The organism is Spirochaetota bacterium (genome assembly GCA_038043445.1).
Classification (GTDB): domain Bacteria; phylum Spirochaetota; class Brachyspiria; order Brachyspirales; family JACRPF01; genus JBBTBY01.
Genome location: JBBTBY010000066.1, coordinates 1 through 57525 on the forward strand (window position 1 = coordinate 1; position 57525 = coordinate 57525).

Below are 57525 nucleotides of genomic sequence, written 5' to 3' on the forward strand. Positions count from 1 at the left end.
CTTACAGAAATACCATCGACATCGCAGGCGAAACAACGGTTGATCGATGCTGCCGTTCTTATAGGCGGGAACGCACGACGGAATTCTACCGGCAAGGAGTGACCCATGTTCGATGCATCGTATGACGTAGTTATCTGCGGCGGCGGCGTTGCCGGTGCAGCAGCGGCATTGGCTTCAGCGCGGCGCGGCAGAAAGACCGCGCTCATCGAAAAGACGGTATTGAGCGGCGGACTCGCAACAACGGGGCTTATCTACATCTATCTCCCCCTGTGCGACGGCAACGGAACGCAGGTGCTGTTCGGCATTGCGGAGGAATTGCTCCTCGCCAGTCTCAAGTACGGTCCGGGTGAAGTACCCGACTGGCGAAAAGGGAAGAATGCCGAGGAGGCGAAACGCTATCGCGTGATCTTTTCCCCGGCATCGTTCACGCTCGCTATTGATGAACTCCTCATCGATGCAGGTGTGGATGTCTGGTATGATACGCTCATCTGTGCGTCGGTCGTTGAAGGCGGAAGGCTCGCCGCGGTCGAAGTGGAGAACAAAAGCGGGCGCGGGCGCATGCACGCACATTGCTTCGTCGACGCCACCGGTGATGCCGATGTCGCCCATTTCGCAGGGCTTCATTGCCCGACAGCCGAAAACGCCATGGCGATATGGGTGCTCGAATACGCAAAGGGCGCACAGTGGCGATTAGAGAAATCGATAGAATCGGTGTCGCTCCATGCCGGCGGGGGCAGTATCGATAAAAAAGAATATCCGGCCGGCATTGACGGCGCAACGGTCACGCGCTTCATACTCGATGGAAGAAAAAAATATCTTGCCCGCCTGAAGGAAGGATACGCCTCCGGCAAGCACACGCGCACATCGCTTTTCCCGCTCATGCTCCCCTCCATGGCGCAATTCAGGACAACGCGCCATATTCCCGCGCAGTACAAACTCCGCGACAGCGAAGATTGGAAACACTTCGATGACTCCATCGGCATGACTGCAGACTGGCGGAAACCCGGATATGTCTGGGAGATACCCTATCGCAGCATGCTCCCCGTGGGACTGAAGAACCTTGTTGCCGCAGGGCGCTGCACCGCCGCCGAAAAGGATGCCTGGGAGGTGACGCGCGTCATCCCGTCTGCGGCGCTTACCGGCGAGGCGGCCGGCACCGCTGCGGCTATCTGTGCGGAGAACGGAACATCGCCCGACGAATTGCCGGTAGCACAGATACAGGAAGCGATGCGCCGTGCGGGGAATAAGATACATCTCGAGGATGTGGGGCTTGCTCCCAGGAAATGATCTACCGTCGTAGATGCCGAACAAGGGGCTGTATTTCGACCACGCTCGGTAACCAAAGCCCCTTGTTCTATCCTGCATACGCGTTATAGCTGCATAGCAGCATCCTCCACTTTTTTCCGTGATATGTTATAGTATAGACATCTTTTTATCGGTACATTTGGTGGACAATGAACAAGACCTGCCGCATCGATTTCGTAAAAGAGAACATCACCCTCTATGTTTCGCCCGGCACGACGATAGCCGAGGCTGCCGAGCGCGCGGGGATCATACTCAATTTCGCCTGCGCAAAAGCCGGCACCTGCGGCAAATGCAAGGTAGAGCTTGAAGGCGCGATAAGCCCGCCCACCGGGGAAGAACGGGAACTGCTCGGCGATGTGGAACGCGAGGCGGGCATACGCCTCTCCTGTCAGGCGAAGGTCATGGGCGCGGTCAAAGTGCATGTGTTCGGGAGCGCCACCTACGCTACGGCGAAGATAATGGAATGGGGTGAGAACCGCGAGGTGAAGCTCGCTCCGTGCGTACGGAAATATCACCTTGCGCTCACGCCTTCCACGCTCGAGGAATCGCTTTCCGATGTGTCGGTGATAGAGCGGGCGCTTGCGCGCGAACTGATCGTCTCTTCATCGGTGCTGCGCCTCATCCCGCCGACGCTTCGTGCCGGCGAATGGAACGTGACGGTGACCATAGAGGAATGCGAGAACCGCCTTATCGATATAGAAGCGGGCGATACGACACACGCTGACTACGCCATTGCCTTCGATATCGGAACGACATCGGTGGTCGGCACGCTCATCGATCTTACGCACGGCAAGGACATCGCCACCGCATCGCGATTGAATCTGCAGCACAAATACGGCCTCGATGTGATATCGCGCATCAAATACAGCCTTTCCGCCGAGGGCATGGATAATCTCAACAGAAGCGTCGTCGCCACCGTGAACGAGATAATCGACGAGCTTGCCGTGAAGGGAAAGATCGACCGCCGCCACATCTACGAGATATCGGTCGCCGGCAATACAACGATGACGCATCTTTTCCTCAAAGTCCCCGTCGAATCGCTCTCGCATATGCCGTTCACGCCGGCGTTCGTCCGAGAACAGCGCACCACCGCACGCGAACTGTCCATCGTCATCAACCCCGAGGGCGCGGTGTATACGCTCCCCATGGTCGGCGGTTTCGTCGGCGCCGACACGACAGCATGCATACTCTCGAGCGGCATGTACAAGGCGGAGCGCACGTCGGTCATCGTCGATATCGGCACGAACGGCGAGGTCGCTCTCGGCGATCACACGCGCATGCTCACATCGTCGGCACCCGCGGGGCCCGCGTTCGAGGGTGCGGAGATAAAATTCGGCATGCGCGCGACGAACGGCGCCATCGAAAAGGTCGTCATCGATAATGATGTCACCATCAATGTCATCGGCAATGCGGCGGCAACCGGCATCTGCGGCTCGGGGCTCATCGACGCGGTCGCGGAACTTCTCAACAAAGGAATCATCTCCGACACCGGCGAAATGCTGAAGCCCGCGGATATCCCCGCGACGACACCGGAGAAACTGAAAAAACGCATCTCGCTCGATGAAAAGGGAATGCCGATGTTCCTTCTCTCCGCCAAAGGCGGTGAAGCCGTGTTTCTCACGCAGAAGGACGTCCGCGAGCTGCAGCTTGCGAAAGGGGCGATACGCGCCATCATCGATATGCTCATAACGGAGGCCGGTATCTCCCTCTCCGATATCGAGACCTTCTATATCGCCGGGGCGTTCGGAAATTACATACGCTGCGAAAGCGCTATGCGCATCGGCCTCATCCCGCCCTTGCCGCGGGAGAAAGTGCGCTTCATCGGCAATGCCGCGCTTACCGGGAGCAGGATGACGCTTCTCTGCGCGCCGCTTCGCCGGGATATCGCGGCGTTCTCACGCGAGGCGAGGAACATGGAATTCGCGGGGCGGCCTGAATTCCAGATGGCGTTCTCCGAGGCGATGCTTTTCCCGGAGAAATAAACCCCTATCCCCGCCCATCGTTAATTATTTTCTTTCATGCAATGAACTTGGGCACCCCTTCCCCCTTTTTAAAGGGGGAAGGGGTAATAACGTTCTTCAAAATATTATTTTAGATCCCGCGGTCAGGCTGCTTTTTTTTCTTGTTTTCATGCGCATGTGTCTTCCGGTACGCCAGTATCGCTTTTGCCAGCTGATCGGGGCATGATGTCCCGTTCTGGCAGTCGATGCCTTTGATACGCTTTACGACCTCATCGGCATTCGTGGCGGCTACGGCCATCCATGGCCGCCGCCAGCTGCGGCATCCGTGCCGCACGCACGCCTTCGACAAGTGCGCTCAGCCCGCGGCGATTGCCACGACAGCCGCCGCGTATCTTTAATCCCCTGACCTTGCCGTCGATGATATCGAACGTCATCTCCTGCGAGCAGGTGCCTTCGGGTCGGTAGGTGAATGACATGGGGAAAGTATATAGTGCAGGCGCGAAGACGCAACGGGGAAAGAAATAATTTATCGGAATTACCGGTCTTGCCGATTTCAGTAAAGAAGTTGCCAACATCAATAAAGAACCTGCCACTCTCAATAAAGAAAACGCCACGGTCAAAAAAGAGACCGCCACGTACAATAAAGAGCCGTCCATCGTCAATAAAGAGAATGACACGGCCAACAAAGAAAATGCCGCAAGCAAAAAAGAATCCGCCGTTCCCGATACAGAGAATGACATCGGCAATAAAGCGGATGCCATGCACGATACAGAGAACGGCGGGATCAATAAAGCGTTATTCGGAACAACTAGGATTTTCGCGGACATGGCATATCGTATCGTCATTGTATTGAATAAGGACGAAGTATGCCATATAATCGTACTATCGAGGCAGGAGAAAACGAAATGGATCATGTCCCCTTGTTCTGCAGCGAGGCGGCACTCACTTCCGCGCAGAAAAGTCTTTACATGCGTTATTGGAACGAAACAGCGATACATGACAATGGTATACTATGAACCTTCACGATCTGGGATATTCTTCCTATTTCGAACAGCATGCGGAATCGATGTCTATACAACGAGATGACATCGGACGTGTAGCCGCTGTAGACCGTGGGCGGTTCATCATATGGAATGAGCACGGGGAGATACCCTCGGAACTCACGGGAAAATTCAATTTTGGCATCCGATCGTCAGAGGATATTCCGACGGTCGGGGACTGGGTGTCGCTCCAGTATCACGATAATCGTCATGCAGCGCGCATCACCCATGTTCTCCCGCGCAGGACGTTCCTCAGACGTAAGTGCGTCGGGAAAGACACAGAGCATCAGATGATCGCCGCGAACATCGATGTCGCCTTTATCATGCAGTCATGTCATTTTGATTTCAATGTGAAACGGCTCGATCGCTATTTGATCATGGTGAATGACGGCCATATAGAGCCGGTCATCCTGCTGACGAAAACGGATCTGGTCGCCCCCGGTGCCGTGGAGGCATGCATCGCATCGATACGGCAAAGCGGCATGTCGGCCAGGGTCATCGCCGTAAGCACAGTGACCGGCTCAGGTCTCGATGAATTCCGCGGCCTGCTCGCGCCGGGAATGACGTATTGCCTCATCGGATCGTCCGGCGTCGGGAAGACCACGCTCATCAACACGCTCCTCGGCGAGGACCGATATGACACCAAGGCGGTCAGCGGAACAGGTGAAGGCGTGCATACGACGACACGCCGAGAGCTTGTCCGTCTTGAGGGCGCCATGCTCATCGACACTCCGGGGATGCGCGAGCTCGGGCTTGTGGGGGCGCATGAAGGCCTCGGTGAGACCTTTGACGATATCGGCGCTCTCGCGGCAGAGTGCCGCTTTACCGACTGCAGTCACACGGCGGAACCCGGCTGTGCGGTGCGCAAAGCGCTTACGGAAGGGACGCTGAGCGAGATGCATTATGAGAGCTTCATGAAGCTCAGGAAAGAATCGGAATACCATGAGATGTCCCATGCCGAAAAACGGGAGAAGGATAAAGCGTTCGGGCGTTTCATCAATAATGCAAAAAAGGATATCGGCAAAAAAAAGCGTCTATAGTGATATCGCGCCTGCAGCGAAGGGCAGCGATGCTGCCGTTATGTACTCATCACGTTACCAGGAATATGCGAATCCGATGCCGTCCTGAATTGGGAAGAACCTGAGTGATGTTTGCGACGGTGTGCGGCCAAAATCCCCGTAAATACCGGTGATCACCGCGATAAAACCAAGTGCTGTACAGGATATCGCCGCTATCCGCAACCCCTGCGCCTCATTCATCAGATCAGCGGGCGCTGCGCCGCTTGGCAGAATGGTGTTTTCTGCTGCGTTCTTTCTGCTGACAGAAGAACGGATCAGCAATACACCGCCGATATCAACGAGGGAAACACCGGCCGAGAGAAGGATATCATTGACCGCTGAACCTCCGAGCCGCGATCTGTCGCCCGGCAGGAACGGTGCTATCGCCGCGAGCAGGAAACCGCCCCCCGCTGTGATATATGAAGCGATCACCCATGAATTCCATGATTGCGCTGAATTCGTATATACTGCGTTATCCATAGCGATATCAGCTGACGGCCAGGCCAGGAGCGAGGCAGCTGTTATTCCCATAAGCCCTGCGGTATATGAAATGCGCCCGAGAAAAGACATCTCCGGACCCTGCAATACCGCATGCGCTGCACTCTGCTGAACAGCTCCGAGCCCGTACCCGATAACACCGCCGATGGAATACCAGAAACCTGTATTCATATATACAGAATAATTCACAGTGCGTGTTCCATAATAGGACAATTCTAAGGCGCCCAATGCCCATCGCGATACTGCCATGCCGGAAAATAATGCGCCGAACGTGTCGCATAGTATCCCGGATTCCCATAATATCAGTGCGGGTATTGCGGAGCTGTTTGAAGAAGTGTCGGCTTTCAGCGCAACTGCGGGTGCCCCGGGTGCTGCGACGGCTTTTTTTTCAGGTGTGCTCGAAGGCGATCTTGCCGCGTTCTTCGTCGCTTCATTGGCAATGGACGGTTTGGTCTCGCCCGCGGCCTTCCGTGTTTCGTTCGCGGCAACGGTGCTCAAGGATGAAACTTTTGGGGCATCCGGCGTTCGTTCAGCGAGCGTATTGAACTGCGCGCCGAATTTTGACGCAAGCCGTTCGCTTGTCCCGATGATGGCATTGAAATTATCGACGATCTCCCGTTCGCTCCCCTCTATCTGCCCGTTCTCGACATTGACAAGCGATATTGAAACGACGAATTTATCGCCGAACTTGACGAGCGTCCCGGAACAGACGTACTGAACGCTCAGTATCTTCCCGATACGCACGGCACATTCCGTTTCCGTGCAGCCCGTTGTCTGAAGTTCCTGCTCTTTGAGAAGCGTCTGCATATTACCGCGGTCGACCACGATGCATGACTTTGTTTTCACAAGATCGGTACGAAAGAAATCCGAAACAGCGGCGGCATCGATACCGGACACACCGGAGCGCCCGGCAAAATCGAGTACGGCTACATGCGTCTTTCCGGCGGGCAGGAGTACGGAGGCGAACACCACTGACAGCAGTACTGCGTTCATACCGTTACGGACTCGGCGTTCTCTCGATAGATCGACATACATACGGCATCCCCTGCGCTTCCACGTGCATGCTTGCGCTGTCATAGTATAATCCACCCGCACTGACCGTCAAGTGCATCCTAAAAAAAGCGCACCGCCCTGTGAATGCTCTGCTCTTTCCGATACGAAAGCGGAGTTGCGCCGGTGAATTTCCGGAACACCTTGAAGAAGTAATCGGTATCGGCATAGCCGACGCTCCGTGCGATATCGCGCACGGGCATTTCGGTCGATGCCAAAAGATAGCATGCGCGGCGCATACGATTCTCCGTGATGACGCGGGTGAACGATCTCCCGTACCATGTCCGCACGAGCTGGCGCGCACGCGAACCCGATATGCCGACCGTATCCGCAAGGTCAGTGTAATGCACATCATCGCACGAACGCTGTGAAAAGAAGCGCTCGACGGCACGCCGCCGGTCCGATGCAGGCGAGTTCTCCGCTATGCGCCTGAGCATTTCACGCGCTATCATCGATAGCAGCGCCGCGATGGATGCGTCATTTCGGAGCAGGGGCACATGCCGCGTGCTGACCGCCGTTCCCTTCTGCTGTGAAAGTGCGCATGATATTTTCTTGCGGGAGGTGAAGGGACCGATGAACAGGATACCGAATGTCCCGACCGGCTGTACATATTCACAGACGCCCGCATGGCATGATTTCCAGAAGCCGTTCGATGATCGTGTCATCGTACGCCGAACCATATCCACATCGAACCGCATGCAGCGTCCTTCATGCGCCCGTTTCACGGCACGACAGAACGCGTGTGCGTGCAGCCGCCGTGAACGGCCGAGAAGGGGTATGAGCGCGCCGGACAGATCGTGATAGCTCACGTATCCGCCGCTCATATCTTCCACTGCTTCGACAGCTGCAATGACATCGCTCTCCATGTGAGGGAGTATACATCGCGTTGTCATTTTTTCCAGTAATCGTGGCAGCATATCGATTGCAGGATGTGCTGCACCTGTGTATACTATTGAACATGAGCCAAACAACATCGGCCGTTACCGCTTTCGTTCTTGCCTTCACCGTGCGTATGCTTTTCGCCGGCGACTTCGCCTTCATTGAAGCGTCGAGAACAGGCGCTGCCGCGCCCCTGCCGTCGGCCGTACCCGTCGGGGCTGAGGAGTTCACCGTTCCCCCGCCGCGCGCTGCCGATGACAAGAACATCGTACGTATATCCGAGAATGCCGATCTGAACGCGAAGCTGAGCGAGAACGCGGATGATAATCTGCAGGGGCTCATCGATATTTTCACGTACATGAAAAGCCGTCACGGCGATGCGCCGTCCAAGCTCGTTCTGCCGCGCGGGGTGTTCCGGGTGAAGATCGGTGCAAAGAAGGAGCTCGCCCTCCTTTCAATGAGCGACTTCACGCTCGACGGGAACGGCGCAACGCTCCTCTTCTCGTATCGCTCACCTGAGGATGCGAACGTGAACCCGCTCCATCTCTTGAGGATCAGCACCTGCAGGGATGTGAAGATCCATAATCTTATCATGGACTGGGACTGGGATATCTATCCGATCACAAGCGTCGCCGAGGTGACCCGCATCGACCCCGATGCGGACAGTGTGAGCTTCCGCGTCTATGACATGTCCGATGCGCGAAAACGCCAGTTCGATTCCTGCCCGTCGATCTACGGCGACTTTCAGCCCTTCGACTACGGCCGCGGCGCGATCGGCGTGCAGTGGGTCAATACGCTCGGCATAACGAGCGATGCAGTCATGACACGGCGATGGGGCAGCCCCGCTAAGAAATTCTTCGAGGAAGACACCTCCTGGAGCAGCGACGAGGTCACCTTAAAGACCGTGAAGGAAAAACGGAATTGGATGCGCAGCTTCGTGAAGCCGGGGTTCCAGTACCTTGTACGCCACTATGTGTACAATACCGGCGCGTTCTGGCTCGTCGCGAACACGAACCTCACCCTTGCAAACGTTACGGTCTATTCTGCCCCGGGCATGGGGATACGCGGCGGTGAGGGCAAGGGGCATCACACCCTGCTCTCGAATTTCCGGATAATGAACAAGCCCGGCACCTACGGGAAGCGCTACTGCACCGTCGCGGCCGACGGCATGAATTTCGGGAGCACGTTGGGGTATCTCATCATCGACAATTGCCGCATCGAGAACAATCTGGACGACGGCATCAATATTCATGACAAGATACACGTATCGGTCACGTTCACGCCGGGCGGAAGGGAGATCGTGCTCAATGATTTCCAATGGCGCACGCCCTTCGATGTCGGCGACCGCATTGAACTGCAGATGCCCGATCGCAGACCGCTCGATCCGCCGTTCATCGCGATCATCGTTGAAAAGAAGATAGTGCCGAAGAGCGGGGCGGTCAATCGCTATGCATCGCTCCTGCTCGATCGCGAACTTCCGGCGATAGCAGCGGACCAGAAAAAGATATATGTGCTCAACAGGAGCTACGATTCCGGGAATTACATCATCCGGGATACGACGATCAGCGGCAACAAAGGCCGCGGCATGCTCCTGCAGTCGCCCAATGGAACGGTGGACAACTGCCGCGTCATCGGCAACCGCAAGCATGCGCTCGATCTCGAATCCGAGATGACCTCATCATGGGGCGAAGGCTACACACCCGAGAACATCGTGATTCGCAGCTGTACGTTCGAGAACAATAATGTCGAGACGGTGTGGAATCAGCACCGCCAGTCGCCGGTCGTGCGCATCGGCGCTGTCGTGGGTGAATACTGGAAGCCCGAAGACGATCTTGCCTGGGGACTCCTTAAGAACATACTTTTCATCAGTAATGTGATAAACGCATACCCGAGCGCGGTGATGCAGCTGACCGCATGCGAGAACGTCATCATATTCGGGAACGTGTTCCAGAACGTGACGCGCGTAAGCACCCCGGGGCGGGAACGCAACGGCGCCATCATCGTGAACTATGGACGCAACATAGCGGTGCTCAATAATCGCTGGGGCGGCGAGAACGTGGAGCATCGCGGCATCTATTACGATACATCGCGCGTCAAGGCGGAGGATATCATTTCCCGTGGCAACACCGCGCATGCTGAAATCCTCATGAAGGAGCGCGAGACGTTGAAGATCTCCCTCTGCGGACTGAGGCCGGAAAGCGCGTATACGCTTCGCATCACGTTCAGGACAGGCGATGACGGCGGCATATACCGTGTATCGGACGAAGCGGGCATGCTGACACCGGCAGCAGTGGACACCTACAGCGCGCAGAACGGAGTGAAGGATGTTCCCTTCTCGTTCCGATCGCCGAAGAACACCGATGTCGAAATGAAGCTCTCCTTTACCTGCGAGGGAAAGAACGCCGCGTCAAGGAATTATTACCTGAAACGATATGATGGCTCCGGGGATAATGGGAAATTCAGCCTCACTATTATCGATCGGTGAATTCGATACGGAGAGCGTCAGGGAGCACATACAAATGTCTTCTTCACCATCGTCTCACCGCTTTTCAGGAGCCGCTTATTGAAGTCCGGTGTGTTGCAGAGCATCATCATGTCTGCAGGCATCGGTGAAAGACCCGCGTTCTCGGGAAGCGTATATCGATGCGCGATCGCCCGCAAGCGAACAGCACCGGCCGCACGCACCGTGAGCACCGGCTCGACGCGCGGTCTGCCGATCATCCTGAGAATGAATTTCCCGTCGCGGAACGGAAGCCGCCTGCCGTCCAGGAACGCTTCCGTGATGGTACCGCCGTCATCGGTAAGAACGATATAATCATAGTCACGGTATCGTATCGTCATACGGGTCACATCGCCGGTCCGCGCGCCCGACAGCGAATATTCCGGCAATGCCGCGACAGGCGCCTTCGCCGAAGGATACACGCCCTTCTCATACGGAACGAATGCATCGACACGCTTTGCCGCACTTCCCGGCGGAATGACGCGCGATGTCCATGCATCGCTTGTAAGCGCAGAATACCATGCGGCATTCCCCGTATCGCGGTCAAGCGTGTACACAAGACTGGTGAAGTACGGCTCTTCGGGACTGAAGCGAAAGAAGACAGTTCCGCCCGCCGCGAGAAGCGCACCGAGTACGATGGAGATCATCGCAGCAAAACCCCTTTGCCGTCCACCGATGAACGGGACGAAGGATCCGCAGATAATAGCGAAGACGCCGGCGGTGAGGAAAACAAAAATACAGGTGAGCGTTTCGTGGAGAGCGAGCAGTATCCCTCCCCAGAGCAGTATGACGGCGAACGCAATAATGGCGCGAACGAGCACCGATACTATCCGCTGCACATTGCCGAACGTATCGACCGCGAACAGGATCAGCGAGCCTAAGAACGGCCATACGAAGAGGTAATTGCCGCCCGGCATGAAGAACAGGAATACTACGGAAAGCACACCCCAGACGAGCGAGAATGCAAGCACGGATGCTGTCCCGCTCTTTGAAAAGCGCAGATAGATGCCGAACGCTATCATGTAAAGTCCTGTCGCGATGGGAACACTGGAATAGACAAGATAGAACGACCGGAAAAGATACAGGACTGCCGTAATGCCGAGGGTTATCCCGGTAATGACGGCGAACACACCGATGCTGCCTGCGAACGAAGCGACTATCGCTTTTCGATCGAGGCGTTTACGGCAGAGGAACACCAGGAACGCCAGCGCTATCCATCCCCCGACGGTCAAAAGGGGCGAGATGAACGATGGATAATGGACAACGACAAGCCCGGCGATATCGAAATAATGGAGCTCCGCCGATGTTCGGGGAAGAGATGCGTTGAGACGCGCTAATATCCCTGCGGTGTAGTCGAGCGAATGCGTAAGCGTATCGATGGAAAGGTTCTCCGGCGTATCCCGCGCGGTATGATAATGCTGCAATCGGTCGGTGAACGCGAAGTTCCATCCCGATACACCTTTGTTCGCGAAGCGCGTGAAATCGCTCCCGAGGGGCATTGACCCGTAAATGGATGCCATGAGGCTCGATGTGAACGAGCGCACCCCCGATGATGCGAGTATCGGTATCACCGATGCGTTCGTCGGTCCCGTCTCGTACATATACACCGGTCCGCGCGAGCCGCGGCAGTCAAAGTTGAGGATGAACCCGATATTCGACATGAGCGGATGGCTCTCGGCAAAAAGCATCGCCCCTTTCGTCCCGCTGCCGGGATTGTATCCCTCCTCACCGTCGGCAAAAAGAAAAACGACATCCCGTGTAACGGCTTGCTGTTTCAGCGCCCGCATCGTCTCAAGCAGCACCGCACACCCTGCAGCATCATCGGCGGCTCCCGGTCCGAACGGCACGGAATCGTAATGCGCGGCAAGACAGACGGCTTTGGCATTCGTGTCCGTCCCTTTCAGAACGGCGATGATATTACGGAGATAATACGCCTTCCCGTCCTCGACATGAAAAAGCTCTTTCGTTTCGAGTGCAACCCCCATGGACGCGATCTGCGACACGATGTACGTAAAGCCGCGTTCATGCCCGGGCGAACCCGTCGGGCGGGAGCGGGACGCAAGGGCCTTCACATGCTTCATCGCGCGTGCTGCACTTGCTTTCGCGGGCGGCGCATTCTCGCCAAGCGCTTTCGGCGGGCGATGGAGCGCGAACGTCATTACGACGCCGGCAAGCACGATGATGAAAGCAGCGGACAGTACGGCTTTTTCACGGATATCCTTCACGGCGCATCACCTCGTCAATACTATGCTCAGCGAGATATATATCCGTGCACGGATTATTGCAAGCGCATAGAGATCCCCAAAACCTCACGTACGTGATCCATTCTGTGAGGATTTGGGGGGATGCAACACAATGCATGCATTGCATTCCGCATCCGTCCGCGCTATAATCATACCGATGGAACTCATACGCACGGAACATCTTTCGAAGGAATTCACATCACGGTCCAACCCGCTCATCGGCGGTGCGCGGAAGATACAGGCGCTTCATGATGTCGACCTTGCCATCGCCCCGGGGACGACGCTCGGACTGGTCGGCGAGTCGGGCTCGGGGAAATCGACGCTCGCGCGCGTGATACTCGGCCTCATCGAACCGTCGGCAGGCGGCGTGCTCTATCGCGGCACGGATATACGCGAACTTCTCAACGATGACAGCCGCGCATACCGCAAAAAGATACAGATGGTGTTCCAGGACCCGGCGTCGACGCTCAATCCGAAATTCACGATATTTCATCTGCTCAAGGAACCGCTCGCGATACATCATATCGTTCCGCCGCGGGAAGTACGTGAAAAAGCGAAAGACCTTCTGCGTCTCGTCGAAATAGAAGAGGACGCGCTCGACCGCTACCCGCATGAATTTTCCGGCGGTCAGCGTCAGCGCATCGGCATAGCACGTGCGCTATCGGTATCCCCCTCGGTCATCATTCTCGATGAGCCGGTCTCGGCGCTCGACCTCTCGATACAGACCCAGATATTGAACCTTCTCAATTCGCTCAAGAGATCGCTTGACCTCACCTACCTCTTCATCTCGCATGACCTCAATGTGATACGGCACATGAGCGACGCGGTGGCCGTGCTCTATCTCGGGCGTGTGATGGAATACGCCTCGGCGGAAGAGCTCTTCTCAAAGCCCGCCCATCCGTACACGGAGCTCCTCCTTGCCTCATCGTTCTCCGTCGAAGGGGTGCGCCCCTCGGTGGACATTACCGACGACATCTCGAAGGAAATGCCCGGGGACACGCCGGAGAACGGCTGCGTGTTCTATCCGCGCTGCCCGAAGCGTACGGATGCGTGCCTTTCCGCCGTTCCGCGCGCCGAATTGAGCGGTACCCATTACGCATACTGCACGAGTCCTGCCCGATGAGATACATCGGTGCGCTCATCATCGCCCTCGTGATGCCCGCCGCTCTTTGTGCGGATGAGATCGATGACGCACGGAAACTTCTCGCCGCCGGGAAAACGAACGAGGCGTCGATAGCGATGCGCCGCTTTCTCGTACGCAATCCCGTCGATGTTCGCCGGGCGGATGCCGCCTTCATACTCGCGGAAACGGAACAGGAATATTTTCCCGCAATACTCGCCTATCGCTCCGTGTACGACGGCTATCCGGACTATGCGCGCCGCGATGAGGTGAGCTATCGCATCGGCGTGCTCTATCGGCTCCATGGGAACCATACCGAGGCATCGCGATGGTTCACGGTAACGGCGTCGTTCACCAATTCCTCGTACCGCACGCGATCGCTCCTCGCCTCCGCCGCGGCGGAAACGGCGCGCGAGTCGTACGACACGGCGTTAGCCGCCTATGAGGCCATTGTCCGGGAATACGAGGGCGTCCGCGATGCAGCGTATTACGAAGCGGCGGCCGGCATGGGGCACGCGCTCTTCGGGCAATCGCGATTCGACCGCGCACGGGAGAAATATCTTGAGGTGGTACGCGCCAACGCCCCCATCGCCGACCGCCCGTTCGTCATCTACCGCATCGCGCTCTGCCACGAGAACATGGGCGAGCTTGACCGCGCTGCCGAGGAATATCGCTCGGTCGTTTCGGGGTATCCCTCATCGTATGCGGCTACGCTCGCGCGTCAGCGCATCAAGCAGCTCCCCGCGCAGAAGGCCGCCGTACCGACGAATACCGCTTCGGTGAAGGAGACCGCGACGAACATACCGGCGACGAATGCCGCTGTTCAGTCAACGAATGTGCCGCAGCGTCCATACGCGACCTATCAGACGGGGCTGTTCCAGAAAGAGGCATCGGCGGTGACCCTCCGCGACTTCATACGGTCGATGGGGTATGCGGCGTATATCGTAAAGGACACGAAGAACAACGCGGAGATATTCCGCGTGCGCATCGATGTGCCCGACGAACGGGCGATGAACGCCATGAAGGGATCGCTTACCCGCGAGAACATACCGTTCTTCAAGACAGGAAAATAGGAGGCACTATGAAAGCGCTCATGCTCAGGATCGTGAATCTCCTGCTGTTCTTCACGCTCATCGTGCAGCTTTCGACGGTGCTGCTGTTCAAGGTGTTCACCCTCTATCAGACGGTGAGCGAGATACATGAGATAGCAGGCTATGTGATGGGGGGGCTTCTCCTTCTCCATATCGTGCTCAACTGGCCATGGATACGTGCACAGCTTATGCGAAGCAAAAAATAATTCCCCCTCGACGGTCCGCCATGCCTCCTCAGGGCGCTGTAGTTTATCCCTCCATCTTCCGATAATGTATCCGAAGTATCATTATTGAGGACAAGCGCCGTGAAAGACAATCTGCCGGTAGTACTCGCCATCGACGATGAGCATACGATACGCGACCTCATCCGCTATACCCTTGAACCGGAAAAGATGATCGTGCTCACCGCGGAGAACGGCAAGGCGGGACTCCATATCCTCGAGACCGAACCTGTCGACGTCATCATCACCGACCTCCTCATGCCGCTCATGACGGGACTCGAATTCCTCCGCGAGATAAAGAACCGCAAAAGCACCGTACCGGTGATAATCATAACCGCCTACGGCAACATCGATATGGCGAAGCAGATACTCTCCGAGGGCGTGTTCAAGCTCCTTGAAAAGCCCCTCGATTTCAGCGTGCTCGTTCCCATCGTGAAGGACGCGCTCACGAACCCGAAGAAAAAGAAATAATCACGCTTCCGCTGCAATACGCTTACGGTATTCCCGCGGCGATAGCCCCGTGAACTTACGGAACGTTTTCGTGAACTGCGCGACGTCCGAGAAGCCGACCGCAAAGGCGATGTCGCCGAGCGCGGCGTCGGTATGCGCTATCATCACCTTGGCTTTGCCGATGCGAATGCGTCCGAGAAAATCCGCGAAGCCGGCGGGATACGCATGGGTGAAACGACGCGAGAGCTGCGATACGCTCTCGTTCAGATGCTCCGCGATCATCGCAAGCGTCACCTTTTCGGCGTAATGCGCTTCGAGATAGTTCATCGTACGGACATAGTCGAATACCGGCGCAGCTACCCCCGACGTTGCAAGCGCGGCGAAGAACGGTTCAAGCGCGAAAAGGGCACCGATGCGCGATATCGCATCATTCGCGGAGAGTGAGCGCAGCGCGCGGAGGAACGCGGTGTCAACCGTCTGCAGCGGAACGAATGAATAGAACCTCGTGATGAACGGCCGCGCGAGGCGTTCAAGCACGGACCCGCGTACGATATCGGAGAGGACCGCGGGGTCGATGCGGAGTATGAGATGCCGCTCACGGTCGCGCTCGATGCGGTAGGAGTGTATCGCATACGGGCGTATGATGATGAGCTTGTTCGGGCCGAAGCGGTATCGCTCGCCGTCTATGGTCACACTGCCGGAGTCGTTCTCGAAATGCACTATCTCCACCGAGGGATGGAAATGCGGTTTCACTTCGCGGCCATGTTTCGGTGTTACGCGCACGTACATGCGCATGGGGTATTCGGCGCTGAAGCTCATGTCCTCAGCGTACAATCCGCGGATCGCTTCCGGCAATTGTCGTCCCATCGATCACCTCACTACCATTGCTGCTTCCCGTTCACGTGCTCCCCAAAACCGATAGAACATCATCGAACGAATCGATGATGATATCCGCACCACTGAGCATTGCACGCGGGAGGTTTGTCGCGACAGCACACGTGTACACCCCCGCCGCTTTCGCCGCAATAATCCCGGCGATGGAATCCTCGACAGCGATACATCGAACGGGCGGCAGCGACAGCATCTCGCATGCGCGCTGATATATATCGGGTGCGGGTTTGAGCGCTTTTACATCATCGCCCGTGACGTAGAACGTGACGAAGGGATCGATGCCGGTGCGCCTCGCGACATCGGCGACGAACGAGCGTTCGCTGTTCGACGCACAGGCAACAGGAATTCCCATGGACTCCAACCGCGAGAGCGTATCGATAACGCGGGGGAACGGGACTATCTTTTCATAGAAGAGTGCGAGATCGCGGCGGTGGCGGTCGAGGAATGCATCGACGGTGAACGGCAGCGAGAACCGCTCGATGAGCTCGCGCGCCTCATCCGCATCGGGAACGCCGATGAACGCGGCATAATCGACCTCTTCCGTAACGCCGGTATCGCGTATGGTCTTTTCCCATGCATGGATATGGCACGGCTCGGAATTGACGAGCGTACCGTCGAAGTCGCTTATGATGGCGCTGAATCGCTTCATGGGAATTCAATATTGACAACACAATATTTTTGGGTTATACTATCGCCAATCCGTCTAGCGGAGTTGGATGGCCAGTGGCTATCGGGATGCGCCCGAAAGGGCGTTTTCTTTTTGTTGTTACGGCAGGATTTTTTTACCATACCCTTCAATCCTACCCTGCTGTGACTTGAGATACTTTTCTTCCCTGAGAATTTCACATATTAAATTTGCAAATATCTCTCGAGAATCATCAATCAATTTATGATCCAACAATACCTCCCGCCGGGAAGGATGCGCGAGAATATCCGCCAGTTGCAGCCCGGCGCTGTTTGCGGTTTTGGGCTTTACTTTCAATTCTTTTGAGGTCAGCCGTGCCTGCCAACGTTCCGCGGGAATGTGATCGGTTCCATTTTCATACAAACGACGGAATGAATCCATCAACTTCTGATCCTCAAAACGCCCCCGACTTTCTACCATAACATCCCCTCGGTAATTGCCGTAGTGCAAAAATAAAACGAAACGCTCGAGCAATACTTCGAGACAATAATGATAGGGATGATGCCTCCAGACAACATATTGTTCCCTGTGCGCCCGCTTATCGATGAGCACCGTGATCACATGGAATCTCCACCGGCGCAAAGCGTCAAGAATTGCCGCATTGAATTGATCTTTCAGAATCGGATCACGAAGCGCTTCAAATGGCGGCCGGCAATTTATCATGTCCGCACGGTGCAATATAACCGGTATTTCCGGATCTTTCTGAAAAAACCGGCGTTTGATCGATTCAAGTTCACCGCTGAGAATATTTACATTATATTCAGATTCAATGATCACTCCGGTCAAAGCTAAAAAACGCTCATTCTGATCTTCGGTATGGGTCATATCGTGATTTCCGGTTTCATCAATATATATGCGATACAAGCTCATTGTTATTTCTCTGCTCTGTCCGGAAATCTCATCCCCGCCACCGTTACAATCACCCTTATCCCCCCACACTTACAACTTCCACTATTCTTCGTCCAGTATACATGAAATACTTGAATCGGGCAACTTTTCCGTATACATGCCTGAGATATCATTCCCTTAAACCGATTCCCGATGTATACTGCTGGGAACGATAAAAGGCAAACACATGGGAATGCTCGTTCAGTTCGGCGCAGGGAATATCGGGAGATCGTTCATCGGACAATTGTTCTCCCGCGGGGGATATGAGGTCGTCTTCGTCGATATCAACAAACCCGTCATCGATGCGATGAATGAGCGGCGCGAATACCGGCTCATCGTCAAGCGCAATGAAATACCCGACGAGACGGTACTGATAAAGAACGTGCGCGGCATTCTTGCAAGCGACGCGGATGCTGTCGCAGAAGCATTGTCGCATGCACGCATCGCGGCTACCGCCGTCGGACAGAACGCGCTCACCCATATACTGCCGACCATTGCAAAGGGACTCGTGCTCCGCATGGAACGCAATGGCGGGCCGCTCGATATCATACTCGCGGAAAATATCCGCAACGGCGCGGCATTCGTACGCAAAAGCCTTGCAGCGATGCTCCCGTCATCGTTCGACCTCGACAGCATCGGCCTTGTCGAGACGAGCATAGGCAAAATGGTGCCGCTCATGCGCGAAGAGGATATGCGCGTGGACCCGCTCTGGGTGTTCGCCGAAGAGTACAATAATCTCATCGTCGATACGCGCGCGTTCAGGAACCCCATCCCCGATATACCCGGCATCGCCCCCAAAGAGAACATGGCGGCGTATGTCGATAGAAAACTTTTCATACATAATCTCGGTCATGCAGCCGCAGCATATGCCGGTTTCGCGGAAGATCCCTCGCGGACGCTCATCTGGCAGGTGCTGGAGTTACCGAACGTGGCTACGCACGTGCGTTCCGCCATGCAAGAAAGCGCGCAGGCGCTCATGAAAGAGTATCCCGGTGAGTTCACCGAGAAAGCGCTTGCCGATCATATCGACGACCTCATCATGCGTTTCCGCAACAAAGCCCTCGGCGATACGGTGTTCCGCGTCGGCCGCGATCTGAAACGTAAGCTCGGCAAGGACGACCGCCTCATCGGCGCGCTCCTTCTTGCGGTGAAGCACAACATCGACTGCCCCGCGACAATAAAGACCGTGCATGATGCGATGCGTTTCCGCGCGAAGGATGAACGCGGCGAATTCTTCCCGGCGGACAAGGTCATCATCGAAAATGAATTCCCGAAGGGAATACGATCGGTGCTCATGTCGATGAGCGGTCTATCCGAGGCCGACAAGAATGAAAAGCGGGTGCTGGATCTGGCTGAGAAATAAAGAATAGTAGTTTTCATTCGCCGTCATCACCGCCTCCCGTAGCGGCTACGCCGCCAGGCAGCGCCTTACAGGCGCACGCTACTCGGCCCAGTATACCACCCGCCGAATTCCTGTCAATTCCAACCGTGTCTCACCGCGCGTTTCGCTATGGCGACACCTCGCCTGCATCGATCGCTATCACACATCGAGAATGAAAAGACATGAAATGCTGTTTATATTCCACGCGACATGTCGCAGAACAACCCCTAACCCCGCCTAATCCAATTTTTATTCGTTAAATATTTTTCCGGCTCCCTTTCCCCTTCAAAAGGGGAAAGGGGCTGGGGGATAGATGTTACCCCAGCACCGAATAACTGCTGTCATTTTTCAAGTCAAGTTCCTTCATTATTTTGTCGAAAATCAATACGTATCACAATTTCAGTACCACTGGTGCAGCCATGAAGATCGTTGTCCTATTTCTCACCGCGCTATCGTTCATCCTTGCCGACGACTATATCATCGGCGGAGCGAACGGCTTCGGTGATATCCACGCATCCAATAACATCCGCTTTTCCGTCAACACCCAGGGTACGCTCTCCGCAAAGCTCGCCCCGCAGCATGCGATCCTGTCAATGGATGCGGACATGCTCCTGCAATTCAACAACACCTTCGATGACGCAGCGCGCCGATACAGCGCCGTTGCATCCGGGCCGTGCCGTTTCGAGCCGGGCATCGCCGACGCTTCACTTCGTTTCCTTACAAAGAAGGCATCCGTTGCGATAACGGTACCGGAAGGCGTTTTCCTTTCCGAGCGGCGGCGCATCGGCGATTTCACCATCGAGTTCAGGCTCAATCCAGCGCGCATAGAGCCGTATGCCGAGGTGTTCTCACGCGTCGGAGCGTTCCTCGAGAACGGAGAGGTGAAAAAACAGGGGCTGCGTGCCGTGCTCAAGAACGGCCGGCTTGCGTGGGAGTTCATCGGCCTGTTCCGGGACGGGAATATCGCGAAGGATATCGCGCTTGAGAAAGGGACCTTTCTCCCGACGGGCGAATGGCATCATCACAGCATAAGCTACGATGTGTCGCGCGGACGCATCGTGAAATATATCGACGGCCTTGAGGATGAAATAGCCTATGCAAGCCGCGACGGCACTGAAATGAGCGCGATGCTCACGGGTTATTTCTCGCCGCGTGCCGAGCATAATGCCGTCATCGGCGGATTCACCGGCGCCATCGATGAAGTGATGATACGCACGAGCGCCAATCGTCATTATGCCCTTCATCGCGTTACGAAGAACATCGGCGAGCTCATATCGCGCGTGAAGGACCTGGGCGTCGAAGATTCGTTCATACGCGGCATATCGGTACGCCATAGCGCGCCGGGCGGGGCCGATGTGCGTCTGTACTACCGCGTAAGCAGCCGTTATTTCCTCCCGGAGAACACATCGATACCGTGGTCATACGTGCCCAACGAATCGCGCTTTGCCGATGTGCGCGGGAGATATCTGCAGCTGAAAGTCGCGCTCGCATCCGATACCGAGGGGAAGCATTCCCCTTCCGTTGATGCCATCGTCGTATCATGCGAGCCCGATGAAGTGCCGCTGGTGCCCACCGGGCTTGTCGCGACCGCGGGGAATACACGCGTCACCCTCCGCTGGGATGCGGTGCCGGACCGTGATATTGCCGGTTATAAGATCTATTACGGCAATGAGAGCGGATACTATGACGGTGAACGCTCTCCCATCATCGCACGCGGACGCATGACGAATTTCACGGTAAGTGATCTTGTCAATGATGAGCTCTACTATTTCCGCATAAGCGCCTTCCACACTGTCGGACCAATGCATGAGAGCGAGACCTCAGCCGAGGTGTACGCCCGCCCGAAACCATTCCTCGCCGCCCGTTGACGAAACCCCTGCACGAACGTATAGTAGCATCAGTACGAACATCAATGATGGAGATCGGTCTATGACGGTCCGCGAAGCACTTTCACGCGTGATAGACGGGCATGACCTTGCCCGAAGCGAGATGCGTGCCGTGACGAACGATATCGCATCGGGGGCGGTAAGCGATATGCTTATAGCCGCTTTCCTCACGGCGCTTCGCATGAAAGGCGAAACGATAGAAGAGATAACCGCGGCGGCGGAGATAATGCGCGAGAAAGTGATACGCATCCCTTCAAGCGCACCGCATCTCGTGGATACCTGCGGCACCGGCGGTGATAAGAGCGGCACGTTCAACATATCGACAGCAGCGGCCCTCCTCGCGTCAGCGGCGGGCGCCGTCGTCGCCAAGCACGGCAATCGCAGCGTGTCGTCACAATGCGGGAGCGCCGATGTGCTCACTGCGCTCGGCATAAAGATAGATATCACACCGGAAAAAATGGCATCCGTCCTTGCATCGACAGGCTTTTCCTTCCTCTTCGCACCGCTCCTTCATCCATCGATGAAGTATGTTATGCCCTCCCGCAGGGAATTGGGCGTACGCACCGTGTTCAACGTGCTCGGTCCCCTGACCAATCCCGCGGGGAGCGTGCATCAGCTCCTCGGTGTCTATTCCGATACACTCGTCAAACCGATAACCGAGACGCTTAAGAATCTCGGGAGCAAACGCGCCTTCGTCGTGCACGGCAAGGACGGGCTCGACGAGATAACGCTCACCGGCGCTTCCTATGTCGGCGAGATCGATCATGGGGAAACGCGGTATTACGAAGTGACACCGGAGCAGTTCGGCTTCACCCATGTGCATGCCGGGGAATTGACCGGCGGAAGCCCGGAGAAGAACCGCGATATTCTCATGACAATATTCGAAGGCGTGGATTCACCGCGGAAGGACATCGCCGTCCTCAATGCGGCCTTTGCGCTTACCGCTTCCGGCGCTGCAGCGGATATACCGACGGCGATAACGCGCATCGAGGAAAGCATCGCGTCGGGCGCGGCGATGAAGAAGTACCGCGCCATCGTCGCGGCAACGAACGGCTGACAGAACGGCATGGCATCGCTCACCCGCTATGCGCTCAAGGCCGGCACGTTCCGGTTCACCATCGGAAAGACGCGCGTCACTGAGGACTTTCACGAACACACGCATGCCTACACAGAACTGGTCGTTATCCTGGGTGGAACCGGGCGCCACATCATCGACGGCAATTCTTATTTTGTGACCTCCGGCGATGTATACGTGTTCCGCGGGAGCGCAAGCCATGGCTTCACCGATGTCGATGCGCTCGACATGTGCAATATCGGTTTTGAACCGGCCGTGCTCGCCCCGGTGGATGGTGTGCTCAGAACGCTTCCCGGGTATCAGGCATTATTCCTCCTCGGCCCATCATCCCGCAGCGGGAGCGATTTCTCCTGCCGCTTGCGCCTTTCACTCGCCGACCGATCATCCGCTGAGCGCATGATCGATCGTATGATCGCCGAGGCGCGGAAGAAGGAGGATGGTTATGAGGCGGCGCTTACCGCACTTTTTACCGAGTTCATTGTTTTTCTCTCACGCCGATACGGAAAGACCACGGCGGCTTCCACTGAGGATGTGCATCGTCTCGCGATGGCGATGAGCTTTCTCGAACGCGAATTCCGTTCCGACATCCGTTTGAACGAATTGGCAAAACGCGCAGGACTTTCCGAGCGGCAGTTCCTGCGCGCGTTCCGGAGCCATTATCAGACGACGCCGATCGATTATCTTCTGAAGCTGCGCGTTATGCACGCTTCAAGGCTTCTGTCTTCGGATGCACCGATAACCGACATTGCGTATGAAAGCGGTTTTTCCGACAGTAATTATTTCACACGGCAGTTCAAGCGCGTCATGGGTGTGAGCCCGAGGGAATTCCGGGTGCGCAGCACTGCGATATGAACGGATCAATATCCGGCATGAGGAATTCGGAATTTCGTACAATGGAATGTATGCGCTTTTCGTTTGACAGTTTTATTGAATTATGCTATATTCTGTCAGTGTAACGTGGCGGTGTTTTTAAAATTCTCCGAGATCAATTCATCGGTAAATTGGGCGGAAGCAGACATGAAAATCCTTTCCTTCGTATTAATTTCAGCAGCTGTTTCCTCGTCAGTTATGTGTCAAACGAATACCGTTAGATCGACAGCGGGCGAGACGATGCCGGGGATCGGTTGTACGACAAATATCCAGGTAAAAGCTAATTCGATGAAGAATATTGTTTTCTGGACTGCTGTAGGAACTGTCTCGTTTGGTGCGGTGTGCAATGCACTTGGTTTTCTCGACACATTGCCGGGATTTACAATCCCCGCAGCGAAGACCTCCTATGAAAGTGCCGCCTCAGATGTTGTTGGATATCGTACAAAATATACTGATGCGGTAACAGGTTCCTGGGTGAAAAGCATCACGGGATGGTCGTGTTACGGAATTGCCGCAGGTCTATTTATCTGGTGTCTTCTCATGCCTGATATGGTGCCAGCGCAGGCGATCATTCCGTACTTTGATGGACATAACACCGCACTGCAAATAGCAATACGTTTTTAGGGGGTGGAATCATGGGGAAACGATATCTTTTGGTTCTTGTGCCCGGCATTGTAGCTCTTTCATGTCTGCCAACCGCAGAGTTCAATAATCCGCTTGACCCGGGTTTTTCCGGTGTTAAAATTTCGACAAAAAACATTGCGTGTGCCTCGCCATATGGGATCTCAAATCCCTGTTTTATCAAAAATAAAAGATACTCCATTGTCGCACCAAGAACCTATAATGGAGCGGTATACTCGCAATGGCGGTGTTTCAGTGCCGATGCCTCAACCGAATGGAGTTCATCCCCGCAGCTCAATTTGACATTTGTCTCTGGAGGGATGAAGAACATATCGATACAAATGAAGAATGCGTCATTGTTCGCCGGTATACCGTCAAATACGGTGTGTATCCCATCCGGGGGGAGCGGTGTGTTCACTGAGATCGGTACGGGTAGCCTTCAGACTGGCAGCGTCAGCTGTGATGCCTTGGGAGATATTGATGGCGACGGAGATCTTGATCTCATTGTCTCCGGTGAATACGTGACAACGTACACAAAGATTTACAGGAACAGCGGAGGCAGCTTTTCCGAGATTTTTCCTGGTACATTAACTGGGGTGAGATCAGGGTCGCTTGCATTGGGCGATATCGACGGTGATGGCGACCTCGACTTGGTGCTGACAGGGAATAATGGGGTCATTAATATCGGAAAAATATACCGAAATAACGGGAGCGGATCATTTTCCGAGATCAATGCCGGCTCTCTTGCCACGGTAAGGGACAGTTCAATCGCCCTCGGCGATCTTGATGCTGACGGAGATCTCGATCTTATACTCACCGGTTTTGGGGCGACGCATGTCGCGAAAATATACAGGAACAATGGGAGTGGCCAATTCAGTGAGATATACCCGGGATCGATCGTTGCAGTAAGATATAGTGCGATCGCGCTTGGCGATATTGATAATGATACAGACCTTGATGTTATCGTGACGGGAGATACCGGTGCCGGATACTGCTCGAAGATATATCTGAACAATGGGTCAGGTTCTTTTTCCGAGGTCAACAGCGGGACATTGCATAGCGTAGCCAACGGGGAGATAAAACTGGTCGATGTTGACGGGGACGGCGATCTTGATCTGATACTTACCGGCGATGACAACGGGTCAAGTCCGCATGTTGGGAAAATTTATCAGAACAACGGCGAAGGGTCTTTTTCAGAAATCTATCCCGGGTCTATTATTGGGCTGATTGGAGCATCGATCGCAATTGGTGATATCGACGGGGATGGAGATTTTGACATAATCGTTAACGGCATGGACGGGATCTTCTATACAAAGATATACAGGAACAACAGCAACGGGAGCTTTTCTGAAATATATCCCGGATCCCTTACCGCCGCCGGCGGCGGATCAGTATTGCTCGGCGATATTGATGGCGACGGCGATATTGATGCAGTCCATCGGGGTTACACCGGTGTGAGCGAAATCGCAAAGATTTACCGAAACGGCCCATAAGATACGATTAACGCTTCCTCATCTCCCGTTCCATATCCCTGTCCATATCGCGCTTTTTTATCGTATCGCGTTTATCGTGGAGTTTCTTGCCGCGCACAAGCCCTATCTCGACCTTCACGTGATTGTTGAGGAAATAGAGATTGAGCGGCACTATCGTAAGTCCCCGTTCATTCACCTTGCCGAGGAGCTTCTTGAGCTCGGCGCGATGGAGGAGGAGTTTCCGTGAGCGGTCCGGGTCATGATTATTGATATTGCCGAAATCGTACGGCGCGATATGCATATTGACGAGAAACAGCTCATCGCCCTTGAACACCGCATAGGAGTCCTTCATCACCACGCTCCCCTTGCGGAGCGATTTTACTTCCGTACCCGCGAGCATGATACCCGCCTCATATTTATCGAGTATCTCGTAATCGAAATAGGCTTTCTTGTTGCGGGCTATATCCATGCGGCCGCTCTGCTTCGCCATCAGCGCACCGCTTTGTACCCGAGGATATAGAGGACGAAATCGTTGAACGCGATGCCTGCATGCTTCGCCATCTGCGGGAGGTCCGAGGTATCCGTCATGCCCGGCTGTGTATTGTTCTCGATGAGATAGGGCTTGCCCGTCCGCTCGTCGATGATAACGTCCGTGCGGCACACTCCCTCGCAGTCAAGCGCATCGTACGCCGCTTTCACGAGATCACCGACCTGCGATGCAGCATCGTCGGAAAGTTTCGCCGGCATCTCGAAGTCGGTCATGCCGTGGGTATATTTCGCTTCGTAATCGTAGAATTCCTTCTTCGGATTGATGCCCAGTATCGGGAGCGTCATCGGCCCCTTGTCGGTGCGGAGTACGCCGACGGTGACCTCTTTGCCTTTGACATACTCTTCCACGAAGAATGCTTTCGGCGCAAGAGCGGCGGTCGCTTTTGTGAACTCATCGGCGCTCTTTACTATGAAGATATCGACGCTCGAGCCGTTCTCCCTGGGTTTCACGACCACGGGGAATCGCATCGATATCCGGTCGAATTCGAGCGTATCCCCGTCGATGCGCTGTAATCGGTCAAGAAGCGCGAACTTCGGCGTCGCAAGTCCGTAATACGCCCAGATCTCCTTCGCCTTGGTCTTGTTCATGCAGAGCGAGCTTACGAGCACGTTCTCGCCGGTATAACCGATCTTGAGCATTTCCAGTATGCCCTGCATGACGCCGTCCTCGCCGTAGGTACCGTGGAGAATGTTGTACGCATAGTCGATGCGCTTTTCCATGAGCACCGAGGCGATATCCTTCTGTACATCGATGAGCGTAACATCGAGGGGGAAGCTTTTAAGCGCGGTAAAGACGTTCTTGCCGCTCCTGAGCGACACCTCGCGTTCATCCGAAAGCCCGCCCGCAAGCACGGCGATGCGCTTGCCCTTGAAGTACGATAGTATCTTTTCTTTCTGTACGCTGATCATGGATATGCCTTGCGCGAACGTACCGGCTACTGGATTATTTCGCAGGTCTCTTTTATGAGCGCCAATTTATCGCGCTCCTTGCCGGTGAGCGGCGCGTACCGCTCCTTCGCCTCGAGATCGACGGCAAGTTCGATGAATTTCGCCTTGAAGAACTGCGACGCCTCGGTGAGCGTTTTCCCCGTCGCCGAGAACCCGAGCTCGTGGCTTCCCACGAGGAAGTTATCCTCACCCGTCTGTATCAGGTACGCGGAGAACGGCTTTTTGAAGCGCACCTTCTCGGTATTGGACAATTTCATATCGAGGCGTTTTCTGTCTGACATGCATGCTCCCGCGCTGTGCGCTCTGAGCGGGTGAACGGAGTCGAACCGTCGTCTTCAGCTTGGAAGGCTGAGGTAATAGCCGTTATACGACACCCGCATAAGGCACCCTGATAGTAGCATGTGCCTGAAAAAAAACAAGCGCTGTGATGAGCGTATATTCATTTGAAGACATACGCGGTCCATTTGCAAAAGCCCCCTTCTGGCGTATAATACCGCATCAGGCGAACACAATGTCAACGAACGATATTCCGATAACACGCGTTGAGAATGTTGATGCATCCGTCCGCATTCCGGGTTCAAAAAGCTATACGAACCGCGCGCTTGCCATAGCGGCACTCGCCCGCGGCACGTCGAACCTTTCCAATGTGCTCGTGAGCGACGATACGACGTTCATGATGCGCGCACTTGAGAAGCTCGGGCTTTGGATGAGCTTTAACAACGACAAACTTTCGGTGAGCGGCGGCGACGGCCATTTCCCCGGCTATGTCGGCGAAATATACGTACAGAACGCGGGGACCGCCATGCGCTTCCTCGTTTCCATGCTCACGCTCGGCCAAGGCACGTATTTCATCACCGGCAATGAGCGCATGATGCAGCGGCCCATCGGCGACCTCGTGCGCGCGGTGAAATCGATGGGCGTGAACATCAAGGCCCGCGATAATGAATTCCCGCCGGTCATGATAGAGGGAGGGAAGCTCCCCGGCGGCAAGGTCACCATGCGCGGCACGGTGAGCAGTCAATTCATATCATCGGTGCTCTTAAGCGCACCGTATGCACAGAAGCCCGTAACGCTTGCCATCGACGGGGATCTCGTGAGCAGACCCTATGTCGATATGACCATCGATCTCATGGCGCAGTTCGGCGTGACCGTGGAGCACGACCGCTACCGTTCGTTCACGGTGCCCAATGAGAACGGGTACAGTGCACACGATTACGTGATCGAACCCGACGCTTCCAACGCATCGTATTTCTTCGCCATACCGGCGGTGGCCGGCGGCCGCGTGCGCGTGGAAGGCATATCAGCGGCGACGAAGCAGGGCGATATCCGTTTCGTCGACATACTCGAACAAATGGGATGTACCGTCGAACGCGGTGCGGACTACATCGAAGTGCGGTACGACCGGACAAAAAAGCTCCGCGGTGTGGATGTGAACATGGCCGACATGCCCGATGTTGCCCAGACACTCGCGGTGGTAGCGCTTGCCGCCGAGGGACCGACGACGGTGCACGGTGTCGAGAACATGCGCGTGAAAGAGACCAACCGCATCGATGCGGTGGCCAATGAACTCAAGATGATCGGCGCGGATGTGACGACGTACACGGATGGTTTTACCGTCGTACCGAAAGAGAATTATCGCGGCATAAAGGTCGCCACCTATGACGATCACCGCATGGCCATGGCGTTCTCGCTCGCCGGTCTTTTCATCGACGGTATCGAGATAACCAATTCACAATGCGTGAGCAAGACATTCCCCGACTTTTTCAGCGTGTTCCGCTCGGTCTGCAAAAAGGGATGATACCGTCCGACATCATAGCATCGATACGCCGTGAGCGCTCCGTTCTGCGTCCCACGCTTTTTCCCAGAGGCTCAGTCGAGCCGGATACGGTCATCATACCGACGAAATTCATTTGGGAACGGTTCATCGCACGGCAGGCTGACATCCCGACACTATCGCTCAAGGCGACGGAAGCATCGCTCTTTTCCGTGAACGGTGTTTCCTTCGCCGGCCCATGCTTCGGCGCACCCGCTGCAGCGTTCCTTCTGGAGAATCTCGTCGCAGCCGGGGCAAAACGCATCATCATCGTCGGTACGGCGGGCGGCATTGCGGATGCGTTCAGCGCACCCTCCCTCGCCGTCATCGAACGCGGCGTCGACAGCACCGGCATCGGAACGTTCTACCGCGATACATCATCACCCGATGAAGGCCTTACGCATCATCTGTCATCCGTACTTGAAGCGCGCGGGTATACGCAGCGTGCCGTCATAGCATCGATGGACGCGCCGTACCGCGAAACGCCCTCGCTTCTTTCCTACTGCACCGCGAAAGGAGCATCGCTCATCGATATGGAGATCGCCGCGATGTTCTCCGTTGCGAACGCTTTGCAGACCAAGGCCGCCGCATTCGCCGTCGTCTCCGATGTTGTTGATGCATCGCACGGCGTATGGAACACGTTCTTCAAGAAACGGGAATTCCACGACATCGTTCATGAGACCGTGAATATGCTCCCTGCTGTTTTTTCCGAGGGCTGACTACTGCTGCGCTATTCCGGCGATGGATACCCATCCCTTGTCACCGTCATCGAAATTGATGAAATACGCGCGCCCGACGACTTTTGCGATCGTACCCGGATACATTTTACCGTCGCTCCAGCGTGCGAGTACTTTCGTCCCCGCATCAAGCTTGAGCGTTCGGACGCGCGCCGAGGGTATGACACCGGAATCATTGTCCGCGAACACGATACGGTACCCGCCGCCTTTCACCGTTGAGTCGATCTCGACGACGGTGCCGACATAGTAGAGCTTCGCTTTTTCCCAATAGGCCATGACTTCCTGGCCGACGGAGAATGATTGCGCGGAGAGGATGGAACCGAACGCGAACGCTGCGATGGCAAGGTACTTAAGCATAGGAAAACTCCTCATGTTTGATAGTAGAATAGTATGAAAGATGCATTAAAATGCAACGGGGGAGGGGAAACACTCACCCCACCCCGACCCTCCCCTCTCTCACAGGGAAGTGAGAGAGGGGAGGGAGTAATTTTTATTTTTTAAAATGCGCGGGTTATCGAAAAGATAAGCTTCCATCCCCTTCCAAGGAAAGGCCAGTCAAGGAATGATGCGACTCTCCCAAGGAAATACGGCCCTGTTTCATCCGCAGGATCGAAAAATCCGCTTCCATTGAATATGAATTTCTTTACCAATGCAACATCGAACGGGAAGAAAGGCATGAGAAGCCGTAAACCGAGACCGACCGAGAAACGCATCTGCCGAAGATCACCAATGGTAGCGATCATTCCCGGGTCGAAGATCGTCTGCCCAGAATCAAGAAAGCAGTATGTACCGAGCACATCGGTAATGAGGGGAATATTGTATTCAAATGAAAGAAGGAACATATTATTACCGGATGATATCATGTAATTATGCCCGTTAATAAGATCTTCCACCAAGAACCCGAAACTTTCATACTCAAGGACCGACCATCCGCGGACATTGAACGCAGCAGCGATACTGTCCGGATAGTAATTGCTGAGACTTTGCACGAACGGATTGGGAAGCACTGTCATGAATTGAGATCGGATGTGTATCGATGTCGACCAGATCGGGATCGCCCACATGAACTGTGCATTAATGCTCACATGACTGTACGCCCCGAACGACAGCGCAACATCCAGCCCGAGCTTCATACCATTGTTCGGGTACATGTAATTATTGCGTGTATCATAGGTGAAATTGAATTCCGGGGCGAATGAAAAATACCACGGCGACTCCCAGCGGAATGTGTCCCCCTCTTGTTTATACACCGTAAGCCGCGATGCTATCGGTATGTATTGCGCCCCATTCGTCGATGCATATTGCATTTCAGACTGCTGGTATTGATACAGCGATATGGACGCTCCGATATCGATAGACATGCTGCCAAAGAAATATAGTCCTGTTCTTGCACTCGCTCCGAAATCGCTGGTAGTGTACGAGGGGTACCTGCCCTCTCCGTAATTGGTCACGTCGCTAACCTGTGTGTCGTATGTCACATAATATGCCTGCAGCGCAAGGAGCCAAGGCAAACGAGCGATCTCCGGCAGCAAATATTCTCCCGCAATATCCTTCGTGTATTGGGAGACATTAAAATGCAGTTTCAGCCGCTGCGGTATGCCGAACAATGCCATGTCAAAATACTCAGAACCGAGTGAAAGCCCGGTGGATGGCGTATAAAGGGAATGCGGCACAAGCACTCGATTCGTTTCATTCGTACTTATCACTTTCGGCGGGACCGGCAGCCCGCGATAAAAATAGTCATTCGGGCCATGCGCTTTGTCCTGGAATGAATCCGCATAATCATAGCTCACGAACCCTATGGGCAGACAGAATATATTGAGGAACGGTTTGCCCCACAGCCACGATTCGCGTATGTTCCATGTGTTCGTCTGTTGAATATTCGTAAAAACTGAATTGGTAACCGCATTCGTTTGCGCCGAAAGCGAGGGGAAGACAAGTGCGATCGACAGTGTAATTATAACAACATTCCGCATGAAAACCATAATCTCCAATACAGAGGAGAGATTACCATTTATCGATTAAATATCAAGCGCACAGTTTTTTATTTCCTCCCTCCCCCTCTCTCACATCCCCGTGAGAGAGGGGGAGGGCCGGGGTGGGGGTGAGTGCCTCTCTCTCACCCAAAAATAAATTTCACCAGCCGATGCACCCATTTCGTATACGGCGGGTAGCGGAGCGGCACATCGAATACGAACGGTTTCGTCAGTATGCCTTTGCGATGCGTGAACGTATCGAAACCGGTCTTCCCGTGATACGCACCCATGCCGCTGAAGCCCACACCGCCGAAAGGGAGATGGACATTCGCAATATGGAGCACGGTGTCGTTGAACGTCCCGCCGCCGAAGGAAAGCTCGCGTATGATGCGCCTCTGTTCGCTTCGCTTCCGCGTGAAAAGATAGAGCGCGAGCGGTTTCTCGCGCCCAGCGACGAATGCTATTGCGTCTTCAATACCACTGATTTCTATCACTGGCAGTATCGGCCCGAACACCTCCTCTTGCATGAGCGGCACCGCGACCGACGAAGGGGCGATGAGCGTCGGTGCGATATAGCGTTCATCGTCGATCGTTTCACCGCCGCAAAGCACCTCCCCCTGCGCGAGGTACGACACGAGGCGATCGTACTGCTCTTTATTGATAATGCGGGGATAATCGGGGCTTTTTTTCGGTTCACCGTACATACGGGTTATCTCATTACGGATCGCTTCGATCAGTGTTTCCTTCACCGATCGTGCAACGAGGAGATAATCCGGTGCTATGCATGTCTGCCCTGCATTGATGAATTTTCCCCAGACGATGCGCCGTGCCGTCACCCGGACATCGATATCGGAGAGTACGATGCAGGGGCTTTTGCCGCCAAGCTCGAGCGTGAGCGGCGTGAGATGTTTCGCCGCCGCCTCCATGACGACACGCCCGGTAGCCTCGCCGCCGGTAAAAAAGATATAGTCGTATCGCTCCGCAAGCAGCGCTTTATTGACATCGCGATGCCCCTCGAACACGGCTGCATGCTCACGCGGGAACGCCGCTTCGATGATGCGGCGAATGACGGCGGAAACGTTCGCACTTGCCGGCGCGGTCTTCATCATCGCGGTGTTGCCCGCGGCTATCGCGCCGACGAACGGCGAAAGGAGCAGCATGAACGGATAATTCCACGGTGCAATGATGAGCACGGTGCCGTAGGGCTCCTTGATGACGGTCGAACGCCCCGGCGCTATTGAGAAATGTGTCGGCACGCACTCAGCGGCGGCCCAGGAAGCGAGATGCCGCACGGCGAACGATATCTCTTCAAGTACCTGCGCTATCTCCGTACTGTACACCTCGAACGGCGGCTTTCTGAAATCGAGGCGAAACGCTTCGTAGAGCGCCTCTTCCTGATCGTGTATCGCCTCTGCGAATCGCTTAAGCGCTTTGATGCGGAATACTACATCCTTCGTCGCCCCGGATAGAAAGAACACCCGTTGATCGGCGATCGTCTTTTTTACGTCCGGATTCATATCGCCTCCTGATATAATGTAAGAAAAAACAGCCCCCCGACACCCGCCTCGATGTTCACCTTCGGCTCACTGGCAGCTCGGGGCGGCGGCTCAGGGCGCGTCGTGTCCGCTATGCCGGGATCTCATGACTTAAACAGTGAAGCGTGCCGAGGCCCCAGACGATGTCTATTGCGTGTACACCGATGACGGTGCGCGCGGGCATGAGCTCAGCAAGTATGCCGAGGGCTATACGGTCATTCGCATCGTTGAACGTGGGAACGAAGAGCGCGTCGCCGACAAAGATGAAATTCGCATAGCTCGCGGGAAGCCGCAGGTCGTCGTAGTAGAGCGGCTTGGGCATGGGAAGATATGCTATCCTCGGCTTCGATCCGTCTTCCAGCCGCGCATCGGCAAGGCGCTCTATATTCTCCTCGAGCGCACGGTAGTTCTTCTCGCGTACATTCGCCTCGCGGCAGAGCACTATCGTCCGTTCGTCGATAAAACGGCAGAGGTCATCGACATGGCCGTGCGTATCATCGCCCGCAATACCGTTCTTAAGCCAGATGATGTTCTGTACGCCGAGATAGTCGCGGAACACGGCGGCATAATCGTCCTTTGTGAAACCGGGATTGCGGACCTGTACCTTCGGATGCAGAAAACATTCCTCGGTGGTGAGCATCGTCCCTTTACCGTTACCGTCGATACCGCCGCCCTCAAGTACGACATGCCGATCATTGTACATCGCTTCTGTTCTTTCCATGCGGAGCGCTTTCGTGACCGCCGCGGGAAGCTTCTGATCGCGCTTGTGGTTCGGATATTTCGCCCATCCATTGAACCGGAAATGTATCGCCTCGGTCATATCCCCGTTCTTCACGAACACGGGCGATTCATCGCGCATCCACGTGCGATCGAGCGACTGTGTGATGAAACTCACCTTGCTGGTATCGGCATGCGCTTTAATAAGGAGCTTCCTGATCGCCGTGCTGTGCTTCGCGGACGCAGCGGCTATCAGCACCTGCTCGCGCTCGGCTATGAGCCGAACGAGATCGGCGAATGCATGCTGGAATGCCTCGTATTTCCCGGGCCAGTCAAGGCCGGTAACCGGCCACGCAAGCAGCGTATGCGAATGGCGTTCCCACTCGGCAGGCCAGCGCCGGGGCGATACTGGTGACATCAGTCGTTGAACCGTTTGGTGATGTCGGAGAACGCATCGATGCGCCGGTCGCGGAAGAACGGCCAGTTGCGGCGTATCGTTTCCATATGCGAAAGATCGATATCGGCGATGAGTATCTCTTCCTTATCGGTCGATGCCTCAGCGATAATGACGCCCTGCGGATCGGCGATGAAGGAACTTCCCCAGAACTCAAGACCCGATACCTCTTTCACCGGTCGTTCGAAACCGATGCGGTTTGCCGCCGCCACATAGATGCCGTTGGCCACCGCATGCCCGCGTTGCACGGTCATCCACGCATCGCGCTGCGCCGCTCCGTGCGCCTTCTTCTCGGCGGGGTGCCAGCCGATGGCGGTGGGATAGCAGAGCATTGCCGCCCCCTGCATGGCGGTAAGCCGTGCCGCCTCCGGATACCACTGGTCCCAGCATATGAGCGTTCCGATGCGCCCGTACGCGGTATCGAAAGCGCGAAAGCCGATATCGCCCGGTGTGAAATAGAACTTTTCATAATAGTTCGGATCGTCGGGTATATGCATCTTTCGGTAAAGCCCGGCGAGCTTCCCGTTCGCATCGATGATAAGCGCGCTGTTATGATAGACTCCCGCCGCGCGGCGTTCGAAGAACGGAACAATTATCACCGCCTTCAGTGTGCGGGCAAGGGGCGAGAAATGACGCAACGACGGCCCATTCACCGGTTCTGCAAGGTCGAAATAGTCGGCATTCTCGGTCTGACAGAAATACTGCGAGCGGTAAAGTTCGGGGAGGCATATCACCTGCGCCCCTTCGCGTGCGGCCTTCGTCACCCATGACGAGGCCTTCTTCATGTTGTCAGCGATCTCTTTCGAGAACGCCATCTGTATGATGCCTGCGGTGAATAGTGGCTGCTGTCCGCTTCGGCTCGCTTTTTTCATGCCGCGATTATACGCACGGAGGCTGTTTTGTCAAATGTGCGCGTTGCTTGAAAATTAAACGAATCGGTGTAGAATAGCGACATCACACGCCGGGGAGCAGCACGATGTACATTGAAACGATCAAAGCAAAGGCAAAGTCACTTCAGAAGAAAGTGGTCCTCCCCGAGGGTACCGATCCGCGGCCGCTCAAAGCCGCCGAAATGCTCAACAAAGACAGGACGATGAAGGAAGTCGTCATTATCGGCAATCCCGATGCGGTGAATAAGCTCGCAAAAGAGAATGGCACCGCAATGGGCGATGTTACCATTATCGATCCGAAAACAGCGCCGGAGCGCGAGCAGTACATCGACCATCTTTTCGAACGGCGCAAAGCAAAAGGGATGACAAAGGACCAGGCACGCGATCTCATCGAGGATCAGCCGCTTTTCTTCGGCGCGGCGCAGGTAGCGACCGGACGTGTGGACGGCATGGTGGCCGGCTGCATACATCCCACCGCCGATACGATACGCTCGACACTTTATTGCGTCGGCCTTAAGCCCGGCAACAAAACGATATCGAGCTTTTTCATCATGATACACCCGGACACATCGTTCTTCAATCAAGGCGTGTTCATGTACGCCGACTGCGGCGTCGTCCCCAATCCGACAGCCGAACAACTCGCCGACATTGCCGAGGCATCGGCCGCGTCGTACAAGCAGCTTGTCGCCGATGACCCGCGCGTGGCGCTCCTTTCGTTCTCTACCATGGGGAGCGGCCAGGACCCCATCGTCGATAAGGTCATCGCTGCGAAGAAGATACTCGACGAGCGCAAGCCGTGGTTCCCCTTCGACGGCGAGCTTCAATTCGACGCAGCGATGATACCCGACATCGGCAAGCGCAAAGCCCCGAAATCGCTTGTCGCGGGCAACGGGAATGTGTTCATTTTCCCGGACTTGAACGCAGGCAATATCTGTTACAAGGTGACCGAACGCCTCGCCAAATGCGCAGCCCTCGGCCCGATACTGCAGGGCGGGGCGAAACCGATCAACGATCTCTCACGCGGCTGTTCGGCGAAGGACATTGCTGAGATAGCGTATATCACGGCGCTGCAGGCGTAGAACACACTCACCCATCCCCCGCCGCGGAATACGCAGCACCCCCTTCCCTCTCTCACGGGGAAGTGAGAGAGGGAAGGGGGAAGAGAAGAGCTGGGGACTGTCATGATGACTAGAGAGTCTACCGTACGAGCACGCCGCTTACGGGCGGATCAAACAAGCACTGAGGTCATATTATGGGAGCATCTTTGGAACAGAAGGCTTGGCGGATTGAAATTCACACGGCAACACACGATTCGATATATAGAAGACGGCAAGCCGTACTATTTTATTGCTGATTTTTACTGCGCACGACGAAAGTTATGCGTTGAGATTGACGGGTCGATCCACAATGACCAGAAAACGTATGACTGCATACGAAGCTCGTTAATGGCGCAATTCGGTATTCGCACCATTCGCTTTTCGAACGATGAAGTTCTGGAAAATGTCGATGCTGTTCTAAAAATGATTAATAGAAATACATCCGCTCCCCTTCCCCTCTCTCACTTCCCTGTGAGAGAGGGGAAGGGGCAGGGGGGGATGGGGTGAGTGTGCATGACCCTCTCTGAATTCCAACTCATACACAAGATCAAATCCCTCCTCCCTGCCGACAACACCAATCTAGGCATCGGCGACGACTGCGCCGTCATCAAAGGCGCTCCCTACGATACGCTCGTCACCACAGACATTCTCGCCGAGGACGTGCACTTCAAACTCGACTATTATTCGTTCGCGGACGTAGGTTATAAATCCTGCATCGTGAACGCAAGCGACATACTTGCCATGGGCGGCGAGGTGACAGGATTCTTCGTATCCATCGCCGTGCCGAAAAAGCTTACTGATGAGAACATCCTCGATTTCTACGCCGGTTTCAAGGAAGCGATGCTGCCCTTCGGCGTGACTATTCTCGGCGGCGACACGACATCGTCACCGTCGGGTTTCTTCATTTCGATAACCGCGGTGGGGCGTGTCCCAACGGGAAAGGCGCTCCTTCGAAGCGGCGCGAAAGCAGGCGATAATATCTACGTGCTCGGACGTCTCGGTGAAAGCGCGTACGGGCTTCATCTCCTCCTCGACAAAGGCGTGCGCGACAGGAACGATACGTTCGTTAAAGCGCATCTGCGTCCGCGGCTCTTCCCCAACGAGTGGCGGAAAATCCGCGAGGGGTGTACAATAACAGCAGCTATCGATGTGAGCGACGGACTTTTCGCCGACCTCGGTCATATTCTTGAAGAGAGCAGATCGGGCGCGGAGATCGATATCGATGGCGATGCATGGGCGCCGGTAAGCGGTCTTCTGAGCGCAGGCATCACCAAGGATGAAGCGCTCGGGTACATCCGTAGCGGCGGCGAGGATTACGCGCTTTTATTCACATCGCCCGATCGCGTGGACGGTGCGCTTGCCATCGGACGCATCATCGATGAGGCGGGGCTTTACCGGAGAACGCCGGGAGGGCGGCTACGGCTGGAAGCAAAAGGGTATAAGCACTTTTAGGAGGCAGAATATGGTTAAGCGCGGAAAGATCATGATCAAGACCGAGGGGTTCCTGGATTTCGTCAATCTCACGCCGGACATCGTCAACGAGCTGAAGGCGCTCGAAGTACGCGACGGCAACGCCCTTGTCTTCTGTGCGGGGTCAACCGCGGCGATAACGAGCGCGGAGTTCGAACCGGGCATGAAGCGCGATGTGAAAAAGTATTTCAACAAGCTCTTCCCGAGCACCGATGATTATGCGCACAACATCATCGCGAACGACGACAACGGCGCAAGCCATCTCCTCTCAGCGATAATAAAACCGAGCTTCGTGTTCCCCGTGGTTGACGGATCGCCGATACTCGGTCGCTGGCAGCAGATAGTCTTCATCGAATGCGATATGCGTGCGCGTACGCGCGAGATACTTCTCTCGATAACGGAGTAGCCGTTCACTTCTCGAGATGCTTAAGCTTATCCGCGAATGAATACGTCATGGTGTTCGGGTCCACCTTGGACAGGTATTTTTCCGCGTCCTTCTTTTCCATCGCGTTGAAATAATCCTTGCGAGAGAGCGACACGCGGCGTTTGTCCGCTTCTATCGCCTTTATGGAGAACGAGTACGTCTCTCCCACTTTCACCGCGTCCGCGGCGTTCTCGGTGCGCTTCACATCGAGCTGCGATACGTGGACGAAACCTTCGATATCGTCGGTAAGCTTCACGATAGCACCGCTTTCGATGACGTTCACCACGACACCGTCAATGGGCGAACCGATGGGATGCGCCTTCTTGAACTCCGCCCACGGGTTCTCGGAAAGATGCTTGATGCCGAGCTTTATCTTCCGCGCAGTGCCATCGACGGAGAGCACCTTCACCTTCACCGTCTCGCCCTCTTTGATGATATTGTCGATATTGACGACGGCGTTCTTCCAGTCGAAATCGCTCACATCGATGGTGCCTTCGAGATCATCGGAAATGCCCAACACAGCATAGTTCCTGAATATCTTCTTCACGGTGCATTCAATGATCGTACCGGACGGGAACAGTTTGGCGGCATTATCCCAGGGATTGGGCTTCACCTGTTTAAGACCGAGCGAAAGCTTCCTGTTCTCGTTGTCAATGGAGAGTATCATGCATTCGACGAAGTCGCCGACCTTTACGACGTCCTTCGGGTGCTCGACATGCTTCGCCCAGGAAAGCTCGCTGATATGGGCGAGCCCTTCAACGCCGGTGAACACGCGTATGAACGCGCCGAATTCCTTTATCGATGTGACCTCGCCGGAAACGACATCCTCGGCCTTGTGGGACGCGACGAAATCATTCCACGGATCATCGGAGAGCTGCTTGATGCCGAGATCGATCTTACGTTTCTCACGATCGACATTGAGCACCTTGAACTCGCGCACCTCGCCCTTCTTGAGAGCCTTGGTCGGCTCCTTCACCTTGTCCCATGCGATGTTCGAGAAGGCGAGAAAACCGTCGAGGCCGGGCACCACTTCCACGAATATGCCGAAGCTCTCGATGTTCTTCACCGTGCCGCGTATCACATCGCCCACGGAGAGATGCTCGAAGAAATTGCCGATAGTGAAATCCGCTATTTCGTCAAGGACCTTGCGGCGCGACACGACGAGATCGCGGCCCTTATTTTCGATGATGCGAAAATCATATTCCTGATCGATATACTCTTTTTCCTCGATATTCCTTTTCGTATCGATGTGCGAGCGCGGACAGAACCCCTCAAGCCCGCCGACGGAAACAATGAAGCCGCCCTTCACCGCGCTCTTCACCACACCGCGGACATTGGATGCGTTGGCGAACGCCGCATCAACCACATCGCGCGAGCGTATGCGGTCGGCGGCCAGTTTCGATACCACCGATTCCCCCGCATTGTTCTCACCCGTAAGTATCATCACTGCAACCGCGGCGCCCACATCGGGCGGCGTGCGGAATTCGTGGAGCTTTATCTTCCCCTCGGACTTTCCGCCCAGGCTCACATAGACGTGGGTGTCGTCCACCTGCATGACGTGCGCGGTTATTATCTCCCCGCGTGCCGTCTTCGTTTCGCCTTCGCCCTCGAGCGCCTTGCGGAATTCGAGCTCCTCGGGCGAAAGTTCGCGCTTTTCTTCGTCGTGCCGTTCCATGGTACCATCCCGTTTTTCATCGATGACCGCACGTACTGCCGCAACGACCTCGTCGATGGACATCCCCGTGGTGTCAACGTAATATGCGTCCTTCGCCTTCGCGAGCGGACTATGGGCGCGAGAGCTGTCTATCCTGTCGCGTTCCATTACGTTCTTCTTCACGTCCTCAACACTGCTCGAAAAACCCTTCGCCGCCTCTTCCGCATGGCGGCGCCGCGCGCGCTCGTCAACGCTTGCATCGATATAGAATTTATACCGCGCGTCCGGGAACACCACGGTGCCGATATCCCTTCCGTCTATCACGTACTTCCCTCCAGCCGCGATGCGCCGCTGGAGGTCAACAAGCGATTCACGCACGGAGGGTATCGTCGAGACCGGCGATACATTGTCATTGACGGGCTTGGTACGTATCTCATCGCTCACGTCCTCATCGTTCAGGAACACATGCCCGGAGGCGAAGCGGATATCGATCTTTTTCATGACATCGGGAATGGCGGCATCGGTGAGGGCGATATTGTTGCGCAGAAAATAGAGCGTCACACAGCGGTAGGTGGCACCCGTGTCGAGGTATTCGTACCCGAGCGCTCTGGCGAGGCGTTTTGCTGCCGTGCTTTTCCCCGAACCGGCGGGGCCGTCGAGCGTGACAATATCGGTCATATCCGTTCCCGGAAAACGCGCACGCCCTTCAGATAAGCGAAAAGCGCGTCATACTCATGTTCAGTGATCATCCGTTCGATCTCGTTCACTTCACATTTGAACCGTGAAAGCGCCGAAAGTATATCAGAACCGTTCGTTTTTACAATATCGGTCCACATCGTTTCATCGCCCTTGGCGACCCGCGTCGTGTCGAGAAATCCGCTCCCGATGAGCGGCGTGAACGCATCCTCGCGGCTCACGGTGGCGGTAAGCGCGCTTGCCGCAAGATGCACAAGATGGCTCGTTACGGCGAGTTTCCTGTCGTGCTCCTCCGGACTCATCAGTACCGGGCGGGCCGAGAGATCTTTCCAAAGGGCCGTAAGTAACTGCACCGCTTCGGGCTTCGTATGCTTCGTCGGCGTTACGACTATGGTCTTGTCCGTGAAAAGATCGACCGCTGCATGCTCGAAACCGGTCTTCTCGCTCCCGGCGATGGGATGGCACCCGACGAACATCGCGTTGGGAAAACCGATGTCATCCCCCGCGGCGACGATCTCTTTCTTCGTGCTCGCAAAATCGGTGATGAGCGTTCCCGGAGCGATGAACGGAGCTATCTCGGCGAGCACTGCCGCAACGCTTGCCGCCGGTGTTCCGATGACAACAAGCTGTGCGTTCACAACGCCTTCAGTGCGCGATGCGGTGACATCATCGACCATGCCGCTCACTACCGCCGGCCGCAGTTTCTGTTCGCTGCGTCCGACGGCCGTTATGCGCGTACCGGGGAATCGCTTCTTCATCGCGAGCGCGAACGACCCGCCGAGCAGGCCAAGACCTACGATCGCTATGCGTGAGAACATTATGAAAGCGTCCTTCCGACCGCGGGTGCTATGCGGGAAAGTGTCGCCATGATCTCGGAGAACTCTTCGCAGTTCACCGTCTGGGCGCCGTCCGTGAGCGCGCTCTCAGGATCGGTATGCGCTTCTATCATGACGCCGTCGGCCCCCGCCGCCATGGATGCATACGCCGTTGCAGCGACGTACTTTCGTTTTCCCGTCGCATGCGAGGGATCGGTGAACACGGGCAGATGCGAGAGGTCCTTCATCACCGGCACGGCATTGATGTCGAGCGTGTTGCGCGTGGCCGTTTCGAACGTCCGAATCCCGCGTTCACAGAGTATCACATCCGGGTTGCCGTTGGCAAGTATGTATTCAGCGCTCATGAGGAATTCCTCTATCGTAACTGCGAAGCCGCGCTTGAGAAGGATGGGTTTTTTCGCGCTCCCTACTTCCTTGAGGAGATTGAAGTTCTGCGTATTGCGCGCACCAATCTGAACGATATCGGCGAACGATGCGACCAGTTCCACATCGCGTACGTCCATCACTTCGGTGCATATGCCGAGGCCCGTGACCTTTCGCGCTTCTGCGAGTATCTCAAGCCCGCGCCTGCCGAGCCCCTGGAACGCATACGGCGATGTGCGCGGTTTGAACGCCCCCCCGCGGAGAAAATGCGCCCCGCGTGCCTTCAGTTCTTTCGCGATGCGTATCATCCCTTCTTCGTTCTCGACGCTGCAGGGACCGGCGATCACCGTGAACGCCGCGCCGCCGATCTTCTTATCGCCGACGGTTATGACGGTGCGCGAGGCCTTGAACTCACGCGAGGCCATCTTGTAGGGTTTGAGCACCGGCATCACTTTCTCGACGCCTGATATGGCATCGATAGGCTGCTCGGAGAGCTTCGATTCGTCGCCGATGACGCCGATGATGGACGTCGTTTCGCCCTTTGAAAAATGCGCCTTGAGCCCCAGCGACTCGATCTTCTTCATTATGTGATCGACTTCTTCTTTGCTGGTGTTCGGTTTGAGTACTATTATCATATCGCTTCCATTTCGCTGCTTTTTATAGTATCCGCTGGGGGGTAGATAACGCTACCGGTGCGGAGAAGGATTGTATAACGTACGGGGGAAAATGTCTACGGACGAAATGGCGCGCGTACACACCATTTCGTCAGGGCATCGGAGAGATATCCATAGCGGTCCGTTGCAGTATATTTTTGCGTAACGCATCGCCCCGTCCGATGAAATGCGGCTTACGCCGGCATATCCGAAAAATAGGAGATCATGATCGCCTATTTGAATATCTGTGGAGATTTTGTTACACTAAACCATGAGAAAGACAGCGGTCGAAAAACGGCGCATGAATAGAAAAAATATTTCCAGCGGTGTCGTGCACAAGATCCCGGCTGATCTACGGGAGGCTTTGACTTCCGACCCGAAAGCGCTCGCAACATGGGAGGCCCTTTCGCCTCTTGCGCGCAATGAATGGATATGCTGGGTCACATTCGTAAAGAAAGACCTGACACGAAAGGAACATATTCAGAGGACGGTAAGCGAACTCAGGGAAGGGATGCGTCGGCCGTGCTGCTGGCTCGGCTGTATTCATCGCACGGATAAGCCCATAAGCCCTTCGGTGCAAGCGATGCTGAATAAACAACGGAAATCTAAATAGATAGTTTGCACATTTTGGTATACTGTATCGAACCACGTGGGTGGGGGGTATCACCCTCAATCACATCGCGCAGAGGGGGCTGCGATTCGTGCGAAATTCAGCAGCCGCGGTGAGAGGTTCACGGACCGTTGCGGTATATCTTTCCATATCGCGTCGCTCCGTCCCATCCTGCAAGGATAAGATCAAGATCACCGTCGCTGTCAATGTCACCAAGTGAAACTGAACCATTGATAGGTATCAATGTCCCGGGGCCGAACTCGCTGTACGTCCCGCTACCGTTGTTCCTATATATTCTCGAGTAGCGCGTACCGTCTGACCCCGTGAATATCAGATCAAGATCGCCATCCGCATCGATGTCACCGAAAGAGAACGATGCCGCCGTCACCTGCGGAAGGGAGCCGGTGCCGATATCGGTGAATCCACCGCTTCCATTATTACGGAAAAACTTCGTGATCCGTGATCCCCCCGTGTCGAGTCCGGAAAGAAGCAAGTCAAGGTCGCCGTCTCCGTCCATGTCCGCAAGTGCTGTGGTGCTGTCCTGCACACCGGGCAAAGAACCAACACCGGTTTCCGTGAACGCACCAGCACCTACATTCTCGTATACTTTCGCCCGGCGAACGGTGCCGTCATATCCGGTAAGAATGAGGTCAAGATCACCATCCCGGTCCAAGTCACCGAGCGATATCGAACTGAAATATACCGGCGTCAATGAACCTGCGCCGATCTCGGTGAATGTGCCCAACCCGTTATTCTGGTATATTTTTGACCGTGCGCTGCCATCGGTACCGGTCATGATGAGGTCCAAGTCCCCGTCATTATCGATGTCGCCGAGAACAATACTGCCATTATTCAGAATCGCAACCGTTCCCGCACCGGTCTCGGTGAATACGCCGGATCCATTGTTGCGATACATTTTCACTTTCGCCGCTCCCCCGCCGTCGGTGCCGGATAGGATAAGGTCGAGATCGCCATCGCCGTCTATATCACCCAATGCCGTATTCCCGTTCTGCATGGCGAATAAACTCCCCGCGCCTATTTCCGAAAAACCACCGGCCCCATTGTTGCGAAAGATCCTCGATGACTCGCTGCCGCCACCTATGTTTGTGGCGCCCATAATGATGCAATCAAGATCCCCGTCGCCGTCTATATCACCCAATGAAATGGCCGATGAAGAGCACTGCCAGACGGAAATAGATCCTGCGCCGATCTCCGTGAACGCCGCCGTACCGCCTGTCGGGATACGCACGATGTTGTTCGCAAATGTCGTCGTCGCAGACCCGCGAACCTCGACCGAAACCACCGCCGTACCGCCCGCCGTGTACGTAACACCATAGCGGTTGGATGTTATCCATCCCGAATCGAACGTACCGATGCCGCCGGAATGGAAATGCCATTCGCGTATCGTATCCGAACCGACCGTTCTCGGCGCGACGAACACGTAGGGCTTCCCCTTCATGAAATACGGATTGGCGCTGCCATACGGGGGCGGGCAGAGTATGTTCTTTGTCTTATTCCCCTCGAACGCGGGGTCGTACGGATTATCATGCGTGAAATTCTGCGGCAGGCAGGAGATGAGAACGAACGCGACGATGCAGGCGGATATGATATTTCGCATGATACACTCCGTTGCGTGGATTAAAAGCGATACGTGAACGAGAACGCCATGCCGTCGATGATGCCGGGATCTGCAGCGAACAAAGGTGCGATAGTGACCGATGCGCGCTTCACCGGGACATCGGGGGTAAAGAACCACCAGGCGAGCAGCCCCGCACCGACAGCGTAGAGCGAATACGCGCTTATGTATTCGATGAGGCTTGCGGTATATTTCGATCTCCACTCGGTATATTTGAGCGCGGCGGCCGCGGAATTCGTCTCAACGAGATACACCGTGTCGTGATAGGTCACCGCTGCGTTGTCCTGAAAGAAACCGAGGAGGTTCAGCGTACCGCCGGCGAGAAGCACGCCCCCCGCGCCGATGAACAAACCCCATTTGAAACTGCTCCACTGCGTTGCTCCAGAATATCCTTCCGGCTTTACACCACCCTTCCCCTTTGAATCCAGCAATAAATCCTTCTTATCCTCAGCTGGTCTCGTATCGGATTTTACCGAATCTGACTGCATATTCTCTTTTCGTTTCTGGGCATTTTCTCGATGAAAATCCGCAACTTTATTCCTCACATTATTAACGATCCGAACAATAGCATCATCGGCATTCTCAAGGGCGCCGAATTTCTCCTTGACCGAAAGCGTTATCTGCGATGTTTCGATGTTCACCATCTCAGCCTGAATGATGTATGCCGTTCCGAGTTTCGACAGCGTGCCGTAGAGCATATACTCCATGTTGAGCATTTTCCCTATCTTCACCGCGCAGGCGCTTTCCGTGCAGCCGCTCATCTGGAACGACTGCTCTTTGAGGATGGAATTCATATTATTGCGGTCGAGCACTTCAAATGCTCCGCTTGAGACCACTTCTCCGCGGAACATGTCCCCGACGACGCGGGCATCGGCGGCGCTTACGCTTACCGGAGTAAAATCGAGCACACCCACGCGCGATCGCCGCGCTTCGGCATGGAGGGCGGCAGTAAGGATGAGCGACAGACACACGATAATGCGTGCCATAAAAAATCCTCCGATGCTATTCTCCCCCTGACGATCGCCGGCAGATACGCATCGGCATTACATAACCATGTACAGTATAGTTGATGTGCATATCTTTGTCAATGAAATCGCGGTTTTCAGAACGATGCGCTTACCAATCCACCAGTCCCGAAAGCGAAAGCATGCCCGACGTATTGTATATCGCAAATCCCTGTGCTGTCCCCGCGAAATAGAGCACCACTGCATCCGGATAGGGATCGTCCTTCGTCACGGCCCCGCTCACGATAAGTGCGCCGCGGTTAAGCTCGGATGACCATTTTGTTTCGAATACGGCAGGGCGTTTCACATACTGGAACAGGTTCAGATGTATCCTGCCGGAAGCGCCGTCAGCGAGCGTGCATATTCCGCTGATGACGTTCGTAAGATCCGCGATGCTCGTTTCTGCCCGCATCTCGGGAAATCGCAATGCGAGCCGTCTGCCGAGCGCATCGAGTTCGCGGTTGGGAGGGAGTGTACGCGGATCGAGATCGCTTCTCACGAGGCCCGCGAGAAAAAGTTCCTTGAACCGTGTATCCTCATTGAAATTATATACCAGCCACGCTGCGGTACGTTTTTCGGCGTATACGAATATCATATCTGACGGCCGTCTGTCCGACGCACGAAGGACGATGATGTCCGCCGCGGCACGGTCATTGGACTGCACGATGGTCTTTATCTCGAACAGCAGCAGCCGGCCCTTGCCGTATCCCTGCCTGATGAGCTTCTGCGGGCTGTTGTACGTGTTCGTCCAATAGCCCGCTGCGCATGCCGCCTTCACGTTCTCGGTATCACCGCGATTGAAAGCATCGACGAACGATGCGAACATATTCGACGCATTGTCGGCGGGGTACAGCAGCAAGGAGGCGAGTATCGCGGGGATAAGACCGATAATCCTCACGCTGCTAGCGGAACCAGATCGTATCGGCGTACCACTTCCCGTTCTTTTCAATGAGCACGGTGAGCGTACGCCCGTTCTTCATCTTGATCTTTGCGCTGCCTTTGCCCATTTCAACCTTATGAACAAGATCGGCAAGCGTATACGAAGAGGCCTCGGCTTTTCCCTTCGCAACGCTTTGATCGGTAATGCTTTCCTTAAGCCTGTCGGTAAAACATTCCCTGAGCGCCGCTGTTTTTGACGCCTTGAGAAGTTCGAACTGCGTTGCGATCGACGCCTTGGGATTCGATAGATCGATCTTTATCTCGGCAGAAAAAAGGAAAGCTGCGCCAACTGCCGTAATGATCGCGAGGGATATGAAACGTCCTTTCTTCATTGGATGCTCCTCATTGTATTGTCGTATCAGTGTAATTCCTTCTCCAAATGTTGTCAACAGGAATGCGAATCCGAAAATACGAAAAGCGGGATGTGTTGTTTCATTTCCTGTTTTTCTCTGTTTCGTGTCTTTCGTAATTTTCGTTGTTCCTTCCTCGAAGATTTGGGCGAATGTCCCCTTGCGCCGCGCTCCAGCTATGGTAGTATCATCTCCCGGAGTGTATCTCATGAAAAAGCGCCACATCGTCGCGGGCATCATCGGCATACCGCTCACTATCCTGCTCATCGTGCCGCTCATCATTCCCGTGCCGAAACTGAAGGATACCGTGGCGGATATACGCGCGCTGGCGTATCCGTACAGCACGTTCACGAACATCGGCGGGCTCGATGTCCATTGCCGCGTTGAAGGGCGCGGGACACCGGCCATTATCCTCCTCCACGGCTTCGGCGCATCGCTCTATTCCTGGCGCGATGTGGCCGTGCCGCTCTCGCGCATCGGCACCGTCATCGCCATCGATTATCCTCCGTTCGGGCTCACGGGACGCTACTCAAGCGATGTCGCAAAAGGAAAGAACAAGTACGGCATCGATACAAGCGCCGCGCTCACCGTTTCGGTGATGAAGGCGTTCGGTTTTAAAAATGCGATCCTTGTAGGGAATTCCCTGGGCGGATACCTTGCCGCGGTAACGGCGCTTTCCTATCCGTCGAACGTGTCGGGGCTTATCCTTGTCGATGCGGCCGTATACAGCGCCGGTCCGCCGCCGCTGCTCCCCATCATCGCGCAATTGCCGCAGGTGGATTCTCTCGGACCGCTCATCTCCCGTCAGTTAAAGGATGTCGGCATATCGATATTGATATCGGCCTGGCATGATACGAACCGTGTGACAAAGGACGTGATAGAGAATTACCGGCGGCCGCTCCGCATGCCCGCGTGGGACAGGGCGCTCTGGTCGTTCACGGCGGCAGTACGCCCGAAGGATATCGTCCCTCGGCTTTCGTCGCTCCGCATGCCGGTGCTCGTTATCACGGGCGATGACGACAGGCTCGTCCCCGCGTCAAACAGCATACGGCTAGCGAGGGATATTCCCGGAGCGAAACTTATCGTCATCACGAATTGCGGTCATATGCCGCAGGAGGAAAAACCGCGTGAATTCATGAACGCGGTCGAACCATTCCTGCTGCGCATGCGGTAAGTTCATAAGCGGATGTTACGCGTGCTCACCTCGAGACGCTCGTTCCACTCGCTCCTCGGCGAGCAGGTCAATGATGTTGTTCGCTGAGGAGCCGCCGAAGGCGGCGTAACTACAGATCGCTCCACGATTTCTTCTTCGTGCCCGTCGTGAGCAGATCGAGCACTTCGGCGGAACGCGCTTCCATGTCGGATATGAACGCGTTGACGCGATTCAAGAAATAATTATACGCGATGACCGCAGGTATTGCCACGATAAGCCCCGCTGCGGTGGCGATGAGCGCTTCCGATATGCCCCCCGCCATAGCGTGCGGATCGCCCGTTCCCTGCATGGCGATGACATTGAACGCGCGAATCATGCCGAATATCGTCCCGAGAAGACCTAAGAGCGGTGCTATGCTCCCGATGGTGGCAAGTGCCGGGAGGAATCGCTCTATCTTCGGTATCTCTACGTTCGCTGCCGTCTCGATTGCTTCCTTAATGACATCGCGCCCGCCGTCCGCCTTCTTCAGGCCCGCTTTGAACACCGTGGCTATCGGCCCGGGGGCAGCGTCGCAGGCGGCTATCGCCTCCATCATCTTTCCCGCTTCGAGCGAGGCCTTCACCCGCGCGATGAGATTATCGACGTCGATGCGGATGCGATGCAGGTAGATGAATTTCTCTATGATGAACGCCACCGCGATGACCGAGCAGAGCGCGATGGGGTACATGACAAGACCGCCCTTGTTGAACACATCGAACAGATTCCACATACAACAACTCCGTTTATCGAATGAAATAGCCGCACACGCGGACGCCGTCCTTTTCCTTCACTGTATTCACCGTCTCAACCGCCGTAAGCGTGCTCTCGAACACCGTATCGAACGTGAAAATCACATAATCGCCGGCGGGCGCCCCCGGCAGCGACTTCTTTTTTGTCTGCGACCGCTCGGTACGCTTCTTCACTTTGCCGAACGGCTTGCGAAATCCGTTCAAGCTCTCCGTCCACTGTGCGCGCTTCATGTCGCTCCTGAAGAACGCCGCGGTCGCATCGTAGCTCTTTTCGTACGCGCCGCTGTCGACGAACGCAAGCCAGGCACGCACTTCATCGGCGGCCGTTCTTTTTACCGGCACCGCCGCAAGCGGCAGCAGGCAGAGCAGGATGAGAACTGTTCTCATAATTTTACCCTGAGCCCGATATGGAATTCGCGGCCGGAACGCGGATAGAGCGGTGTAAGGAGCGTGCTCATATCGAAAATATTATCGATTTTCAGATTTAATGCAATACTCTCGGAGAATGCCTCCTCCGCCTCGAAGAACGGGTACCAGTAGAGCGTAAGCGGTCTGCCGGGAGATGCACCGACCGCGAAGGGAATACCTGCCTTGAGCGTCAATCCCCACTGCCGGTTGGTGTATGATGCCGTTACCCTCGTGTCGAGCATTGGATAGATCTCATAGCGTGTGGTGACAGGGTAATAGACATAGCGGGCAGCAAGGGTCACGGCGAATTGCCCGAAATAAAGCTCGCCGCTCGCCTCGGCGCCGTATTCGCTCTCGCGTACATGCTCATACGAGTATAGTACAGCGGCGTTCGTAACAAGCCGCGTAAGGGCGTTCACGCGCAGTCCGCGGGCGAACGTGTAGAGCGTCAAGCGCAGCGTGTCGGGTACTTTCATCTCGACGCCCGCCGACGCCGTATCCGTATGATCGACAGCACCGTTCGTGCTCTGCGCACACGGGAGCGTCGTATCGGCATAGCGCGCGGCATACGGCACGAGCGAATCGGCGCCGTCGTATCGAATGAAGAAGGCGAACACGCTCGATGCGGAGAGCCGCACCAACGCAAGCGGATACCAGGAGAACACGCCGTCGGATGCATAGGAAAGCGTTATCCCGAGCGAGAAGAAGAGCCATGACAATGGCGCAACACCGTCGGACGCGGTAAGACCGGCCAACCATCGCCCCTCGGTGAAAAGACCGTTATGCCGCTGATACGAATAATATATCTTCGCGATGAGATAGTTCTCCTCGGAAAAAAGATGATCATACACGAACGACGTATCGACCGCATACTCATCGCCCTTGGTCTCCACGGACGGCGTATTCGTCGGATTTCGCAGATCGAACGTGTTCTGTCCCCACGCGCCGGATATCGTATGCGTCAAGGCGCCCTTCTCGGAAAGGAAAAGATCATTGCGCAGCGTCACCGTAAGGGCATGACGCTTCTGTGAGAGAAGGTATGCATTGTCGAAAAGCCCATTGCGGTAGGAATTGAAGGAGAAGAAAAGGTTCCCGAGCCACATGCCCGCGCTTCCCGAAACGTTCACTGACAGCTTCGTGCGGTTCTCATCGCTGTTGCCGTAGAGGACGCTGTTGGATCCGATGCCGTCATTGCGGTACTGCATGAACGAAACGAGATAATTGAACATGCCGAAATCCCTGCCGAAGAGCGCCGATACGTCAAGCGCATTATAGCTCCCGTAGCGGGCGAAGAATTCCGCCACACCGCGGGAGGGAGGCGTGTTCGTGATATCGTATTTGGCCGATACGTCCGCCGGGGCGAGTCGCTGATACACACCGGTACGCTCGCGCACGGAGAGGGAATTCGTCTGGAACACCTCGCGTATGGTATTGGTCGAGCGGCCCTCGACGGTCACAAGCGGTATGATAAGCCCGCCGTCGTTCTCGGGCGGTACTGCCGCACCGAAGACGAGCGCGGTACAGAAAGCACCGATGATCGCGGCACGCATCATGGATACGTCGGTCAAATGACCGTTCCGCTCTTGATGACGGTGTTCTTCGGTATCACCACGACGCCGTCGCGAATGCAGTACAGATCGCTGTCCATGTGCTTGATCCGCTTTTTGTTGGTAATGACGACATTATTGCCGATGCGTACGTTCTTATCGATTATCACTTCCCTGATAGTGCAGTTCCTTCCGATACCGAGCGGTGCCAGGTGCTTCGCCCCGTCATGCTTCTCGTCGCCCGGCGTCTCGTACATGTCCGCGCCCATCATGACCACGCGCTCAAGCGTCGTGCCGTCGCGTATGATCGAGCGCACGCCGATGACCGACTTCTTGATCGAATCGCATTCGATCTTGCACCCCTCGGAGATGAGCGACTCGGAGATGGCGGTATCCTTCACCACGCTCGCCGAAAGCGACCGGCGATTGGTGTACATGGGGGCTTCCTCATCGTGGAAATTGAACGGCGGGTTCTTCCCTGCGAGCATGATGTTCGCCTCGAAGAAGGAGCGTACCGTTCCCACATCCTCCCAGTACCCCTGATACGGATAGCCGAAGACCTTGAACTTCTTTATCGCATCGGGGATGATGTCCTTCCCGAAATCGATCTTCGATCCGTCGGCAAGGAGCGATATGAGCACGTCCTTCTTGAAAAGGTATATCCCCATCGATGCGAGATAGTTCTTCTCCGCATCCTTTATGCCCATGGTCTTTTTCTGTTCGGCTGAAAGCTTGAGCGGGTTCAACTCCTCGTTCTTCTCCGGCTTCTCGCTGAACGAGGTTATCTGCGACTTGGCACTGACCTTCATGATGCCGAAACCCCTGGCCGCTTCCTCATCCACGGGCACGGTCGCCACGACGATATCAGCTGCAGTCTCCTTGATGAAATCGAGGAGCACGCCGAAGTCCATGCGGTATATCTGATCGCCCGAAAGTATCATGATATAATCACAGTCGTCCTTGTTGAACTGCATGAGATGCTTTCTCACCGCGTCGGCAGTCCCCTGGAACCAGTCCATGTTGCTGTCCGTCTGTTCCGCAGCGAGTATGCGTACGAAGCCGCGCGAAAAGCTGTCGAAGTGATAGGCGCTGTACACGTGATTATTGAGCGATGCGGAGTTGAACTGCGTGAGGATGAATATCTTCTTAAAGCCGGAATTGATGCAGTTGGAAAGCGGTATATCGATCATCCGGTATTTGCCGCCTATCGGCACGGCCGGTTTCGAGCGGTCGCGCACCAGGGGATAGAGCCGCGTGCCGCGTCCGCCGCCGAGGATGAGACAATAGGTACGCATCATGGTCTACTCCCTGTATCGCACATCAGATAGCTTTCATCTTCTGCCGGCGTCTGACATGCCGCTCATCAGCGCTGGGTTTTTCCGCGAGGAATATATCGATCATCCGTATGGCCGCATCCGGCGTGACCTCGCGCCCGCCGAAGGCAAGGCAATTGGCGTCATTGTGCAGCCGCGCCATTCGCGCAGCGTTCTCATTATATACGAGCGCGCAGTATACGCCCTCTATCTTGTTCGCCGCTATGGATATGCCGATACCCGTGCCGCAGGCAAGCATCATGAGTTCCGCGTTCTTCTTTTTCTTCTCATCCGCCGCGGCGCGCGCGATGTCTGGGTAATCGCACGATTCTTCCGACGTCGTGCCGATATCGATGACCGTATGGCCTTTTTTGATGAGATGCTGTTTGATGGATTCTTTGAGCTGAAATCCGCCGTGATCGGCGCCGACGACTATTGTCATGGTCAATCCTGCTTGCGATAAAACGATAATACACCGCGCGCAGTTTTTAGTCAATAAATCCCGGACACCGCTACTCTATCTTCGTGAGCTCAAGTCCCGCTTCCTTGATGAATGAAAGCGCAAAGTCATCGGGGTACCCCTCGATGAAGAATATCCGCTTGATGCCGGCATTGATGATCATCTTCGCACAGAGACTGCAGGGCTGATGAGTGCAGTAGAGGTCCGACCCCTCAATGGCCGAGCCGTGCCTCGCCGCCTGTATGATGGCGTTCTGCTCAGCGTGGGTAGCACGGCATATCTCATGGCGCTCGCCGGAGGGAATTCCGAGCTTCTGGCGGAGACACCCCCCGAGCTCGTCGCAATGCTTCAGCCCCGCGGGCGCCCCGTTGTAGCCGGTGGCGATAAGACGCTTATCCTTTACGATGACGGCGCCGACGCTGCGCCGGAGGCATGTCGATCGGGTCGCGACCAGTTTGGCGATGTCGATGAAATAGCGGTGCCAGTCGGGGCGTTCCATTGCGCGGTCAGGCCCCGCAGACGGAAACGGCCTTATCCAGCGAATCCTGTATCTCGAAAATATCCTCAAGCTCGACGATCTTGAATATCTTCTTCACCATGGGCGTCACATTGCAGAGCACGAGACGTCCCTTCTTTTCCTTGAGCTTGCGCATCGCGGAAATGAATATGCGAAGGCCGCTTGAGCTCAGATACTCGACCTGTTTGAGATCGAGCACCATGCGGGTCACGCCGCCGTCTATCATCTTCTCGAATTCCGATTCTATCTCTATGGAGAGATTGACATCGAGCCGCCCTTCAAGATGCACTATCTTGACGGCGCCCTGATCGGTTGTTTTCAGTGTCATTGATCCTTCCCTGTTCTCAATTTCTTCACGAGCGTAAGCCGGTTGCCCCCGTCCTTATGCTCGTAGGTAACGGTATCCATGAGCTTTCGCATGAGATACACGCCGATGCCGAGATTCGCCCGCTCAAAGACAGCCTTGCCGAGTTTGGGCTTTTTCTTCGTCGGGGTGAAACTCGCGGCATTGTCGGTGAATACCGCCGTGAACGCCTTATCATCCGCGCTGAACGTGACCGCAATGTCGCCGTCCTCCCGGTTCTTGTACCCGTGAAAGACGATGTTCGAGAAAGCCTCATCGATGCAGATGAGAATATCGTGCTTCATCTCATCCGAAAGCCCGAGCGACGCGAACAGTTCCTGCGCCCGTTCTTCGACAACGGAAAGGTTCTCGATCTTGCTTTTAACGCATGCCGCGGATTCCACCGTTATTTTCCTCTTAATTATATCTGTGCATCTTTCAAAAGTCAAGGCGACACGAGGCGCGCCGTTACCAGAGTGATATCATCGAACTGCTCGGCCTTGCCCTGGAACACGCGCACCTTCTCAAGGATGTTCTCCACGAGCTTTTCGCTTGCAAGGGTGCCCCCCTCGGCAAGCACCGCACAGAGTCGCTCCTCGCCGAACTGCTCGCGATGGCAATTGACCGCCTCGGTGACCCCGTCGGTATAGAGCACGATGCGGTCACCCGGCGACAGGGCTATGCTTTTGTTCTTGTATACCGCATCCGGAACAATACCGAGCGGTTTGCTCGGTTCACGCAGCTCCTCGATGCCCCCCCGCCGGCGTACGATATACTGCTCGAAATGACCGGCATTGGAGTAGGTGAGCGTTCTCGCCTTCGTATCGACAAGCACCGCGAACGCCGTGACGAATATGCCGCGCTTGGAATCCTCATGGATAAGTACATTGCTCTTCATGAGCGTAGCCCGCGGGTCCTTCGTCTCGATGAAATGTACGCGCAGTATGCTCCTCGATATCGCCATGAAGAGGCCCGCCGTGACGCCCTTGCCGGAAACGTCCGCGATGATGATGCCGTATTTACCGTGACCGAGGGGTATGAAATCGTAGAAGTCGCCGCCCACCGTTTTCGCAGGGATGCTTACCGCGGCGATATCGAGCGCACCCCCCGAATCGAACACTTTCGGGAGTATATCGTTCTGCATGCGCGCGGTGACGGACAGCTCGGTCTCGATGAGCTGTTTCTCACGGGACGCCTCGGCCAGGATGATGTGATTGTAATTCTCCGCTATCTCCTGCGAGAGCATCTCAAGGAGACGCATGTGCTTTTCCTGGTACGGCGCGTCGATACGCCGCTCGGTCACCGAAATGAAGCCCATGCGCGTGCCACCGATGCTGAGCGGCGAAACGATGAACGACCGCCGCCGATAACGCAATCCTTTGTTCGATGGGAATCTTGTATCCTCGTCTATATCGCCGCAGACAACGCTTTTCCCGGTTCGCATGACCTCAGCGAGGACATTGTCGGTAACGGTCACTTCCCCCTCGGCGAGCACCGATGCAGGAATGCCGAGGCCCGCCTTGAACACGTATTTCCCGCCCTCTTCTGCAATGATCGATATCCGGTCGGCGCCGAGCATCTCGGAAAGCACAACGATATTGTCCTGCAGTATCGGCAGGAGTTCGTTGAAAATATTTATCGATTGCGATATGCGGTAGAGCGCTTCGATCTCGCGTGCACGCTCCTGCATCTCCCGGTACAATTCCCGATTATTGATGGCGAGCGCTGCGAAATCCGCGAACGCGGTGAGGAGTATCGTATCGTCGTCCGTATAATCACCGTCGAACTTATTGAGCACCTCGAGCACGCCGAGCGTGACACCCTTGGCGATGAGGGGCACGGCGATGAGATTGCGCGTGGTCATCTTCGTCTTGTCATCGACGCTCTTGTAGATGCGGGGATCATGCTCCGCATCGTTGATGGTTATCGTTTCACCGCTCACCGCGACCGTGCCGGCGATGCCCTTCCCGAGCGGTACGCGTATCTCTTTCACCACGCCGCCCGCCTCGCCGGTGGCGGTATTGAAATACAGCTCCTTTCTCGCCCGGTCTATCAGCATGAGCGAGCTCGCCTCCGAGCTCATCATCCCCTTAGCCTCGTCCATGATGAGCGTAAGCGTCTCCTCGAGATCAAGCGTCGAGTTGATGCGCTTCACTATGGTCATGAGCGATAGAAGCTTTTTCTCGTTGTGGTCCTTGAACGATAATTCCATGCTTACACCCCGGTATGTCCGAAACCGCCGCTTCCCCGCGCCGTTTCGTTCACCGATCCAGCGTTCGCAAGCTCGACACGCTCGACGCGTGCGAACACCATCTGCGCGATGCGGTCGCCCGGTTTGACGGTGAACGGCTCTGCTTTCGTGTTCGCCAGTATCACCTTAATCTCACCGCGATAATCCGCATCGATGGTGCCCGGGGAATTAAGACAGAACACGCCCTCTTTCAGGGCGAGCCCGCTTCTGCTCCGTATCTGCGCCTCAAAGCCCATCGGCAATTCGATGAAAAGTCCCGTCGGTATCGCTGTCGGTTCTCCTGCCCGCACCGGAACCGGCGCATCGATAGCCGCATAGAGATCGACGCCCGATGAACCCTCGGTCTGGTATTTCGGCAGCGGGTTCTTCGATCGATTGACTATCTTCACTTTCATCCGTTGATCCGTTCTGCGGCTTTATCCAGCGCAACGCGCATCTCTTCACCGCTCGTCATGTTCTTCACCATACATTCGCCGTTCGCCGCTTCCTCGGGACCGAGGATGAGGGCGAACCGCGCGGAAAGTTTATTCGCCGTTTTGAGCTGGCTCTTTATCGACGGGAGATTGAAATCGGCGGTGGCGGAAAGCCCTGCAGCGCGAAGTGCCGAAAGCACGGCGAGCAGTGTGCCGGATGTCTCCTTGAAGGCAACGACGAACACATCGAGCGTTGCCGGCGCCGAAAGCCTTTCCCCGAGCGATAACATGAGCCGTTCCACACCAAGCGCGCTCCCGATGGCGGGTAGCTCTTTGCCGCCGTTGAACTTCGCGATAAGCCCGTCATAGCGCCCGCCGCCGGCCACCGCGTTCTGTGAACCGAGCGACATATCCTGTATCTCAAAGGCCGTCTTCGTATAGTAATCAAGCCCGCGCACGAGACGCTGATCGACCGTGTAGGACACTTTTTCCTTATCGAGCTCGCCGAGCACCTGGGCGAAATGATCGCGGCACTCATCGCACAGGTGTTCGCGCATGGCGGGCGCCTTCGCAAGTATCGGCTGGCACGTTTCCACCTTGCAGTCGAGCATGCGCAGTATGTTCTTCCCATAGCGGTCGCGGCATGTTTCGCAGAGCGAAGGAAGACCGTTCGCGAACGCATGGCGAAGCGCCTCGGTGTATACCGGCATGCATTTCGGACAGCCGACGGAATTGACCTTCACCGTGAGGGATGAGAGCCCGAGCGTACGGAAGAGATCGAGATTGAACAGTATCACTTCCGCATCCACGAGCGGCGACGAAGAGCCGATGACCTCAACGCCGAACTGTCGGAATTCGCGATAGCGCCCCTTCTGCGGGCGTTCGGCACGGTACATGGTGCCGGTGTAGAAAATCTTATTGATACCGCGCTCAGCCTGAAGGTTCGCGGTCACGAACGCGCGTACTATCGATGCCGTGCCCTCAGGGCGAAGCGTGAGCGATCGTCCGCCCCTGTCCTCGAAGGTGAACATCTCCTTGCTGACGATATCCGTTTCCTCTCCTATACCGCGCGTAAAAAGCTCGGTGTGCTCGAACACGGGAACGCATATTTCCTGGAACCCGTATGCCGCAGCTTTCGCGCGGAGGGCATCGTCAAGGCGCTTCAATTTCTCCGCTTCGGCGTAGATGAAGTCATTGGTGCCGCGTACCGGCTGTATCGCTTCCATGCGCTGTCCTTGGGGTGATGCGAAATTATACGCCAAGCGATGGGTTTATGCAATCACGAGCAAAGCAGAATAATACCTGTGCGCAGCGAACGTCGCCGCGGTACCGGGTGTGATGGAAGGGTTCCATACCTACAGCGTCTGGTGGACACCGACGGAGTACATCTTTTACACCGACAATGTCGAGACATGGCGCACCAACGCCGGCGGCATCTGCCAAGTGCCGCTGTATATCATCCTTTCCGACGAGGTGATGAAGAACGGCTGGTGCGGTGATATAGAGAAAGCGGTACTGCCGGATACGATGTTCATCGACTACGTACGCGTATATGATCTTACAGCGCAGCGCGCCCCCTCATCCGATGCCCGTCACTGAACCGTCGGCCGCACGACGCCTTTACGGTCTGAGTTCGGGGGCCCTCAATTCGATACTCTGGCCGCTTCGTCATACGTGATATCCACGGCGGCTTAAGAATGAACAGGTATTTTTTGCGGCTCCGCCCGAATACATGATCATTGACATCCCTCCCGCACCGGCGTATAGTACCCGTCATGCCCTTCAAACTCGTATCC

General features: G+C 55.5%; 58 protein-coding genes and 1 tRNA gene (1 of these 59 only partly in view). 24 read left to right on the forward strand and 35 right to left on the reverse strand.

Annotated features, from left to right (window positions below; translation table 11 throughout):
* Positions 1-105 precede the first annotated feature (105 nt).
* Together AABZ39_09950 and AABZ39_09955 are read left to right on the forward strand one after the other, a co-directional pair.
* Positions 106-1287, forward strand: coding sequence for an FAD-dependent oxidoreductase (locus tag AABZ39_09950; protein ID MEK6795090.1), 1182 nt, complete (start codon positions 106-108; stop codon positions 1285-1287).
* A 167-nt stretch (positions 1288-1454) separates the two neighbouring features.
* Positions 1455-3287: an ASKHA domain-containing protein gene (locus AABZ39_09955; GenBank protein MEK6795091.1), complete on the forward strand. Its 1833-nt coding sequence runs from the start codon at positions 1455-1457 to the stop codon at positions 3285-3287.
* A 109-nt stretch (positions 3288-3396) separates the two neighbouring features.
* Here AABZ39_09955 and AABZ39_09960 read toward each other — a convergent pair whose 3' ends face one another.
* Complete coding sequence (locus AABZ39_09960; protein MEK6795092.1) at positions 3397-3564, reverse strand: TSCPD domain-containing protein; 168 nt, start codon at positions 3562-3564, stop codon at positions 3397-3399.
* A complete protein-coding gene (locus AABZ39_09965; protein ID MEK6795093.1) occupies positions 3536-4093 on the reverse strand; it encodes a TSCPD domain-containing protein in 558 nt (185 codons plus the stop codon). The genes AABZ39_09960 and AABZ39_09965 overlap by 29 nt, the downstream gene beginning before the upstream one ends.
* 239 nt (positions 4094-4332) lie before the next feature.
* Here AABZ39_09965 and rsgA point away from each other — a divergent pair, with 239 nt between their 5' ends.
* A complete protein-coding gene (gene rsgA, locus AABZ39_09970) occupies positions 4333-5346 on the forward strand; it encodes a ribosome small subunit-dependent GTPase A (protein MEK6795094.1) in 1014 nt (337 codons plus the stop codon).
* A 54-nt stretch (positions 5347-5400) separates the two neighbouring features.
* Here rsgA and AABZ39_09975 read toward each other — a convergent pair whose 3' ends face one another.
* Positions 5401-6855 (reverse strand): CsgG/HfaB family protein, encoded by a 1455-nt coding sequence (locus AABZ39_09975; protein MEK6795095.1) that lies wholly within the window; start codon positions 6853-6855, stop codon positions 5401-5403.
* 119 nt (positions 6856-6974) lie between these two features.
* The gene (locus tag AABZ39_09980) at positions 6975-7805 is read right to left on the reverse strand and encodes an AraC family transcriptional regulator (protein MEK6795096.1); all 831 of its coding nucleotides are present in this window, start codon (positions 7803-7805) and stop codon (positions 6975-6977) included.
* Positions 7806-7870: 65 nt separating this feature from the next.
* Here AABZ39_09980 and AABZ39_09985 point away from each other — a divergent pair, with 65 nt between their 5' ends.
* Positions 7871-10276, forward strand: coding sequence for a right-handed parallel beta-helix repeat-containing protein (locus AABZ39_09985; protein ID MEK6795097.1), 2406 nt, complete (start codon positions 7871-7873; stop codon positions 10274-10276).
* Between the two features lie 17 nt (positions 10277-10293).
* On the opposite strand, the gene AABZ39_09990 is transcribed toward AABZ39_09985, so the two are convergent.
* A complete protein-coding gene (locus tag AABZ39_09990) occupies positions 10294-12516 on the reverse strand; it encodes a M20/M25/M40 family metallo-hydrolase (GenBank protein MEK6795098.1) in 2223 nt (740 codons plus the stop codon).
* Positions 12517-12646: 130 nt separating this feature from the next.
* On the opposite strand from AABZ39_09990, the gene AABZ39_09995 reads away from it, so the two are divergent.
* The 4 genes from AABZ39_09995 (at position 12647) to AABZ39_10010 (ending at position 15437) form a co-directional block, all read left to right on the forward strand.
* Positions 12647-13657: an oligopeptide/dipeptide ABC transporter ATP-binding protein gene (locus AABZ39_09995; protein MEK6795099.1), complete on the forward strand. Its 1011-nt coding sequence runs from the start codon at positions 12647-12649 to the stop codon at positions 13655-13657.
* Positions 13654-14727 carry a tetratricopeptide repeat protein gene (locus AABZ39_10000; GenBank protein ID MEK6795100.1) on the forward strand — a complete coding sequence of 358 codons (1074 nt, stop codon included), beginning with the start codon at positions 13654-13656 and terminating at the stop codon, positions 14725-14727. Before AABZ39_09995 ends, AABZ39_10000 begins: the two co-directional genes overlap by 4 nt.
* A gap of 8 nt (positions 14728-14735) precedes the next feature.
* Complete coding sequence (locus AABZ39_10005; GenBank protein MEK6795101.1) at positions 14736-14951, forward strand: DUF4405 domain-containing protein; 216 nt, start codon at positions 14736-14738, stop codon at positions 14949-14951.
* 99 nt (positions 14952-15050) lie between these two features.
* Entirely contained in the window at positions 15051-15437 is a 387-nt protein-coding gene (locus AABZ39_10010; protein ID MEK6795102.1) for a response regulator, read from the forward strand.
* On the opposite strand, the gene AABZ39_10015 is transcribed toward AABZ39_10010, so the two are convergent.
* The 3 genes from AABZ39_10015 to AABZ39_10025 all read right to left on the reverse strand — a co-directional run bounded on the left by AABZ39_10015 (position 15438) and on the right by AABZ39_10025 (position 17862).
* Complete coding sequence (locus AABZ39_10015; protein ID MEK6795103.1) at positions 15438-16283, reverse strand: AraC family transcriptional regulator; 846 nt, start codon at positions 16281-16283, stop codon at positions 15438-15440.
* 31 nt (positions 16284-16314) lie between these two features.
* Positions 16315-16956 (reverse strand): HAD family phosphatase, encoded by a 642-nt coding sequence (locus AABZ39_10020; protein MEK6795104.1) that lies wholly within the window; start codon positions 16954-16956, stop codon positions 16315-16317.
* A gap of 117 nt (positions 16957-17073) precedes the next feature.
* Positions 17074-17862 (reverse strand): DUF3800 domain-containing protein, encoded by a 789-nt coding sequence (locus AABZ39_10025; GenBank protein ID MEK6795105.1) that lies wholly within the window; start codon positions 17860-17862, stop codon positions 17074-17076.
* Between the two features lie 205 nt (positions 17863-18067).
* Between AABZ39_10025 and AABZ39_10030 the strand changes: the two genes are divergently transcribed.
* The 6 genes from AABZ39_10030 to AABZ39_10055 all read left to right on the forward strand — a co-directional run bounded on the left by AABZ39_10030 (position 18068) and on the right by AABZ39_10055 (position 25206).
* Entirely contained in the window at positions 18068-19243 is a 1176-nt protein-coding gene (locus tag AABZ39_10030) for a mannitol-1-phosphate 5-dehydrogenase (GenBank protein ID MEK6795106.1), read from the forward strand.
* 437 nt (positions 19244-19680) lie between these two features.
* The gene (locus tag AABZ39_10035) at positions 19681-21129 is read left to right on the forward strand and encodes a fibronectin type III domain-containing protein (protein MEK6795107.1); all 1449 of its coding nucleotides are present in this window, start codon (positions 19681-19683) and stop codon (positions 21127-21129) included.
* Positions 21130-21190: 61 nt separating this feature from the next.
* Entirely contained in the window at positions 21191-22204 is a 1014-nt protein-coding gene (trpD, locus tag AABZ39_10040) for an anthranilate phosphoribosyltransferase (GenBank protein ID MEK6795108.1), read from the forward strand.
* Positions 22205-22213: 9 nt separating this feature from the next.
* A complete protein-coding gene (locus AABZ39_10045; GenBank protein ID MEK6795109.1) occupies positions 22214-23074 on the forward strand; it encodes a helix-turn-helix domain-containing protein in 861 nt (286 codons plus the stop codon).
* Between the two features lie 165 nt (positions 23075-23239).
* The gene (locus tag AABZ39_10050; GenBank protein MEK6795110.1) at positions 23240-23716 is read left to right on the forward strand and encodes a hypothetical protein; all 477 of its coding nucleotides are present in this window, start codon (positions 23240-23242) and stop codon (positions 23714-23716) included.
* 11 nt (positions 23717-23727) lie between these two features.
* On the forward strand, positions 23728-25206 hold the full coding sequence (locus AABZ39_10055; GenBank protein MEK6795111.1) for a VCBS repeat-containing protein: 1479 nt from the start codon (positions 23728-23730) through the stop codon (positions 25204-25206).
* A 7-nt stretch (positions 25207-25213) separates the two neighbouring features.
* Here AABZ39_10055 and smpB read toward each other — a convergent pair whose 3' ends face one another.
* From smpB to AABZ39_10075, 4 genes are all read right to left on the reverse strand, one after another.
* A complete protein-coding gene (gene smpB, locus AABZ39_10060; GenBank protein ID MEK6795112.1) occupies positions 25214-25675 on the reverse strand; it encodes an SsrA-binding protein SmpB in 462 nt (153 codons plus the stop codon).
* A complete protein-coding gene (locus AABZ39_10065; GenBank protein MEK6795113.1) occupies positions 25675-26643 on the reverse strand; it encodes a D-alanine--D-alanine ligase in 969 nt (322 codons plus the stop codon). The genes smpB and AABZ39_10065 overlap by 1 nt, the downstream gene beginning before the upstream one ends.
* Before the next feature lie 26 nt (positions 26644-26669).
* On the reverse strand, positions 26670-26963 hold the full coding sequence (locus AABZ39_10070) for a hypothetical protein (protein MEK6795114.1): 294 nt from the start codon (positions 26961-26963) through the stop codon (positions 26670-26672).
* 25 nt (positions 26964-26988) lie between these two features.
* Positions 26989-27060: transfer RNA gene (locus AABZ39_10075), tRNA-Gly, on the reverse strand.
* 133 nt (positions 27061-27193) lie between these two features.
* Here AABZ39_10075 and aroA point away from each other — a divergent pair.
* Both aroA and AABZ39_10085 read left to right on the forward strand, forming a co-directional pair.
* Positions 27194-28480, forward strand: coding sequence for a 3-phosphoshikimate 1-carboxyvinyltransferase (aroA, locus tag AABZ39_10080; GenBank protein ID MEK6795115.1), 1287 nt, complete (start codon positions 27194-27196; stop codon positions 28478-28480).
* Positions 28477-29214 (forward strand): hypothetical protein, encoded by a 738-nt coding sequence (locus AABZ39_10085; GenBank protein MEK6795116.1) that lies wholly within the window; start codon positions 28477-28479, stop codon positions 29212-29214. Before aroA ends, AABZ39_10085 begins: the two co-directional genes overlap by 4 nt.
* On the opposite strand, the gene AABZ39_10090 is transcribed toward AABZ39_10085, so the two are convergent.
* From AABZ39_10090 to AABZ39_10110, 5 genes are all read right to left on the reverse strand, one after another.
* Positions 29215-29589, reverse strand: coding sequence for a hypothetical protein (locus AABZ39_10090; GenBank protein MEK6795117.1), 375 nt, complete (start codon positions 29587-29589; stop codon positions 29215-29217).
* Positions 29590-29729: 140 nt separating this feature from the next.
* Positions 29730-31208 (reverse strand): BamA/TamA family outer membrane protein, encoded by a 1479-nt coding sequence (locus tag AABZ39_10095; protein ID MEK6795118.1) that lies wholly within the window; start codon positions 31206-31208, stop codon positions 29730-29732.
* Positions 31209-31351: 143 nt separating this feature from the next.
* On the reverse strand, positions 31352-32725 hold the full coding sequence (locus AABZ39_10100; GenBank protein ID MEK6795119.1) for an aldehyde dehydrogenase: 1374 nt from the start codon (positions 32723-32725) through the stop codon (positions 31352-31354).
* Between the two features lie 109 nt (positions 32726-32834).
* Positions 32835-33878, reverse strand: a complete 1044-nt coding sequence (locus AABZ39_10105; GenBank protein MEK6795120.1) for an agmatine deiminase family protein — start codon at positions 33876-33878, stop codon at positions 32835-32837.
* The gene (locus AABZ39_10110) at positions 33878-34786 is read right to left on the reverse strand and encodes a carbon-nitrogen hydrolase (GenBank protein ID MEK6795121.1); all 909 of its coding nucleotides are present in this window, start codon (positions 34784-34786) and stop codon (positions 33878-33880) included. Before AABZ39_10110 ends, AABZ39_10105 begins: the two co-directional genes overlap by 1 nt.
* A gap of 104 nt (positions 34787-34890) precedes the next feature.
* On the opposite strand from AABZ39_10110, the gene pta reads away from it, so the two are divergent.
* The 4 genes from pta to AABZ39_10130 all read left to right on the forward strand — a co-directional run bounded on the left by pta (position 34891) and on the right by AABZ39_10130 (position 37777).
* The gene (pta, locus tag AABZ39_10115; GenBank protein ID MEK6795122.1) at positions 34891-35883 is read left to right on the forward strand and encodes a phosphate acetyltransferase; all 993 of its coding nucleotides are present in this window, start codon (positions 34891-34893) and stop codon (positions 35881-35883) included.
* Positions 35884-35988: 105 nt separating this feature from the next.
* Complete coding sequence (locus tag AABZ39_10120) at positions 35989-36408, forward strand: DUF559 domain-containing protein (GenBank protein MEK6795123.1); 420 nt, start codon at positions 35989-35991, stop codon at positions 36406-36408.
* A gap of 6 nt (positions 36409-36414) precedes the next feature.
* Positions 36415-37353, forward strand: a complete 939-nt coding sequence (gene thiL, locus AABZ39_10125; GenBank protein MEK6795124.1) for a thiamine-phosphate kinase — start codon at positions 36415-36417, stop codon at positions 37351-37353.
* A 10-nt stretch (positions 37354-37363) separates the two neighbouring features.
* Complete coding sequence (locus tag AABZ39_10130; protein ID MEK6795125.1) at positions 37364-37777, forward strand: secondary thiamine-phosphate synthase enzyme YjbQ; 414 nt, start codon at positions 37364-37366, stop codon at positions 37775-37777.
* Positions 37778-37781: 4 nt separating this feature from the next.
* Here AABZ39_10130 and cmk read toward each other — a convergent pair whose 3' ends face one another.
* From cmk to aroF, 3 genes are read right to left on the reverse strand one after another with little or no spacing between them, the layout of a single operon-like run.
* Positions 37782-40127 carry a (d)CMP kinase gene (cmk, locus tag AABZ39_10135; protein ID MEK6795126.1) on the reverse strand — a complete coding sequence of 782 codons (2346 nt, stop codon included), beginning with the start codon at positions 40125-40127 and terminating at the stop codon, positions 37782-37784.
* A complete protein-coding gene (locus AABZ39_10140; protein MEK6795127.1) occupies positions 40124-40963 on the reverse strand; it encodes a prephenate dehydrogenase in 840 nt (279 codons plus the stop codon). Before AABZ39_10140 ends, cmk begins: the two co-directional genes overlap by 4 nt.
* Positions 40963-41979 carry a 3-deoxy-7-phosphoheptulonate synthase gene (gene aroF / locus AABZ39_10145; GenBank protein ID MEK6795128.1) on the reverse strand — a complete coding sequence of 339 codons (1017 nt, stop codon included), beginning with the start codon at positions 41977-41979 and terminating at the stop codon, positions 40963-40965. The genes AABZ39_10140 and aroF overlap by 1 nt, the downstream gene beginning before the upstream one ends.
* Before the next feature lie 319 nt (positions 41980-42298).
* Between aroF and AABZ39_10150 the strand changes: the two genes are divergently transcribed.
* Complete coding sequence (locus AABZ39_10150) at positions 42299-42610, forward strand: YdeI/OmpD-associated family protein (GenBank protein ID MEK6795129.1); 312 nt, start codon at positions 42299-42301, stop codon at positions 42608-42610.
* Positions 42611-42728: 118 nt separating this feature from the next.
* On the opposite strand, the gene AABZ39_10155 is transcribed toward AABZ39_10150, so the two are convergent.
* The 4 genes from AABZ39_10155 to AABZ39_10170 all read right to left on the reverse strand — a co-directional run bounded on the left by AABZ39_10155 (position 42729) and on the right by AABZ39_10170 (position 46518).
* On the reverse strand, positions 42729-44225 hold the full coding sequence (locus AABZ39_10155; GenBank protein ID MEK6795130.1) for a VCBS repeat-containing protein: 1497 nt from the start codon (positions 44223-44225) through the stop codon (positions 42729-42731).
* 20 nt (positions 44226-44245) lie between these two features.
* Entirely contained in the window at positions 44246-45229 is a 984-nt protein-coding gene (locus AABZ39_10160) for a CsgG/HfaB family protein (GenBank protein MEK6795131.1), read from the reverse strand.
* A 130-nt stretch (positions 45230-45359) separates the two neighbouring features.
* The gene (locus tag AABZ39_10165) at positions 45360-46145 is read right to left on the reverse strand and encodes a hypothetical protein (GenBank protein MEK6795132.1); all 786 of its coding nucleotides are present in this window, start codon (positions 46143-46145) and stop codon (positions 45360-45362) included.
* A 4-nt stretch (positions 46146-46149) separates the two neighbouring features.
* Positions 46150-46518, reverse strand: a complete 369-nt coding sequence (locus AABZ39_10170; GenBank protein ID MEK6795133.1) for a hypothetical protein — start codon at positions 46516-46518, stop codon at positions 46150-46152.
* A gap of 226 nt (positions 46519-46744) precedes the next feature.
* Between AABZ39_10170 and AABZ39_10175 the strand changes: the two genes are divergently transcribed.
* A complete protein-coding gene (locus AABZ39_10175; protein ID MEK6795134.1) occupies positions 46745-47710 on the forward strand; it encodes an alpha/beta hydrolase in 966 nt (321 codons plus the stop codon).
* Positions 47711-47819: 109 nt separating this feature from the next.
* Here the strand turns inward: AABZ39_10175 and AABZ39_10180 are convergent, their stop codons facing one another.
* The 11 genes from AABZ39_10180 to hisS form a co-directional block, all read right to left on the reverse strand.
* Complete coding sequence (locus AABZ39_10180; protein MEK6795135.1) at positions 47820-48458, reverse strand: MotA/TolQ/ExbB proton channel family protein; 639 nt, start codon at positions 48456-48458, stop codon at positions 47820-47822.
* Between the two features lie 13 nt (positions 48459-48471).
* A complete protein-coding gene (locus AABZ39_10185; GenBank protein MEK6795136.1) occupies positions 48472-48864 on the reverse strand; it encodes a DUF4019 domain-containing protein in 393 nt (130 codons plus the stop codon).
* A complete protein-coding gene (locus tag AABZ39_10190) occupies positions 48861-50453 on the reverse strand; it encodes a hypothetical protein (protein MEK6795137.1) in 1593 nt (530 codons plus the stop codon). Before AABZ39_10190 ends, AABZ39_10185 begins: the two co-directional genes overlap by 4 nt.
* Positions 50450-51727, reverse strand: a complete 1278-nt coding sequence (locus AABZ39_10195; protein ID MEK6795138.1) for a glucose-1-phosphate adenylyltransferase — start codon at positions 51725-51727, stop codon at positions 50450-50452. Before AABZ39_10195 ends, AABZ39_10190 begins: the two co-directional genes overlap by 4 nt.
* A gap of 25 nt (positions 51728-51752) precedes the next feature.
* On the reverse strand, positions 51753-52187 hold the full coding sequence (locus AABZ39_10200; protein MEK6795139.1) for an RpiB/LacA/LacB family sugar-phosphate isomerase: 435 nt from the start codon (positions 52185-52187) through the stop codon (positions 51753-51755).
* A gap of 70 nt (positions 52188-52257) precedes the next feature.
* Positions 52258-52704, reverse strand: coding sequence for a dCMP deaminase family protein (locus tag AABZ39_10205; GenBank protein ID MEK6795140.1), 447 nt, complete (start codon positions 52702-52704; stop codon positions 52258-52260).
* Positions 52705-52711: 7 nt separating this feature from the next.
* Entirely contained in the window at positions 52712-53050 is a 339-nt protein-coding gene (locus AABZ39_10210) for an STAS domain-containing protein (protein ID MEK6795141.1), read from the reverse strand.
* On the reverse strand, positions 53047-53469 hold the full coding sequence (locus AABZ39_10215) for an ATP-binding protein (protein ID MEK6795142.1): 423 nt from the start codon (positions 53467-53469) through the stop codon (positions 53047-53049). Before AABZ39_10215 ends, AABZ39_10210 begins: the two co-directional genes overlap by 4 nt.
* 41 nt (positions 53470-53510) lie before the next feature.
* Positions 53511-55277, reverse strand: coding sequence for a SpoIIE family protein phosphatase (locus AABZ39_10220; protein MEK6795143.1), 1767 nt, complete (start codon positions 55275-55277; stop codon positions 53511-53513).
* 2 nt (positions 55278-55279) lie between these two features.
* Positions 55280-55711 carry a dUTP diphosphatase gene (gene dut / locus AABZ39_10225; GenBank protein ID MEK6795144.1) on the reverse strand — a complete coding sequence of 144 codons (432 nt, stop codon included), beginning with the start codon at positions 55709-55711 and terminating at the stop codon, positions 55280-55282.
* Positions 55708-56955 (reverse strand): histidine--tRNA ligase, encoded by a 1248-nt coding sequence (gene hisS, locus AABZ39_10230; GenBank protein MEK6795145.1) that lies wholly within the window; start codon positions 56953-56955, stop codon positions 55708-55710. The genes dut and hisS overlap by 4 nt, the downstream gene beginning before the upstream one ends.
* A gap of 112 nt (positions 56956-57067) precedes the next feature.
* Between hisS and AABZ39_10235 the strand changes: the two genes are divergently transcribed.
* A complete protein-coding gene (locus AABZ39_10235; protein MEK6795146.1) occupies positions 57068-57328 on the forward strand; it encodes a family 16 glycosylhydrolase in 261 nt (86 codons plus the stop codon).
* 176 nt (positions 57329-57504) lie between these two features.
* A protein-coding gene (gene uvrB / locus AABZ39_10240) for an excinuclease ABC subunit UvrB (GenBank protein ID MEK6795147.1) crosses the window boundary here: on the forward strand, positions 57505-57525 show its beginning. 2022 nt of this gene lie beyond the right edge of the window; only the first 21 of its 2043 coding nucleotides appear in the window; its start codon is at positions 57505-57507; the stop codon falls past the right edge of the window.

Bases quoted from the DNA above. Each gene is read 5' to 3' on its own strand.
- AABZ39_10070 (MEK6795114.1), bottom strand. From the start codon at position 26,963: ATGTCAGACAGAAAACGCCTCGATATGAAATTGTCCAATACCGAGAAG.
- AABZ39_10155 (MEK6795130.1), bottom strand. From the start codon at position 44,225: ATGCGAAATATCATATCCGCCTGCATCGTCGCGTTCGTTCTCATCTCC.
- AABZ39_09985 (MEK6795097.1), top strand. From the start codon at position 7,871: ATGAGCCAAACAACATCGGCCGTTACCGCTTTCGTTCTTGCCTTCACC.
- AABZ39_09955 (MEK6795091.1), top strand. From the start codon at position 1,455: ATGAACAAGACCTGCCGCATCGATTTCGTAAAAGAGAACATCACCCTC.
- AABZ39_10025 (MEK6795105.1), bottom strand. From the start codon at position 17,862: ATGAGCTTGTATCGCATATATATTGATGAAACCGGAAATCACGATATG.
- AABZ39_10095 (MEK6795118.1), bottom strand. From the start codon at position 31,208: ATGCGGAATGTTGTTATAATTACACTGTCGATCGCACTTGTCTTCCCC.
- AABZ39_10015 (MEK6795103.1), bottom strand. From the start codon at position 16,283: ATGGGACGACAATTGCCGGAAGCGATCCGCGGATTGTACGCTGAGGAC.
- AABZ39_10185 (MEK6795136.1), bottom strand. From the start codon at position 48,864: ATGAGAACAGTTCTCATCCTGCTCTGCCTGCTGCCGCTTGCGGCGGTG.
- pta (MEK6795122.1), top strand. From the start codon at position 34,891: ATGTACATTGAAACGATCAAAGCAAAGGCAAAGTCACTTCAGAAGAAA.
- AABZ39_10100 (MEK6795119.1), bottom strand. From the start codon at position 32,725: ATGAATCCGGACGTAAAAAAGACGATCGCCGATCAACGGGTGTTCTTT.
- AABZ39_10150 (MEK6795129.1), top strand. From the start codon at position 42,299: ATGAATAGAAAAAATATTTCCAGCGGTGTCGTGCACAAGATCCCGGCT.
- thiL (MEK6795124.1), top strand. From the start codon at position 36,415: ATGACCCTCTCTGAATTCCAACTCATACACAAGATCAAATCCCTCCTC.
- AABZ39_10030 (MEK6795106.1), top strand. From the start codon at position 18,068: ATGGGAATGCTCGTTCAGTTCGGCGCAGGGAATATCGGGAGATCGTTC.
- dut (MEK6795144.1), bottom strand. From the start codon at position 55,711: ATGAAAGTGAAGATAGTCAATCGATCGAAGAACCCGCTGCCGAAATAC.
- AABZ39_10195 (MEK6795138.1), bottom strand. From the start codon at position 51,727: ATGCGTACCTATTGTCTCATCCTCGGCGGCGGACGCGGCACGCGGCTC.
- AABZ39_10055 (MEK6795111.1), top strand. From the start codon at position 23,728: ATGGGGAAACGATATCTTTTGGTTCTTGTGCCCGGCATTGTAGCTCTT.
- AABZ39_10180 (MEK6795135.1), bottom strand. From the start codon at position 48,458: ATGTGGAATCTGTTCGATGTGTTCAACAAGGGCGGTCTTGTCATGTAC.
- rsgA (MEK6795094.1), top strand. From the start codon at position 4,333: ATGTCTATACAACGAGATGACATCGGACGTGTAGCCGCTGTAGACCGT.
- cmk (MEK6795126.1), bottom strand. From the start codon at position 40,127: ATGACCGATATTGTCACGCTCGACGGCCCCGCCGGTTCGGGGAAAAGC.
- AABZ39_10105 (MEK6795120.1), bottom strand. From the start codon at position 33,878: ATGTCACCAGTATCGCCCCGGCGCTGGCCTGCCGAGTGGGAACGCCAT.
- AABZ39_10220 (MEK6795143.1), bottom strand. From the start codon at position 55,277: ATGGAATTATCGTTCAAGGACCACAACGAGAAAAAGCTTCTATCGCTC.
- AABZ39_09995 (MEK6795099.1), top strand. From the start codon at position 12,647: ATGCATGCATTGCATTCCGCATCCGTCCGCGCTATAATCATACCGATG.
- AABZ39_10110 (MEK6795121.1), bottom strand. From the start codon at position 34,786: ATGAAAAAAGCGAGCCGAAGCGGACAGCAGCCACTATTCACCGCAGGC.
- AABZ39_10020 (MEK6795104.1), bottom strand. From the start codon at position 16,956: ATGAAGCGATTCAGCGCCATCATAAGCGACTTCGACGGTACGCTCGTC.
- AABZ39_10130 (MEK6795125.1), top strand. From the start codon at position 37,364: ATGGTTAAGCGCGGAAAGATCATGATCAAGACCGAGGGGTTCCTGGAT.
- AABZ39_10065 (MEK6795113.1), bottom strand. From the start codon at position 26,643: ATGATCAGCGTACAGAAAGAAAAGATACTATCGTACTTCAAGGGCAAG.
- AABZ39_09980 (MEK6795096.1), bottom strand. From the start codon at position 7,805: ATGACAACGCGATGTATACTCCCTCACATGGAGAGCGATGTCATTGCA.
- AABZ39_10050 (MEK6795110.1), top strand. From the start codon at position 23,240: ATGAAAATCCTTTCCTTCGTATTAATTTCAGCAGCTGTTTCCTCGTCA.
- AABZ39_10085 (MEK6795116.1), top strand. From the start codon at position 28,477: ATGATACCGTCCGACATCATAGCATCGATACGCCGTGAGCGCTCCGTT.
- AABZ39_10160 (MEK6795131.1), bottom strand. From the start codon at position 45,229: ATGGCACGCATTATCGTGTGTCTGTCGCTCATCCTTACTGCCGCCCTC.
- AABZ39_10090 (MEK6795117.1), bottom strand. From the start codon at position 29,589: ATGCTTAAGTACCTTGCCATCGCAGCGTTCGCGTTCGGTTCCATCCTC.
- AABZ39_09960 (MEK6795092.1), bottom strand. From the start codon at position 3,564: ATGGCCGTAGCCGCCACGAATGCCGATGAGGTCGTAAAGCGTATCAAA.
- AABZ39_10235 (MEK6795146.1), top strand. From the start codon at position 57,068: ATGGAAGGGTTCCATACCTACAGCGTCTGGTGGACACCGACGGAGTAC.
- trpD (MEK6795108.1), top strand. From the start codon at position 21,191: ATGACGGTCCGCGAAGCACTTTCACGCGTGATAGACGGGCATGACCTT.
- AABZ39_10045 (MEK6795109.1), top strand. From the start codon at position 22,214: ATGGCATCGCTCACCCGCTATGCGCTCAAGGCCGGCACGTTCCGGTTC.
- aroF (MEK6795128.1), bottom strand. From the start codon at position 41,979: ATGATAATAGTACTCAAACCGAACACCAGCAAAGAAGAAGTCGATCAC.
- AABZ39_10035 (MEK6795107.1), top strand. From the start codon at position 19,681: ATGAAGATCGTTGTCCTATTTCTCACCGCGCTATCGTTCATCCTTGCC.
- aroA (MEK6795115.1), top strand. From the start codon at position 27,194: ATGTCAACGAACGATATTCCGATAACACGCGTTGAGAATGTTGATGCA.
- AABZ39_10170 (MEK6795133.1), bottom strand. From the start codon at position 46,518: ATGAAGAAAGGACGTTTCATATCCCTCGCGATCATTACGGCAGTTGGC.
- AABZ39_10120 (MEK6795123.1), top strand. From the start codon at position 35,989: ATGACTAGAGAGTCTACCGTACGAGCACGCCGCTTACGGGCGGATCAA.
- AABZ39_10140 (MEK6795127.1), bottom strand. From the start codon at position 40,963: ATGTTCTCACGCATAGCGATCGTAGGTCTTGGCCTGCTCGGCGGGTCG.
- AABZ39_10205 (MEK6795140.1), bottom strand. From the start codon at position 52,704: ATGGAACGCCCCGACTGGCACCGCTATTTCATCGACATCGCCAAACTG.
- AABZ39_10175 (MEK6795134.1), top strand. From the start codon at position 46,745: ATGAAAAAGCGCCACATCGTCGCGGGCATCATCGGCATACCGCTCACT.
- AABZ39_09950 (MEK6795090.1), top strand. From the start codon at position 106: ATGTTCGATGCATCGTATGACGTAGTTATCTGCGGCGGCGGCGTTGCC.
- hisS (MEK6795145.1), bottom strand. From the start codon at position 56,955: ATGGAAGCGATACAGCCGGTACGCGGCACCAATGACTTCATCTACGCC.
- AABZ39_10210 (MEK6795141.1), bottom strand. From the start codon at position 53,050: ATGACACTGAAAACAACCGATCAGGGCGCCGTCAAGATAGTGCATCTT.
- smpB (MEK6795112.1), bottom strand. From the start codon at position 25,675: ATGGCGAAGCAGAGCGGCCGCATGGATATAGCCCGCAACAAGAAAGCC.
- AABZ39_10200 (MEK6795139.1), bottom strand. From the start codon at position 52,187: ATGACAATAGTCGTCGGCGCCGATCACGGCGGATTTCAGCTCAAAGAA.
- AABZ39_10000 (MEK6795100.1), top strand. From the start codon at position 13,654: ATGAGATACATCGGTGCGCTCATCATCGCCCTCGTGATGCCCGCCGCT.
- AABZ39_09965 (MEK6795093.1), bottom strand. From the start codon at position 4,093: ATGTCCGCGAAAATCCTAGTTGTTCCGAATAACGCTTTATTGATCCCG.
- AABZ39_10005 (MEK6795101.1), top strand. From the start codon at position 14,736: ATGAAAGCGCTCATGCTCAGGATCGTGAATCTCCTGCTGTTCTTCACG.
- AABZ39_09975 (MEK6795095.1), bottom strand. From the start codon at position 6,855: ATGAACGCAGTACTGCTGTCAGTGGTGTTCGCCTCCGTACTCCTGCCC.